The following is a 55670-nucleotide window of genomic DNA, read 5'->3' on the forward strand; positions in this document are numbered from 1 at the left end:
TATCTCGGCACCGGCGGCGCCCCGGAGGGCGTGCTGGCGGCGGCAGCGTTGCGCTGCACCGGCGGCCAGATCCAGGGAAGGCTGATCCTCGACACGCCGCAAAAGGTGGCGCGCGCGGCGCAGATGGGCATCTTGGACCCGAAGCGGGTTTACCGCACGCAAGACATGGCGCGCGGTGACGTGCTGTTTGCGGCAACCGGCGTGACCGACGGCAACATGCTGGCCGGCGTCAAGTTCGGCCGCAATTCCATCACCACGCATACGATCGTGCTGCGCTCGTCGTCGCGCACCGTTCGCGAGATCAAGGCAAGGCACCAGGATCTGGAAAAGTTTTGATTCCCGACTCGGCTAGCCGTCGCGTATTGTGACAAATGACAATCCGCAGACGGCGCGTCGCATGACGGGCGAAAACCGTATCTTCCTCGATGTCAGGCAGTCGGCATCAGGTGTTTCCTGGGAACACCGGCTGACCGAGCGGCAGGACATGACTGCGCTTGCGATAGCGCAAGGCTTTGGCGTGCCGGACATCGTCGCGCGCGTGCTTGCCGGGCGCGGCGTGACCGCCGAGCAGACCGAGCGGTTCCTTGATCCGACCATCCGCGATCTTTTGCCGGACCCGGTTTCGCTGACCGACATGGACAAGGCCGCCGCTCGCATCGCTGAAGCGATCGTGACCGGGGAAAGAGTGGCGATCTTCGGCGACTACGACGTCGACGGCGCGGCCTCATCGGCGCTGCTCAAGCGGTTTCTCACGCATTTCTCCGTGCCAGCGGAGATCTACATACCGGACCGCATCTTCGAGGGGTACGGACCCAATCCGGAAGCCATGCGCGAACTTGTCTCGCGTGGCGCGACGCTGATCGTCACCGTCGACTGCGGCACCAACAGCGCCGTCTCGATCGACGCGGCGAAGGCTGCCGGCGCCGATGTCGTGGTGCTCGATCATCATCAGCTCGGCGGTCCGTTGCCGGCGGCGGAGGCGGTCGTCAATCCCAATCGCGAGGACGACCTTTCGGGGCAGGGCCATCTTTGTGCCGCCGGCGTCGTCTTCCTGGCTCTGGTGCAGACGGCGAAGATCCTGCGTGGCCGGTTGCCGGATGCCGCACCGCCGGACCTGCTTGGTCTGCTGGACCTCGTGGCCCTGGCGACCGTTTGCGACGTGGTGCCGCTGACCGGCGTCAACCGCGCCTTCGTGGTCAAGGGGTTGCAGATGGCGCGCCAGCAGAGGAACGAGGGGTTGGCGGCGTTGGCGCGGGTCTCGCGCATCGGCGAGCCGGTCAGCACCTTCCATCTGGCCTATCTGATCGGCCCGCGCATCAATGCCGGTGGGCGCATCGGCGACGCAGCACTCGGCAGCCGCCTGCTCGCCACCGACGATCCCGTCGAGGCCCGCACCATCGCCGAGACGCTGGACCGGCTCAATCAGGAGCGGCAGCAGATGGAGCTGGAAATGCTGGCCGCGGCACGAGTCGAGGCCGATGCCGAGCTTGCGGGCGGCAATGGGCCGGCCATCGTCGTCACCGCCAGCTCCAATTGGCATCCGGGCATCGTCGGCCTGCTGGCCTCGCGGCTCAAGGACCATGCGCGCCGGCCCGCCTTTGCCATCGCCTTCAACGCCAATGGCGTCGGCACGGGTTCAGGCCGTTCGGTGTCGGGCTTTGATCTCGGCCGGCTGGTGCGGGAGGCCGCCATTGCCGGGCTGATCGTCAAAGGCGGCGGCCATGGCATGGCGGCCGGCATTACGGTGGAGCGGGCGAAACTTGGCGCGCTCCGCGCCTTCTTCGAGGAACGGGCGGCGGCCGACGTGTTCCGGCTGCAAGGCGAGGAAAGCCTGGCGATCGACGGTGCGCTGGCCGCCGAGGGTGCAACGCTCAGCCTGCTCGATGCGCTGGAGAAAGCCGGCCCGTTCGGCGCCGGGCATGTCGCGCCGGTCTTCGCGCTGCCGCGCCATCGTCTTGCCGATGCGAGGCCGGTCGGCACCAATCACATCCGCGCCGAGTTGCAGTCGGAAAGCGGCGGCCGGATCCAGGCGATCGCCTTTCGCGCCGCCGATACGGCGCTCGGCGAATTCCTGTTCACGAACCGGGGCAAACCGGTGCACGTCGCCGGTTCGCTGTCGGGCAATCACTGGAACGGCAACCGCACGGTGCAGTTCCGCATCGTCGATGCCGCACGTGCCTGAGAGCGGTTTTCGCTTCTGCGCGAGTCTTCGACGATTTAAGCCAGAACCGTCTGCAGCCGGGCCAACTCGCCGATCTGGGCCACCGTCACCTGATAGCCGATACGGATCGCCTCGTCGGCGCGGTGGAATTCGGTCAGGCCGATATGGCTGAGCTTAGGCTGCAGCGACATATCCGGCGGGTCGCCGGCAAGCCGCGCACGCGAAATGCGGTCCTGGATGATGTTGAAAGCTTCGACCATAACGCCGGTGATGCCGAGCCGTGTTTGGTACTGGTGCCCTGTATCGACCAGGCCGGGCCTTGGCGCATCCTTTTCGACGACCAGTTCGCCGGCGCTGTGCTTGATGACGGCGGCGCGGCCGAACAGATCATAGTGAAGGTTTACCGCGACCACGAGCGGCTGCTCGTAGGCGCGGCAGACCGAGACCGGAACCGGATTGACCAGCGCGCCGTCGACCAGCACGCGCCCGTTGCAAGTGACCGGTTCGAACACGCCGGGCAGTGCATAGGAGGCGCGCATAGCGGTGATCAGCGAGCCGCCTGACAGCCAGATTTCATGGCCGGTGCGGATTTCCGAGGTGACACAAACGAATGGCTTCGACAAATCCTCGAAACGGATGCCGGCCATATGCTCGCGCAGCCGTGCGTCGAGCTTCATGCCGCCGAACAGGCCGCTGCCGCGCAGATTGAGATCGAGAAGACCAAAAATGCGGCGCTTGGTCAGGCTTCTGGCGAATTCTTCCAGCTCATCCAGCTTGCCGGCAAGATAGCAGCCGCCGACCAGCGCGCCGATCGAGGTGCCGGCGATCATCGACACTTCGATGCCTGCTTCGTCGAGCGCGCGCAGCACGCCGATATGGGCCCAGCCGCGCGCGCAGCCGCCGCCCAATGCCAGCGAAATGCCTGTTTTCTTGGCGGGGTTCGTTTCGGATACGCCGGCGGACGACGACAGGCCATTGGCCTCTCGAACGTCCGGTCTGTTCAGCGATGACGCCCATTCGAGCATCACAATCTCCCTTGTCCCACGGCCAACATACAGGCTGGCCGTATCGAAATCATGAATATACGAGGCTGCAGTTCGGCGAATGGTTCATTTGGATGGTTCACGGGGCTTTCGATACGTTTCTTTCGCATCGAACAGCGGCCTGCTCCCATCGCTGGCAAGCGTCCCCTTGCCGTCGATCAGTCCCACCGTCCGATAAAAGCAGGAACGCCGGCCGGTGTGGCAGGTTGCGTCGTGGCCCATCACTTTGACGCGCAACCATATGGCGTCCTGGTCACAATCCGTGAGCATCTCGACAACGTTCTGGACATTCCCGGACGTTTCGCCCTTCTTCCACAGAGCGTTGCGCGAGCGCGACCAGTAGTGGGCGATTCCGGTTTCCAGCGTCAGCGCCAGCGCTTCGGCATTCATATGCGCGACCATCAGCAGCATGCCGTGGTCGGCATCGGTGACGACGACGGTGACGAGGCCGCTGGCATCGAAGCGCGGCGAAAAAACCGTGCTTTCTTCTAGTGCTTTCTTGTCTGATGGAGCTTTCGGGAATTTCAGTTCCGACATCGCCGGTCCTTGTTCAGAGCCTTACCCACTTCTCGGGATCATGGCTAGCGACCGGCGACGATCGTTCAGCCCCTGCCGCCACGCACCATTGTGACGAAACGGACCTGTTCCTCGGGCGTGTCCTTGAAGACGCCGGTGAAGGTCGAGGTCAGCGTGGTGGAGCCTTCCTTGCGGATGCCGCGCATGGCCATGCACATATGCTCGGCTTCGACCATGACGGCGACGCCGCGCGGATTGAGCACGTCCTGGATGACGCCGGCGATCTGCGCGGTCATGGCTTCCTGGGTCTGCAGTCGCTGGGCGAATATATCGACGACGCGCGCGATCTTGGACAGGCCGACAACCTTGCCGTCCGGCAGATAGCCGACATGCGCCTTGCCGATGATCGGCACCATGTGGTGCTCGCAATGCGAATGGAACGTTATATCCTTGACGAGGACAAGGTCATCATAGCCGGCGACTTCCTCGAAGGTGCGGCCGAGTTCCTCGGCCGGGCACTTGTCGTAGCCGCCGAACATTTCGCGATAGGCCTTCACCACACGCTTCGGCGTATCGACCAGGCCCTCCCGGTCCGGATTGTCGCCGGTCCAGCGCAACAGCGTGCGAACCGCGGCCTCGGCTTCGGCTTCGGTCGGCCGATCGGTGAGCGGCTTTTCCATGTAGGCGGAAGGGGGCATGAATTTCTTGATGACGGCATCCATAAAGGCGTCTCCCGTAGTTCCCCTCTCAGGAGGAACGAGTTGAACGGACCACGACCTTTCGGGTGTTAGAAACGTGCCCTGTTTCCAGCCCGTAAGCGGCGTGAACTGATTTGAGCAAGGACGAGGCTGTTGGTTACCTTGTCCATACCCGACTACCAGCATTATATATGATCGTGCCGAGCGAAAGGAAGACCGTCAGCGGCAATCGCTGTTCGCTCGGCGGCGACGGATTGGAAAAATATGATCGACGAAGTCTACAATGCGAAAATTCTGGGGTTTGCCGGAAATATCGCGCGGATCGGCCGGCTCGACCGTCCCGATGCAACCGCGCGCGCGCATTCCAAGCTGTGCGGCTCGACCGTGACTGTCGATCTGAAGATGGATGACGGCGTCGTCACCGATTTCGCCCATGATGTGAAGGCCTGTGCGCTTGGCCAGGCTTCGTCCTCGATCATGGCGCAACATGTCATCGGCGCCAGCGCGGGCGAATTGCGCGCTGTGCGCGAGACGATGCTGAAGATGTTAAAGGAAAACGGCGCGCCGCCCGAAGGCCGCTTCGCCGACCTCAGATATTTAGAACCGGTGCGCGATTATAAGGCGCGCCATGCCTCGACCATGCTGACCTTCGATGCGGTGGTCGACGCGATCGGCCAGATCGAGAAGAAGCGCGCCGAACAGGCGGCTTAGCCGTCAAATGGCGACCGATCACACGCACCAGCATCAGAGGCCGCGGTACACGCGCAACTGGCCCGGCCCCTGGCGCAAGACGCCCGGCCGAATCCTCGGCACGACGCTTGTGCGCTTTTACCAGTTGACGCTGTCCGGCTTTGTCGGCAATTCCTGCCGGCATCTGCCGACCTGTTCCGAATACGCACATGAGGCAATCGCCCGCCATGGATTATGGGCCGGCGGCTGGATGGGGTTTTTCAGGGTGCTGCGCTGCGGGCCGGGCGGAACACACGGCATTGATCGTGTGCCGGATGTGCTGGCCGATCGCTATGTCTGGTTCGCGCCCTTGCGGTACTGGCGGATCGGAAAAAAACGCAGTGACGCGGAAAGCTGATCCCGGTAGAGGGGCTCGGTAATCGGGCAGATCTTTACGACTTGCTAACCTTAACCCCATGTTGCGTATTTAAGACAAAATCGAGACAAGACGCCTCGCTAAAGCCGCTCCTGACATGCCTCAGGAGAGATTGCCAAATGCGCCAGATTGACCGCCGTCCATTCGTTTTCGCATTGGTTATCTACCTTCTGGCTTGGCTGTTGGGTTTTCCGATCCGTGCTCAATCCGCGCCGCTGAAGGACGTTGAATGCACGCTGATCCTGGATGCTGACAGCGGCGAAACTCTGTATCGGCAAGGGGTTTGTGACCAACGCTTCAGTCCCGCCTCGACATTCAAGGTCCCATTGTCGCTGATCGGCTACGACGCCGGGATCCTGATCGACGAGCACACGCCGGCATGGGATTACAAGCCGGAGTTCAATGCGGTGAAGCGGGACCAGAAAACCGTCGACCCGACGATCTGGGAAAAGGACTCGGTGCTGTGGTTTTCGCAGGAAATCACCCGCCGGCTCGGCAGCGAGCGGTTCGCCGGCTACGTGTCGAAATTCGACTACGGCAACACCGATGTATCCGGCAATGCCGGCAAGAATGATGGCCTCACCCGGTCCTGGGTGAATTCTTCTCTCAGGATATCGCCGGTCGAACAGGTGAATTTCCTGCGCCGCTTGCTTGCCCGCAAACTGCCGGTTTCGGACAAGGCCCATGCGATGACCGAGGCGATCTTGCCGACCTTCCAGGCAGGTGGCTGGACGGTGCAGGGCAAGACCGGGACTACGGGGCTTCGCAACGACGCCGACAAGGTCAACCGCTCGCTTGGCTGGTTTGTCGGCTGGGCGCAAAGTGACGGCCGCAAGATCGTCTTTGCCCGCCTGGTGGTCGACACGAAACGATCGGACACGCCCAAGGGCCTCAGGACGCGGGCGATGTTCATGAAAGAGCTGCCGAATCTCGTCAAACAAAACTAAGTGATCGGCCATTCGCCTTTACGGCACGGGAATCTGCCCATAAAAGACTGCCGCCGGACGCATCCGGCATTTCACCACCCGCGCTCGTTTGCGGGACTGGATAGGAGAACTTCATGCTGAATTCCGTTTCCCTGACATTTCCCGATGGCTCAGTCCGCGACTACGAGGCGGCGATGACCGGCGCCGGCCTGGCGGAATCGATCTCGAAGTCGCTGGCCAAGAAAGCCGTCGCCTACAGCATCGACGGCGTGGTGCGCGATCTTTCCGACCCGCTCGGCAAGTCCGGCAAGGTCGAGATCATCACCCGCGAAGACCCGCGCGCGCTGGAGCTCATCCGTCACGACGCAGCGCACGTGCTGGCCGAAGCCGTGCAGGAATTGTGGCCGGGTACGCAGGTGACCATCGGCCCGGTGATCGAGAACGGGTTCTACTATGATTTTGCCCGCAACGAGCCGTTCACGCCGGACGATTTTCCGGTGATCGAGAAGAAGATGCGCGAGATCATCGCGCGCAACAAGCCATTCACCAAAGAGGTGTGGTCGCGCGAGAAGGCGAAAAAAATCTTCGCCGACAAGGGCGAGCGCTACAAGCTGGAACTGATTGACGCAATTCCCGACGATCAGGACCTCAAGATCTATGCGCAGGGCGACTGGTTCGACCTCTGCCGCGGCCCGCACATGGCCTCGACCGGCCAGATCGGAAGCGCCTTCAAGCTGATGAAGGTGGCCGGCGCCTATTGGCGCGGCGACAGCAACAACCCGATGCTGACCCGCATCTACGGCACGGCCTGGGCCGACCAGGCGCAGCTCGATGCCTACCAGATGATGCTGGAGGAAGCCGAAAAGCGCGATCACCGGAAGCTCGGCCGCGAGATGGACCTGTTCCATTTCCAGGAAGAGGGGCCGGGCGTCGTCTTCTGGCACGCCAAGGGCTGGAGAATGTTCCAGAACCTGGTCAACTACATGCGCCGTCGCCTCGACGACCTCGGTTATCAGGAAGTCAACGCTCCGCAAGTGCTCGACAACTCGCTGTGGGAGACTTCAGGCCACTGGGGCTGGTACAGGGACAATATGTTCAAGGTGACGGTTGCCGGCGACGACACTGATGACGACCGCGTCTTCGCGCTGAAGCCGATGAACTGTCCCGGCCATGTCCAAATCTTCAAGCATGGATTGAAGTCATACCGAGATCTGCCTGTAAGATTGGCTGAATTCGGCGCCGTTCATCGCTATGAGCCGTCCGGCGCGCTGCACGGGCTGATGCGCGTGCGCGGCTTTACTCAGGACGATGCCCACATCTTCTGCACCGAGGAACAGCTCGCCGACGAGTGCATCAAGATCAACGACCTGATCCTGTCGACCTACGCAGACTTCGGCTTCGACGAAATCACCGTCAAGCTGGCGACCCGCCCCGAAAAACGCGTCGGCACCGACGCGATGTGGGATCATGCCGAGGGTGTGCTGCAGGACGTGCTCGACAAGATCGCGGCGCGGTCGGGCAACCGGATCAAGACGGGCGTCAATCCGGGCGAGGGCACGTTCTACGGGCCGAAGTTCGAATATGTGCTGCGCGACGCCATCGGCCGCGACTGGCAATGCGGCACCACGCAGGTCGACTTCAACTTGCCGGAACGTTTCGGGGCCTTCTACATCGGCTCCGATTCGGAAAAGAAGCAGCCGGTGATGGTGCATCGCGCCATCTGCGGTTCGATGGAGCGCTTCCTCGGCATCCTGATCGAGAATTACTCGGGCCATTTCCCGCTGTGGTTCGCACCGCTGCAGGTGGTGGTGGCAACGATCACCTCCGATGCCGACGATTACGCGCAAAAGGTCGTCGCGCAGTTGAAGGCGGCCGGACTGTTGGCGGAAGCCGATCTTCGCAACGAGAAGATCAACTACAAGGTCCGCGAGCACTCGCTGGCCAAGGTTCCGGTCATCCTCGTCTGCGGCAAGCGCGAGGCGGAGGAGGAGACGGTCAATATCCGCCGGCTCGGCTCGCGAGATCAGGAGTCGCTCAGCCTTGGCCAGGCGGTGGCAACGCTTACGGAAGAGGCCGTGACGCCCGACCGCAAGCGCAAACGAGCCGCCTGAGTTCAGCCAGATCATCGGGAAATGGCGGTGGAGCGATCCACCGCCATTTTCACATGCCGCTATTTCACATGCCCGCTATTTTCATATGCTTGTCACGCCAGCCTTGTAACGAGCCCTCATGCTCAAGCTGAAGATGCGCGAAAGACCGTTTCCCGAGCTTTCCTACGCCAGCCCGCATCAGCCGGCATTGACGCGCTGGTTCATCCATTCCATCGAAGGCCTGTCTGGCCGCGATCGCTTCGCGGCCCTCTATGACTCTTGGCGCCGCCATGTGGTGCCGGCCGGCGAGCGTGTGTTCAGCCGCATGCTGGAGCTGATCGATGTCCAGGTGCGGACCACCGGCCAATGGCCCCCGGCAAAATTGCCTGATACGCCGCTGGTGATCGTGGCCAACCATCCGTTCGGTATCGGCGACGGCATTGCGGTGCTCTCGCTGGCTGAGCAGCTTCGGCGCCCGTTCCGTGTCATGATCCACAAGGACTTGCTCAAGATCCGCGAGATGGAGCCCTATTCGCTGCCGATCGACTTTTCCGAGACCAAGGACGCGCTGAAGAACAACATGGCGGTGCGCCATGAGGCGGTGCGGTTGCTGAAAGAGGGCGTCATCATCGTCATCTTCCCCGCGGGCGGCGTCGCCACCGCGCCAAAGGGTTTTGGACGGGCGCGTGATCTGCCGTGGAAAATGTTTCCGGCCCGTCTCGTCCAGGATGCCAAGGCATCGGTTGTCCCAATGCACTTTTCCGGCCAGAACGGGCGGCTGTTCCACCTGGTCAGCGGACCAATGAACATGGCCGAGCGCGACGGGCGTGTGGCGAAGTTAGTCGGGAGGGCTTCTCTGACGCTGCGCATTTCCCTGCTCATCCACGAATTCGCGCGGCTGTCGGGCAAATCGATCGACGTGCGCATCGGTGACGTGTTGGGACGGGATGAACTGGAGCCGCTGCGCGACCGCAAGGCTTTGCTCGACCGCCTCCATCGTGGCGTTTTCGATCTGGCGCCGGCCGAACCGCGCGGCCGCGGCCAATTCCTGCCGCGACACATACGCAAGGCAGCCTGATCGACAAATAATAGGCTGCTGGACCCGAATCTACACGGCAGTGTCCGGACGGGTCAGTCCGCGCCTTCCTCGGGATCCATCGCCGATGCCTCCGTGGCCAGAACCTCGACTTCCTTGTTCTGCCCGGCCACGACGGTAAAATCCTTCTGGTAGATGCGGTCGCGGTTCTTGGCGATGATGGTGTAGTCGCCTTCGGCAAGCACCATCGAAGCAAAGGCGCCAACGGTTTCCTTGATGGGATCGCCGGATTCGTTGAGCAACGACCAGGAGGTGTCGGCGATCGCCTCTCCACCCGGCTCGCGTACCAGCTTCATGGTCATCTCCGCCGCACGGTGCTCGACGGCCGCTTCGGTCAGCTTGCCGGCTTCGACGCGGATGTCGGAGCGGATGACCGCATTCACCGAGCCATAGGTCGAGACGACGTGGTAGACGCCCGCGTTCAGCCGCACGACGCTGTTCGGCTCGACATCGGGTATGATCAGGGCGCGATCGTGATTGGCCTCGGCTTGGCCTTCATAGATCGAAAACCGCAGTTTCTTCGGCGGTATGCGCACCCCGCCCGACAGTACGGCATCGAGCTTGAGCCCGCCGGCATCGAGCACGAGGCTTTCGCGCTTGGCGTCGTTGCCGACGGTGATGCGCTTGGTGGCGCCGGCCCGGCCGTAGGAGGCATGGACCAGATAGCTGCCGGGCTCGAGCTGGAACACCGCGCTGCCGCCATGGGCGGAAGCGACCATCGGCAGCTTGCCGTCGCCGGTCGGTTCAGGCTTGAAGACGCGCCAGACGATGCCGCGCGTGATGTCGGCACCCTTGTCGGTCAATTGCGCCGACAGCGTGATTGCCCCACTGCTCCCCGATGCCAGTGGTATCTCGCTTTTCGGAGGCGCATAGCTCGAAATTCCGGGAAGTTTCAGATCACCGAGGCCGTTCGCATCCTGCGCGACCGCAAGCGAAACCGGCACCATGAACAGTGCGGCAGCGAGCCAGATCAGGAAAAGACGCAATGTCCCCTCAAACATGCCTTGCGTTGAAGCCCAAGGCGGTGGCAATTTCAAGGCTTAAGAGTCCGATCGGCTTCTGCTAGATGGCTCTTTGTCCGGCGCGCCGCGCCAATGCCCGAGCCGCCCGATGTCCCGATGGTGCGCTTCAGCTCAAATTCCAAGGAGACTTGCGCCCATGGCGTCGCCGATCATCGACTTTCTGCTGACCCGAAATTCCGCGCCGATCCCGGAGTTGAAGGAACCGGCGCCCAGCGACGCTGACATCGCGACGATGATTGCCGCCGCCTCGCGGGTGCCAGACCACGGCCGGCTCGAGCCCTGGCGTTTCATCCTCTACCGGGGTGAGGCACGCGTCGAGATCGGCAAGAAGCTGGCGGCACTTGCCGAACAGCGCGAAGGGCCGCTGCCAGAAGGCCGCCACAACCAGGAACTGACACGCTTTTCACGCGCGCCCCTGGTGATCGGCGTGGTGTCGAGCCCGAAGGAAAATCCAAAAATCCCACAATGGGAGATGTTCCTGTCGGGCGGCATGGCGGCGATGAACCTGATGATATCAGCCAATGCGCTGGGCTATGGCACCAACATGATCAGCAACTGGTATTCCGATGTGCCGGAGGGCAGGGCGATCCTGGGGCTGGCGCCGCATGAGCGCGTCGTCGGCTTTGTCCATATCGGTTCCTATCAGGGGCCGGCGCCGGAGCGGCCCCGGCCTGATCCGGCAAAGCTCTATGCCGACTATGCAGGGCCGTGGGTGGGCTGAATGTTCTACGAGCCGGCAAAGGGGCATGGGCTGCCGCATGACCCGTCCAAGGCGATCGTGGCGCCACGGCCGATCGGCTGGATCTCGACGGTGAACAAGGCCGGCGAGATCAACCTCGCCCCCTATTCCTTCTTCAATGCTTTTTCGACGCGGCCCTTCATCGTCTGGTTTTCGTCCGAAGGCGAGAAGGACAGCGCTACCTTCGCCGAAGAGACGGGCGAGTTCGTCGCCAACCTCGTCAGCCGCGATCTTGCTGAAAAAATGGTCCGCACGGCGGTCGATGCGCCGCGCGGCGTGACCGAATTCGACTATGCCGATCTCACAATGGCGCCGTCGCGTCTGGTTGCGCCGCCCCGCGTCGCGGCAGCGCCCGCGGCGCTTGAATGCCGGGTGACTGAGATCTTGCGGCCAAAGGCGCTGGACGGGACGCTGACCAGCGCCATCGTCGTTGCCGGCGAAGTCGTCGGTGTGCATATCGACGATGCATTCCTGAAAGACGGCATCTTCGATATCGTCAGGGCGGGCAATGTCGCCCGTCTCGGCTACATGGATTATGCCAGCGTCAGCGAGATCTTTTCGATGCGCCGGCCTCGCTGGGGAAAGGATTAGGGCTGGAGAAAGATTAGGGCTGGCAAAAGATCAGGTGGAAATCCCTGCCGCCCTGGCTCGCGCCACAAGCCGCTCTGCCAGCCGCAGATGCGGCCGGTCGTACATTTTGCCATCGATGCCGACGACGCCGGGATTTCCAGCCGCCTCGAATGCCTGAACGATCGCCAGGGAGTGTTTCACCGCCGCGGTCGACGGCGTGAAGGCAGCGTTGATGACCGGCACTTGCGCCGGATGGACTGCCATCTTGCCGGTGAACCCGTCGCGCTCTGCCTCGGCGCATTCCGCCTCGAAGCCGGCCATGTGGCGAAAGTGCGGAAAAACCGTGTCGATCGCCGCGACTTCCGCGGCAGCCGCGGCAAGGATGGTCATGGTGCGGGCGAAGCGGAACACATCGGTGTAGCGGCCATTCTCGTCGCGGGCCGTGCGCGCACCGATTGCTGCCGAGAGGTCTTCCGCACCCCAGGTCAAGCCGACAAGCCGCGCGCTTGCGTTGGCGTAGGTCGCAGCCGCCAGCACGCCGGCAGCTGTTTCGGTGATGATCGGCAGGATTTTTATCGCACCATCCGGCAGCCCGCTTTCGGCCTCGTGCACCCTGAGCTTTGCCGAGAGATGCTGGACATCCTGTCCGCTATTCGACTTCGGCAGCATGATCCCGTTGGGTTTCACCGGCACGAGCGCCGCCAGATCGTCATCGGTCAGGCCGGTCGAGAGATCGTTGATGCGGACATAGATCGCGGACCTGGTTTGATTCCTGTGTTCGGGGATGAAGCGTGCGGCGATATCGCGTGCCAAGGCCTTGTTTTGTGGCGCGACCGAATCCTCGAGATCGACGATGACCGCGTCGGCGCCGGCGCCAAACGCGTTCTCCAGCTTCTTTTCGGAATCGCCTGGAACGAACAGCAGCGAGCGCATCGGTCAGGCCGCCTTCTTCTTCATCATCATCGCCTGCCTCGTGCATTTGGCGACGAGCACGTCGTTCTGATTGTAGGCGCGGTGCTCGAATTCGATGATACCGCGGTCCGGCTTCGACCTGGAGTCGCGCACCGACACCACCGTCGTCTCGACGCGGATGGTGTCGCCGTGGAAGACCGGATGCGGAAACACCGTCTCCCTCATGCCGAGATTGGCGATGGTGGTGCCGACGGTGATGTCGTTCACCGAAATGCCGATCATCAAGCCCAGCGTGAACAGCGAATTGACCAGCGGCTTGCCCCATTCGCTCTTGGCGGCGAAGTCGAAATCGATGTGTAGCGGTTGCGGGTTCAGCGTCATTACCGAAAACAGCATGTTGTCGCTTTCGGTGACGGTTTTCCGCAGCGTGTGCCGGAAGACATGGCCGACAACGAACTCTTCCAGATAAAGCCCGGCCATGCTCGATCTCCTCCGCTGCCGCATCGGCCTGAAAATCGGAATCGATGTTCGGAAAGCACGATGCGAAGATTCAAAGTGTCAGAGCGTACTTCTGTGCGTCCGCTCTAAGAGGTTGATAGGCGCTGCATACCGCGCTCGCAAGCCAGTTAACAAACATGGTGAACCGTTCGTAAACCATTTCTGCCTACGGTCTTCACTGGGGCGGGAACGGACTCGGGTTAGGGGCGTAGCGGACGGCATGGTTGTTTCGCATTTCCTGAAATGGATCTACACGGCCAAGGTTTCGGAGCGCGCTGCTGCGGCAAGCGCTCTGGCTCGCGCCTACATCAATGCCGATTTGCCTTTCGAGGACCGCTGCGCGGCGGAGGCTGCGCTGACGCTGCTGCTCGACGATGCTTCGTCGAAAGTGCGGCTGGCGATCGCAGAGGCGCTGTCGATGAGCCATCACGCGCCGCTGCAGATCATCAGCGCGCTGGCGTCCGATCAACCGGAAGTTGCAAGCCTGGTGCTGGCACGTTCTCCGCTGCTGACCGATGCCGATCTGATCGACCGCGTTGCCGGTGGCCAAAAGGCGACGCAGAAACTGATCGCCGATCGTGCGCGCGTCTCCATGGCGGTCGCCGCGGCGATCGCCGAAATCGGCGAACCGGAAGCCTGCGCCACGCTTCTCGCCAACAGCGGCGCCGACATCGCTTCGCTCAGCTTCCGCCGTATCGCCGAACGCCATGGCCATCTGTCTTCGGTGCGCGAAGCGCTGATATCAGACGCGCGTCTGCCCGCCGACTGCCGGCATATGCTGCTGATAAAACTTGGTGAAACGCTCAAAGGTTCGCCGCTGGTGCTGGCGTTGATGGGCCGTGCCAGAGCCGAGCGCGTCATGCGCGACGCCTGCGTCAAGGCTTCCGTGACGCTGATCGAAGGCACGCGCCAGGAGGAACATGCGGCGCTCATCGAGCATCTGCGCCTGCGCGGCGACCTGACCGCAAGTTTCATCATTCGCACCATCGCGCATGGCAAGGTCGATTTCTTCGGCTCGGCGCTGGTCGCGCTCAGCCAGCAATCCGAACAACGGGTAAGAGCGCTGCTGGCCGGCGGGCACGATGTGGCGCTGCAGGCGCTGTTCCGCAGCGCCGGCCTTGCCACGGCTACGCATGGGATCATCGTGCGCGCGCTGAAGATCTGGCGCGAGGTCGCCAATGGCAAGCGCCTGGCCGGCGTCCAGGAAGTCAGCTGGCTGATGCTGAAGGAACTGGGCGGGCAGTCCGCCGAAGGCGATCTCGCCGGATTGGTCAAATCGATCCATCTCGATGCGCTGCGCGAAAACGCGCGCGGCCATGCGCTGGCGATCGCGGCGGCTTAGACCTTATCCTTCGCGAAAAAATCCGGGAAATCCTCGATAGCGGCGGCGACGATGCGCAACGAGGCTGCAATCTGCAACATGTCGGCCGCCTTGCTTCGCCAGCGATGGCAGCCGCATACTGCCTTGCAACGGTGACGGTCGCCGTTTGTGGCTCGCCGATCAGAAGATGCTCAGATATCCAGAACTTCGGTCTCGGCGAATTCCGCACGTTCCTGGATGAAGCGGAAGCGGGCTTCCGGCTTGGTGCCCATCAGCGCGTCGACCGCGTCCTTGGTCGCCGCCTCGGCGTCGATCACATCGACCCTGAGCAGCGTGCGCTTCCTCGGGTCCATAGTGGTTTCCTTGAGCTGGGCGGCCATCATTTCGCCCAACCCCTTGAAGCGGCCGATTTCGACCTTGCCGCGCCCGGTGAACTCAGTGCGCAGAAGTTCGTCCTTGTGCGCATCGTCGCGGGCATAGGCGACCTTGCCGCCTTGCCGGATCGAGTAGAGCGGCGGCACCGCCAGGTAGAGGTGGCCGCCGCGGACCAGGCTCGGCATCTCCTGATAGAAGAAGGTGATCAGCAACGAAGCGATGTGGGCGCCGTCGACGTCGGCGTCGGTCATGATGATGACCCGGTCGTAGCGCAGATCCTGATCGCGGTATTTTGACCGCGTGCCACAGCCAAGCGCCTGGATCAGGTCGGAAATCTGCTGGTTGCCGGCCAGCTTATCGTTGCCGGCGCTGGCGACGTTGAGGATCTTGCCGCGCAGCGGCAGCACCGCCTGGCTGGCGCGGTCGCGCGCCTGTTTCGCCGAGCCGCCGGCCGAATCGCCCTCGACGATGAAGAGTTCGGCGCCGGCCGCGGCATTCTGCGTGCAGTCGGCGAGCTTGCCGGGCAGCCGCAGCTTGCGCACCGCGCTCTTGCGCGAGACTTCCTTTTCCTGGCGCCGGCGCACCCGCTCGTCGGCACGCGCGATCACCCATTCGAGCAGCTTCGAAGCTTCCTGCGGATTATCGGCCAGCCAGTGATCGAAGGGGTCGCGGATGGCGGTCTCGACGATCCTGATCGCTTCGATCGTGGCCAGCCTATCCTTGGTCTGACCGACGAATTCCGGCTCGCGGATGAACACCGACAGCATGCCTGCCGCTGAGATCATGACGTCTTCCGACGTGACGATCGAAGCACGCTTGTTGCCGACCAGATCGGCATAGGCACGCAAGCCGCGCGTCAAGACATTGCGGAAGCCGGCCTCGTGCGTGCCGCCTTCGCCGGTCGGAATGGTGTTGCAGTAGGAATTGAGGAACCCGTCGCCGCCGAACCAGGTCACCGCCCATTCGAGCGAACCGTGGCCGCCTTGCCTGTCGCTTTTGCCGGCAAAAATTTCGCGGGTGACCTGGAATTCGTCGCCGAGCGAGGCTTTCAGATAGTCCTTGAGGCCACCGGGAAAATGGAACTCGTCCTTAGCCGGCGTCGTGTCCTTCTCCTTGATCAGTGACGGATCGCAGGTCCAGCGGATCTCGACGCCGCCGAACAGATAGGCCTTCGAGCGCGTCATGCGGTAGAGCCGCGCCGGCTCGAACGCCGCACCCTTGCCGAAGATCTGCTCGTCGGGATGGAAGCGTATCCTGGTGCCGCGCCGGTTATGCACCTCGCCGAGTTGCTCCAGGCCGGTTACCGGAACGCCGCGCGAAAAACGCTGGCGATAGAGCTGGCGCCCGCGCGCGACCTCGACCTCGAGATGGTCCGACAGTGCGTTGACGACGGAGACGCCGACGCCGTGCAGGCCGCCCGAGGTTTCGTAGACCTTGCTGTCGAACTTGCCGCCCGAATGCAGCGTCGTCATGATGACTTCGAGCGCCGGCTTCTTGAATTTCGGATGCGGATCGACCGGAATGCCGCGGCCATTGTCGGTCACCGCCAGATATCCATCGGCCGATAGCTCGACATCGATGAAGGTCGCGTGGCCGGCGACCGCCTCGTCCATCGAATTGTCGATGACCTCGGCGAACAAATGGTGCATAGCCTTGTCGTCGGTGCCGCCGATATACATTCCGGGCCGCCGCCGCACCGGCTCCAGCCCTTCCAGAACCTCGATGTCGGCGGCGCTATAGCTCTCGCTGCCGTCGCGGGATGCCGGGCGCTTCGCCGCCTGCACCAGCGGGTCGGCCGGGCGAGCGGTGGCGCGAACCGGTTGCGACTGCTTGTCCATAGTGCCGAAAAGATCGTTGTTGTCGTCCATGCTGGTCCTGGATTCCGATGCTGCGAATCACCATCCGATACTGCCACGCTTTTTGCGGGCAGGCGACGGAGGTTCCTGTTACGTTCGAGGATAGGGCTCTTACTGCAAAACCATCCGGCAACCAAGCGGCGGAAATGGGTCGAAACTCCCTTCAGGGGTTTGCCGCATCAGCCATCTTCATTGCGTGTGCGCGGGAAATGAGGGGGCAGTCTGCGTCGCAATCGGCTGGTTCTATTCCGCCGCCCCCAGATATTCCGACAGCGGCGGGCAGGAGCAGACGAGGTTGCGGTCGCCGGCGACATTGTCGATGCGCGACACCGGCGGCCAGTATTTGGCTGATATGTCGGCATCACCGGCGGGATAGGCCGCCTCCAGGCGCGAATAGGGATGGGTCCACTGGCCGGCCAGCGCCTCGGCCGCGGTATGCGGCGCATTGACCAGCGGATTGTCAGCCAAGGGCCATTCGCCTTTCGCCACCTTGGCTGCCTCGCCTGATATCGCGATCATCGCCTCGCAGAAGCGATCGAGTTCGCTCTTGGGCTCGGACTCGGTCGGCTCGACCATTAGCGTGCCGGCCACCGGAAACGACATGGTCGGCGCATGGAAACCATAATCGATCAGCCGCTTGGCGATATCGTCGACGCTGATGCCGGAGCTCTCCTTCAGCACGCGGGTGTCGAGGATGCACTCATGGGCGATGCGATCGTGCCTGCCCTTGTAGAGCAGCGGGAAGTGCGGCGCGAGCCGCGTCGCCACGTAGTTGGCGGAAACGATCGCCGTCTCGGTCGCCTGCTTGAGGCCGGAAGCGCCCATCATGCGGATATACATCCAGGTGATCGGCAGGATCGAAGCGCTGCCGAACGGTGCGGCCGACACGGCATGGCCCGAGCCTTCGGTGACGTGGCCGGGCAGATAAGGTCTCAGATGCGCCTTGACGCCGATCGGGCCGACGCCGGGACCGCCGCCGCCATGCGGGATGCAGAAGGTCTTGTGCAGGTTCATGTGGCAGACATCGGCGCCGATGTCGCCGGGGCGAGCGAGGCCGACCAAGGCGTTGAGGTTGGCGCCGTCGAAATAGACCTGGGCGCCATGCTCGTGAATGAGGGCGCAGAGGTGGCGCGCGCCTTCCTCGTATACGCCATGCGTCGAAGGATAGGTGAACATAAGCGCGGCGAGATTCTTGGAATGCTCATTGGCTTTGGCACTCATATCGTCCATATCGATATTGCCATCCTCGGTGCAGCGCACGACGACGACGCTCATGCCGGCCATCGCCGCACTCGCCGGATTGGTGCCATGCGCGGATGACGGGATCAGGCAGACGGTGCGGTGGCCTTCGCCGCGCGAGCGGTGATAGCCGCGAATGGCGAGCAGCCCGGCATACTCGCCCTGGCTGCCGGCATTGGGCTGCAGGCTGACCGCATCGAAGCCAGTGATCTCCGACAGCCAGCCTTCCAGTTCGCCGACCATCGCGCGATAGCCTGCCGAATGCCCGGCCGGCGCGAATGGATGCAGATTGGCGACGCTTGGCCAGCTCACCGGCATCATCTCGGCGGCGGCGTTGAGCTTCATCGTGCAGGAGCCGAGCGGGATCATGGCGCGGTCGAGCGCCAGGTCCTTGTCGGCCAGCCGGCGCAAGAAGCGCATCATCTCCGTTTCCGAGTGGTTTTCGTGGAAGACCGGCTGGCTGAGAAACGCCTTACCACGTGGCTTGCCCGGAGTGGTGCTGGTGCCAGCAGCGCCTGCGTTAGCGCCGAACAGTGCTGCAATGGCGTCCAGATCGGCATCGGTCGAGGTCTCGTCGAAGCTGATGCCGATGTGGTCGGCGTCGATGACGCGCAGCAATCGGCCAGTCTTTTCAGCAGCGGCGGCGATCGCGCCGGCTCTGCCTTTCACTTCCACCGTCACCGTGTCGAAGCGGCTTGCGCCAAGCACCGAAATTCCAGACGCGGTGAGACCGGTCGCCAGCCGGTTGGCCAATGAATGGATTCGGCCGGCAATCGCCTGCAGCCCGGCAGGGCCATGCCAGATCGCATAGGCGGTCGCCATGTTGGCGAGCAGCGCCTGCGCGGTGCAGATGTTGGAGGTCGCCTTGTCGCGGCGGATGTGCTGTTCGCGCGTCTGCAAGGCGAGACGATAGCCGGGGCGGCCCTTGCTGTCAGTGGACTGGCCGACAAGGCGGCCGGGCATCAACCGCGTCAGCCTGTCGGAAACAGCGCAATAGGCGGCGTGCGGCCCGCCAAAGCCCATCGGCACGCCAAAGCGCTGCATCGGGCCGACGGCGATGTCGGCGCCAAGCGTAGCTGGCGCGTCGGTCAGCGTCAGGCCGAGCGGATCGGCAATGAAAACGACCAGCGCGCCGGTGGCGCGGGCCTTCTCGATTACCGCCTTGTGGTCGCCATAGACGCCAAACGTATCAGGCCAGGAGACCAGCAGAGCGGCGGTGTTGTCGTCGATCGTGTCGCCGTCGACCTCGATGCCGAGGGGCTCGGCGCGGGTGCGCACGACGTCGAGCGTCTGCGGGTGCGGCGTGCCGGCAAGCGCCACCTTGGTCCGCTTGTCGCGATGATGGCGCAACGCAATGCCGACCGCCTCGGCCACCGCCGTCGCCTCGTCGAGCAGCGAGGCCGACGCCACCGGCAGGCCGGTCAGCTCAGTGACCAAGGTCTGGAAATTGAACAGCATTTCGAGCCGGCCCTGGCTGATCTCAGCCTGGTAGGGAGTGTAAGCCGTATACCAGGCCGGGTTCTCGAACAGATTGCGCTGGATGACCGGCGGCACGTGGACGCCGTGGTAACCGGCACCGATAAAGCTCTTCAACACGGTATTTTTGGCCATCGTCGCCGAAAGCTCGGCCAGCGCCTCCGCTTCGCTCGCCGGGGCCGGCAAAGCCAGCGGCCGGTCGAGCCGGATCGATCTCGGCACAGCCTGGCTGATCAGCGTCTCGACTGAGGGAACGCCGATCGTCGCCAGCATGGCTCTGACGTCATTGAGGCCGGGGCCAATATGGCGGGCCGAGAAGGCGTAGGGTGCTGCGGTCATCTTCCTGGTCCTGCTATCAACCAATATGGGCTTTGTAGGCGGTCTCATCCAGGAGACCTTCGAGTTGGCTTTCATCGGCCAGCCTCATCTTCCACAACCAGCCGTCGCTGGTCGCCGCCGAATTGACTAAAGACGGGTCCGACGAGAGCGAGGTGTTGGCCTCGGTGATCTCGCCGTCGACCGGTGCATAGACGTCCGATGCCGCCTTGACGGATTCGACCACGACGGCCGTATCGCCCTTAGCCAGCTTTTTCCCAAGCTCCGGCAATTCGACGAACACGAGATCGCCGAGTTGCTCCTGCGCGTAGTCGGTGATGCCGACGGTGGCGATACCGCCTTCGACGCGGAGCCATTCGTGATCTTCGGTGAAATAGGTTTTTGCCATGAAGTTCATCCTTTGCGGTAGCGATGGGGCGTGAAGGGCAGGGGACTGATATCGACCGGGATTTTGGTCCCGCGAACGTCGGCGAAGAGTCTTGCGCCAGGTTTGGCCAGCGACGTCTGCACGTAACCCATGGCGACCGGATGGGCGGCCGAGGGGCCGAAGCCGCCGGAGGTGACGTGGCCGGCGGGATTGCCGTCGGTGTCGAAAAGGGCAGCGCCGGTGCGCACCGGCTGGCGGCCTTCCGGCTTCAGTCCGACGCGTTTCTGCGCCGGGCCGCGCTCCAGGATTGAACGCAATGCGTCGGCGCCGATGAAAGCGCCAGAGGCGCGAACCTCCTTTGGGATCGCCCACATCAGCACGGCGCTGGCCGGGTCGATCTCAGGCGTGATGTCCAGCCCGTGCAGGCACAGCCCTGCTTCGAGCCGCAGGCTGTCCCGGGCGGCCAACCCAACCCACATCACGCGCTCGTCCTCGAGCAGCTTGGCGACGAGATTTCGCGCATCCGATTCCGGCAGGCCGATCTCGAAACCGTCTTCACCGGTATAGCCCGACCGGCTCATGAACCAGTTTTCGCGGGGCTCAAAGCCGTGCATGAACAGCAGCGAGCCGGTCTCGATGCCGGCGCGGGACAGGGCGGCCCAGGCTTCAGGCCCCTGGACCGCCAGGAAGACGCGGTCGAGTGCATCGATCTTGGCATCAAAATCCCCCTTTGCCTCAACATCCAGAGCAAGCCCACGAAGGTGCTTTTCGTCGGCTTCGGCATTGCCGGCATTGGCGACAACCATGAAGCGTTGCTGGCCGAGCCTGGTGACGATCAGATCGTCGAGGATGCCGGCGGCTTCATTGAGAAAGAACGTGTATTTGGACTGGGAAACTTCAAGCGCGCCGGCGTCGAACGGGCAGGCACGATTGAGCAGTGCTTCAGCGCCCGAGCCACTGATCTCGAACAGCTTCATGTGCGAGATGTCGAACAGGCCGGCATGCTCGCGGGTATGAAGGTGCTCCTTCATCACGCCGGCCGGATAGGTCAGCGGCATCGACCAGCCGGCGAACGCGCCAAAGCGCGCACCGGCGGCCGCGTGCAGGTCTTCGAGGGGAAGGTGTTTGGTGTCGTCGCCCGTCATGTCGTCTCCAGAGTCGCACGCAATCGGCCGCGAGTGGCGACCAGTCCGTGCCCCTCTGTCTGAAGCCTGAGAGACTCGCGCCCCGTAACTCTGTCGGCAGCGCTTACACCTTCGGCGCGGGGGCGAGCCCCGACTTTCCAGAGTGTCTTTCCCGTCTACGGTTCTTTTGCCTGAGAGATTTCGGGCGATTTCCCCTTCGGCGGCAGCTCTCGCTGCTCTCTCCCGCAAACAGGTAGGACTCAATTTGAGCCCTCGACTCGCCATCCATAGCCTGCGGGCGACACCTTGTCACCTCCCAGCGACACTTACCGACAAGTCTTCGCTAACCACGCGGTTTGCCGGTTTCTCAACGAACTCCCGATATATTGGGTCCAAACGACGTTCGGACGGGGAACGAAATGGGCGAATTAACGATGAGCGCGCCTGTGGCCGGGCTGACCTCGAAAAATCGGATCACAGCGGAAGATGTGGTCATGCTGCGCCGCGACGTGTTTGGCGACGGCGTGGTGACGCGCGGCGAGGCCGAGGCTCTGTTTGCGCTCGACGCAACGGCCAAGGACAAATGCGCGCAATGGCCTGTTTTTTTCGTCGAAGCTGTGACCGACTTCATCGTTCATCAGGAAAAGCCGGCGGGCTATATCTCGCAGGACAATGCCGACTGGCTGGTCCGAGCGATTTCGCGCGACGGCATGGTCGATAGCCGGACCGAACTCGAATTGCTGGTGCATGTGCTGGAAAAGGCGAAATCGTCGCCGAACGGGCTTTGCGTCTATGCGCTGGCGCAGGTCGCCAATGCCGTTCTGGACGGCAAGGGGCCGCTGATGCACGACGGCAAGCTGGTTCCCGGCCTGATCGCCAAGGCGGAAGTCGAGCTTCTGCGCCGCATCCTCTATGCCCACGGCGGCGACGGCAACATCGGGATCACCCGCGCCGAGGCCGAGATCCTGTTCAAGATCAATGAGCGGACGGCGGCAGCCAACAACGATCCGTCATGGAATGATCTGTTCGTCAAAGCGATCGCCAATTTCGTCATGTGCTCGGCCGGCTACGAAGCGCCGATGCGCGACGTGGCGCTGCGCCGGGATTCTTTCTTCGAGCAGGCAGAACCGGAGATCGGCAGTTTCTTTGGCCGCATGGTATCGGGCGGCCTTGCCGGCATCATGGAAGCCTATCGCGCGCCGGGCGATATCGAATCCGAATGGGAATCGAACAACAAGGCAGCCGAGGCACTGGCCCGCCGCGCCGAGACCATCGACGCCAGCGAGGCGAAGTGGCTGGCTGAGCGCATCGGCGGCGACCGGCCGCTGCGCGAGAACGAGCGCGCGCTACTGACACTGATCAAGCATGCCTCGCCGGAAATCCATCCGGTGCTCAAACCGCTAATCGACAAGGTCGCTTGAGCAAACGCACTAAAACACTGATCGGAAATGGCGGAGCTATGGCCTCAAATGCCGCCGTACCAGTCGTAGCCATTGTCCTCCCAGTAGCCGCCCCTGCCGCCGCCGATATCGGCGAAACCGTCGACCAGTTCGATCTTGCGGAGATATTTCGGCATCTTGTAACCGATCTGGCGCTCGACGCGGGCACGCAACGGCGCGCCGTTCTCGACCGGCAGCGGCTTGCCGTTCAAGCCATAGGCAAGGATCGTCTGTGGGTGACGGGCATCGATCAGGTCGATCGAACCGTAATATTTGATGTCGCCGGACAGGCTGCGGTCGATCGTGTCGAGGCAGTGGAACATGACGTAACGCGCCTGCGGCTTGACCACCGCCTGATCAAGCACCAGCGACAGCGGCGTGCCGGTCCATTTGGCGATGCAGCTCCAGCCTTCGACGCAGTCGTGGCGGGTGATCTGGGTGCGGCTTGGCATGTTCATCAGCTGCTCGCGGGTCAGCGACAGCGGCTTTTCGACGAGGCCGGAAACCTCGAGCCGCCAGTCGGCGAAATTGTTGGCGAGCAGGCCCTTGTAGACATCGTCGTCCGGCGCGGTGACGCCGTTCGGCCGCTGCGGCTGGCGAATGTCGGCTTCGGTGAATTCCGGCGCCAGCGAATCGCCGGCAAGCAGGCGTTGCGCGCGCCAGGTAAGGCCGTTGGCGCCTTCGAGGAAGCTGCGCAGGCCGTCGCCGACGCCAAGCTGGCTGTCGAAAGCATCGCAACCCGACAGCATGATGCCGGAGACGCCGAGGCTGGCCGAGGTCAGGAATTTTCTTCGGCTTATCTGTAGTTTGGGGCTGATCTCAAACTTCGCCATCTCACGCACTCCTCTGGGGCGTCTTGCTGCCATGGGCCTCCGGCGGATCGGTTCGGTACCAGCCGGTGATGATGGAACGCAACTCGTTGATCGGGCCGGCGGCGAGGATCATCAGTATATGGACGATGAAGAAGCCGACGAGCAGCAGCATTACGATGAAATGAATCGTCCGCGCCGTCTGCCGGCCGCCGAGCAGATCGTTGAGGAACGGCAGCACCGCGTTCATGCTCGGCGACATGGCAAGGCCGGTGATGATCATCAGCGGCAGTAGCACGAACATGACGCCGCCATAGGCGATCTTCTGCAGCGTGTTGTACTCGCGCCTGTGGTGGAACTTGAGCCTGGCATGATCGGTGATGTCTCGCGGCAAGCGCCTGAGATCGTCGACGCGCGGGGCAAGATCGCGGCGCAGATGGCCGTTGATCAGGCTGGCGACCAGCCAGACGACCAGTGTCGTGGTCAGTATCCAGGCGAAGAAGAAATGGACGACGCGGGCGGTGCCGAGGTCGTAGTAGGAGGGGATCGTCACCCAGGACGGGAAGGCGCGGGACGTCTCCCGACCCGCCGGCCCCGACCAGCCGAGCACACCGGTCGTATCGAAGCGCTTGCCGAAGATTTCGGTGTAGCCGCGCGGACCGTTTGCGGTGTTCTCGGCGCCGATGGCGAAGATGGTGTTGTTGTATGCGAATCCCGACTCCTTGCCGATATAGAGCTGAGGGCGGGCGTTGAAGATCTGCAGGCCGGAAAGCAGCATGAAGAACAGCGAGATGGCCCAGAGCCAGTGCGTCAGCCGAGTCCAGCGCGACTGCCGGTAGATCAGCGTTGCGTCCTTCGGCGCGGCAGTATCTGGCCCGACGGTGGATTGGCTCCTGACAACCGATTCCATTTTTTCGCGTCCTTCCGGCCGCTCAGTCGGCCTTTCCGATCGTTCTCCTCCCAATACGTTGCCAGCCAAAGCGATGTTTCATCCGATCACGAAATTATTACGGCCTGCCTGGTACTACCGGCTCCCGAGACTAACGGCGAGGTTGACCGCGGCGGCGACGATTACTGTATTGAAAAAGAACGACACGATCGAATGCAAGAGCACGATGCGACGCATTTGCGTGGTCGAAACCGCGGTATCGGAGGTTTGTGAAGTCATGCCAACGGTGGTCGAGAAATAGAGGAAATCCCAGCCGTCCGGCCGCTCCTTACCCGCAAACACGAGGCCGCCGACGGGCTTTCTCTGCTTCGCTTTGCTGCCGGGGTCGGTCTCTTCATCGTTCAGCCAGTAAACATGGGCGTAATGCAGCGCCGTCATGGCGTGGATGGTGAACCAGCCGAGCGGGATCGACAGCAGCGCGAAGGTGAGTTCGACAGGATGCGCGCTGCGCTCGCGATTGATCAATTGGAACATCGAGATGATGGCGACGGCGACGACAATCAGCGTCACGCCAAAGATGACCAGCACCGGCTGGTCGGTGGCGCTGGCATTCTTGCTCAGATAGCGGTCGGTGAGCAGCGGCATCTGGGCGACGACGATGACGGTGTAGGCGGCGAAAAACGCATTGGCGCCGATGGAAAAGGCGAGCGGAGTGCGCAAGAGCAGCGCGATCGCCAGCGCCACTACACCGATGCAGGCCGACACCGCGAATTGCATGTGGCGGTGAAGTGGTTTCTTCAGGGGCATCTCGGTCGTCATGGCCCGGCCTCTGATGGCGGTCTGTCTTACGCCGCTCGTCTTTTAGGACTCGGACATTATAACACTTTTGACTGTGCCCATGATGCCGAAGATCGATTCCCGATTTTGCTGCGCGATCTCCGGTTGCGCTAGCCCGATGCGGCGGATTTCAGCGCACGCCGCAAGATGCGGTCGAGCTCGCCGAGAAACCGTGAGCGGTCCTGCGGCGCGAAACTGGCATTGTAGCCCTTGCTCTCGCCGGTCTCGCGCAGATGCTGCTTGAGGTCGCGCATGGCCACCGCCATGCCGATCGTTTCCGGCGTGAAAGGGCGCCCGGTCGGCCCAAGCACATGGGCGCCGAGTGCCACTGTGCGGGCGGCAAGCGGGATGTCGGCTGTCACCACGATGTCGTTGGGCTTGGCATTGTCGACGATCCAGTCGTCCGCCGCGTCGGCGCCCTTGGAAACGACGACGTTGCGGATCATCGGATCGCGCGACGGGCGCAGGCCGCCATTGGAGACGAAGGTGACGACGATGCCATGGCGCTCGGCGACTTTCTCGACCTCAGCCTTCACCGGACAGGCATCGGCATCGACGAGAATCTGTAGGCGGCTTCGTTCTTGGTTGATGTTAGTCGTGTTCATACGGCGTGAATTTCAGCTCGTAGCCGCGCGGCTCGGTGCCGGGCGGCTCAGTGGGCTCAGTGTCATAGACGTAAATTCTTCCAGTGGAGGAGAAACCAATGTGTTGGCCGATGGTGCGTATCATATCGATCGCTTGATCCGCGTCCGACGCCCAAACTTTCATTCCAAAGAAAGCCGGCCCGGGCTCTGTTTCAAAGTCCTCATTGGGAGATACAACCTCGCCCTCGGCCAGAACCGTGAAGTGACGGAACGCTGTCTTCATCCGCCCGTTCCGGAGCTTCAGTCTCCAATTCTTGAGAGTCTCAGGATTCATGGGAGTGCCTGACTAACTTCGCGGTGACTGCGAACGGCAATACGAACGCGAATTTGAACCTCCTTCACCTAGTAAACCACCACGCTCCTGATGCTCTTGCCCTGATGCATCAGGTCAAAACCCTTGTTGATGTCCTCCAGCTTCAGCGTGTGGGTGATCATCGGGTCGATCTCGATTTTGCCGTCCATGTACCAGTCGACGATCTTCGGCACGTCGGTGCGGCCGCGCGCGCCGCCAAAGGCGGTGCCCATCCAGGTGCGTCCGGTGACCAGCTGGAACGGCCGCGTCGAGATCTCCTGGCCGGCGCCGGCAACGCCGATGACGACCGACTTGCCCCAGCCGCGGTGCGATGCTTCAAGGGCCTGCCGCATCACTTTGGTGCTGCCCGTGCAATCGAATGTATAGTCGGCGCCGCCGATCTGGTCGGCACCGCGCTTGGTCATGTTGACGAGATAGGGCACGATATCGCCATCGATCTCCTTCGGATTGACGAAATGCGTCATGCCGAATTTCTCGCCCCATTCCTTCTTGTCGTTGTTCAGGTCGACGCCGATGATCATGTCGGCGCCGGCAAGGCGCAGCCCCTGGATGACGTTGAGGCCGATGCCGCCGAGGCCGAAGACGGCGGCCGTGGCGCCGACCTCGACCTTGGCCGTGTTGATCACCGCGCCGATGCCGGTGGTGACGCCGCAGCCGATGTAGCAGATCTTGTCGAAGGGCGCGTTGGGATTGACCTTGGCCACCGCGATTTCGGGCAGCACGGTGAAGTTGGAGAAGGTCGAGCAGCCCATGTAGTGGAAGATCTTGTCATTGCCGATCGAGAAGCGCGACGAGCCGTCCGGCATCAGACCTTGCCCCTGCGTGGCGCGGATCGCGGTGCACAGATTGGTTTTCCTGGACAGGCAGGACGGGCATTGCCGGCATTCCGGCGTGTAGAGCGGGATGACGTGGTCGCCCTTCTTGACCGAGGTGACGCCCTTGCCGACATCGACGACAATGCCTGCACCCTCATGGCCGAGGATCGCCGGAAAGATGCCTTCAGGATCGGCGCCCGACAGCGTGAATTCGTCGGTGTGGCAGATGCCGGTCGCCTTGATCTCGACCAGCACCTCGCCGTTGCGCGGGCCGTCGAGGTCGACCTCCAGGATCTCCAGCGGCTTTCCGGCAGCGACTGCCACAGCGGCACGGGTTTTCATCGGGGCTCTCCTCTCCAGCCAAATCGGCAATCGAGGCGAGCTTTAGCGTATCTGCAGGTTCTGGACTATGGGACGAATTGACAGTTCGTGACCGGGTTTTGGTCGGTGTCAGCCGACTTGCGCCCGGGATATGCGCCAACTTGCCTTGACCGGCCGGGCGAAGCCCATCAAAGAAAGGCAGCCGAGGGAATAAAACCCGCATGTTCACAAAAATCCTGATCGCCAATCGTGGCGAGATCGCCTGCCGCGTCATCAAGACGGCGCGCAAGATGGGCATCGCCACCGTCGCGGTCTATTCGGATGCCGATCGCGACGCCGTGCATGTCAAGATGGTCGACGAGGCTGTGCATATCGGGCCTTCTCCGGCCGCGCTGAGCTATCTGGTGCCGGAGAATATCATCGCTGCCTGCAAGGCGACCGGTGCTGAAGCCGTGCATCCCGGCTACGGGTTTTTGTCCGAACGCGCATCCTTCTGTGAAGCGTTGGAGAAAGAAGGCATCATCTTCATCGGCCCGAAACCCAAAGCGATCAGGGCGATGGGCGATAAGATCGAATCGAAGAAATTCGCCAATGCTGCAAACGTGTCGACGGTACCCGGCTGGCTTGGCGTCATCGAGAATGCCGGTCATGCCGAGAAAATAGCCGGGGAGATCGGCTATCCCGTGATGATCAAGGCCTCGGCCGGTGGCGGCGGCAAGGGCATGCGCATCGCCTGGAGCAAGGCCGAGGTGCGCGACGGGTTCGACCGGGCGCGGTCCGAGGCCAAAAGCTCGTTCGGCGACGACCGCGTCTTCATCGAGAAGTTCGTGGTCAATCCGCGCCACATCGAGATCCAGGTGCTGGCCGACGCGCACGGCAACGCGCTTTATCTCGGCGAGCGCGAATGCTCGATCCAGCGCCGCAACCAGAAGATCGTCGAAGAGGCGCCTTCGCCCTTCCTCGACGCCAAGACCCGGAAAGCCATGGGCGAGCAGTCGGTGGCGCTGGCCAGGGCAGTCGACTATCAGAGCGCCGGCACGGTTGAGTTCATCGTCGACGGCGAAAAGAATTTCTATTTCCTTGAAATGAATACGCGATTGCAGGTCGAGCACCCGGTAACCGAGCTCGTCACCGGCATCGATCTGGTCGAGCAGATGATTCGCATAGCTGCCGGCGAAAAGCTCGCTATCAAGCAAAGCGATGTCAAGCTGAACGGCTGGGCGGTGGAAAGCCGGCTCTACGCCGAGGACCCGTATCGCAATTTCCTGCCGTCGATTGGCCGGCTGACGAGATACCGGCCACCGGAAGAGGGACGGTTCGGCGACGTCGTCGTCCGAAACGATACCGGCGTCACCGAGGGTTCGGAAATCTCGATGTTCTATGATCCGATGGTCGCCAAGCTGTGCACCTGGGCACCGACGCGGCTCGCCGCCATCGACGCCATGTCGGAGGCGCTCGACAGCTTCGTCGTCGACGGCATCGAGCACAACATGCCGTTCCTGGCGGCGCTGATGCAGCATCCGCGCTGGCGGGAAGGGCTGATATCGACCGCCTTCATATCAGAGGAATATCCTGATGGCTTCGCGCCGATCGCGCCTGATAGCCAGGAAAAGGCCATTTTCGCAGCCATCGCCACCGCGGTCGAACTGCTGCGCCGCGACCGGCTCGACCGGCTGAGCGGGCGGCTGGCGCCGCATTCGGGTGCCCTGAAACGCGACTGGGTGATCAAGATCGGCGAGGATTACCTTTCGGCCTCTGTCCTTGGAGGCATGATTTCCATTCCGCTGGAGCTCCACATGTCGATCGACGGTGGCAAGGCGCTGACGGTGGCGTCCGACTGGCGGCCGGGCGATCTCATCTGGCGCGGCACGGTCGGCGGTAGCAGGGTTGCCGCGCAGATCAGGCCGGTGCCGAACGGATTTCGCATCGCCTGGAAAGGCATGTCGGTGACGGCACGCGCCATGCTGCCGCGCACCGCGGAGCTCGAAAGGCTGATGCCGGAAAAAGTGGCGCCCGACACGTCGAAGATGCTGCTCTGCCCGATGCCCGGCCTCGTCGTGTCGATTGCCGTTGCCGAGGGGCAGGAGGTCAAGGCCGGCGAGACGCTGGCGGTCGTCGAGGCGATGAAGATGGAAAACGTGCTGCGCGCCGAGCGCGATCTTACCGTGTCGAAACTCAAGGCTAAGCCGGGCGACAGCCTCGCAGTCGATGCGGTGATCATGGAATTCGCGTGAGGCTGAAAATAAAAACCCGCCTCGGCGGCGGGTCGTTGGCGCAAATCAACACCATGCATATATTCCTAGCATGAATGCCTTCACAAAGCCAACGATCGCGAACTTGCGCGGCTCGAATGGCAATTGCTGGACTCGCATCATCCGGTGCCGGACAATACATCTTCATCGGCTGAGTCCTTCAAGCGGCGCTAAAAACCATGGCGAATGAGACACTTCCACGCGACCCGTTGCGGCGTGAGGCCTTCATGAAGGCATCGCGGCCGGAAGCGCCTGCGCGGCCGTTCATTCATCTGCGCGTGCATTCGGCCTATTCGCTGCTCGAAGGCGCACTGCAGCTCGGCACCGTTGTCGGCCATGCGGTCAAGGATGACGCCCCGGCCATCGCCGTCACCGACACCAACAATCTGTTCGGCGCGCTCGAATTTGCGCAAAAGGCGGTAAAGGAGGGCATTCAGCCGATCATCGGCTGCCAGACCGCTCTCGCCTTTTCCGGCGAAGCCAGCGACAGCCAGCGCGACCGCAGACGGCAAGGCCCGGAAATGCGGCCCGTGGTCCTGATCGCGGCGACCGAGGCCGGCTACAGCAATCTGGTCAGGCTGGTCAGCCGGGTCTATCTCGAAACGCCGCCCGGCGAGGCCGTGCATCTGACGACCGAGATGCTGCACGGCAATTGCGACGGCCTGATCTGTCTCAGCGGCGGGCCGCGCGGCCCGATCGGCAATGCTCTGAAAGAGGACCGCCGCGACCTCGCCGAGACGCGGCTTTTGGCGCTCAAGGCGCTGTTCGGCGACCGGCTCTATGTCGAGCTGGAACGGGTTTCCGGTTATGACCGGGCCATCGAAAAATCATCAGTCGACCTCGCCTACATCAATGACTTGCCGCTGGTTGCCACCAACGAGGCGTTTTTCTCCTCGCGCGACGACTATGAGGCGCATGATGCGCTGATCGCCATCGCCGAAGGTTCGGTGGTCGCCGTGGACAATCGCCGGCGCCTGTCGCCCGACAATTTTCTGAGAAGCCAGGCTGACATGGCGAAGCTGTTCGCCGATCTGCCGGAAGCGATCGACAACACCATCGAGATCGCGCTGCGCTGTTCCTATTATCCGAAGACCCGCAACCCGATCCTGCCCCGCTTTGCCGGCGGCGACGTCGCCGACGCCGATGCGGCGGTGAAGGCGGAGGCGCAGGAGCTTGCCAAACAGGCGCATGAAGGGCTGGAGGCGCGGCTCGCAGCGCACGGCCCGACCCCTGGCTACACAGCCGAACAATATCGCGAAAGGCTGGATTTCGAGCTCGGGGTCATCGAGAGGATGAAATATCCCGGCTACTTCCTGATCGTCGCCGACTTCATCAAATGGGCGAAGGCGCAAGGCATTCCGGTCGGGCCGGGCCGCGGATCGGGCGCCGGCTCGCTGGTTGCATATTCGACGACCATCACCGACATCGATCCGCTGCGTTTCTCGCTGCTGTTCGAGCGCTTTCTCAATCCAGACCGCGTGTCGATGCCCGACTTCGACATCGATTTCTGCCAGGACCGGCGCGAGGAGGTCATCCGCTACGTCCAGCAGAAATACGGCCGCGACCAGGTCGGCCAGATCATCACCTTCGGTACGCTGCAGGCTCGCGCAGTGCTTCGCGATGTCGGCCGGGTGCTGCAGATGCCCTATGGCCAGGTCGACAAGCTCTCTAAGATGGTGCCGTCGAACCCAGCCAATCCGGTCAAGCTCGCCGACGCCATCGCCAACGAGCCGCGCTTTGCCGAAGAGGCCGAGCGGGAGCCGATCGTGCAGACACTGCTCGACATGGCGCAGAAGCTGGAAGGGCTTTACCGCCACGCCTCGACGCATGCCGCCGGCATCGTTATTGGCGACCGGCCGCTGTGGGAGCTCGTGCCGATGTACCGCGATCCGCGCTCCGACATGCCGGTCACCCAGTTCAACATGAAGTATGTCGAGCAGGCCGGGCTGGTGAAGTTCGACTTTCTCGGCCTGAAGACGCTGACGGTCCTGGAAACCGCGGTCAAGCTGATCCGCCGCCGCGGCATCGAGATCGATCTCGCCCACATTCCGCTCGACGACCCCGATACCTATGCCATGCTGTCGCGCGGCGAAGTGGTCGGCGTGTTCCAGGTGGAAAGTGCAGGCATGCGCAAGGCGCTGATCGGCATGCGCCCCGACTGCATCGAGGACATTATCGCGCTGGTCGCGCTTTACCGGCCGGGGCCGATGGAGAACATCCCGACCTACAACGCCAGAAAGCATGGCGAGGAGGAGATGGCGTCGATCCATCCGAAGATCGACCATCTGGTGAAGGAGACGCAAGGCGTTATCGTCTACCAGGAACAGGTGATGCAGATCGCGCAGGAGCTTGCCGGCTATTCGCTCGGCGAAGCCGATTTGCTGCGCCGCGCCATGGGCAAGAAGATCCGCGCCGAGATGGACAAGCAGCGCGAGCGCTTCGTCTCGGGCGCGGTCGAGCGCGGCGTCGGCAAGCCGCAAGCCGACTTCATTTTCGACCTGCTGGCAAAGTTCGCCGACTACGGTTTCAACAAGTCGCATGCGGCCGCCTATGCCGTCGTCTCCTACCAGACGGCCTATCTGAAGGCGCACTACCCGGTCGAGTTCCTGGCCGCGTCGATGACGCTCGACATGGGCAACACCGACAAGCTCGCCGATTTCCGCCAGGATGCACTGCGCCTCGGCATCGACGTCGTGGCGCCGTCGGTGATATCAAGCTTCCGGGCCTTCGAAGTCGGCGAGAACCGGATCTTCTATTCGCTGGCCGCGCTTAAGGGCGTCGGCGACGCGGCGGTCGAGCATATCGTCGCAATGCGCGGCGGGAAACCGTTCAAGAACCTCGCCGATTTCTGCGAAAGGGTCGATCCGAAGATCGTCGGCAAGCGGGTCTTCGAAAGCCTGATCATGGCCGGCGCGCTCGACTGCTTCGGCCACGACCGCGCCGCGATGATGGCGGGCGTCGAGCGGATGATGGGGCTGGCGTCGCTGGCGCAGCAGAATGCAATGTCGGGCCAGCACGACATTTTCGGTGCTTCGCTTGGCGCACAGTCGCAGGCGCTCAACCTGCCGGCGACCGACCCGTGGCTTGCCGCCGACCGCCTGCACCGTGAATTCCAGGTGGTCGGCTTCTATCTCTCCGCGCATCCGCTGGACGAATACAAGGCGGCGCTGCAGAAGATGCGGGTGCAGAACTGGGCCGAGTTCTCGGCCGCGGTCAAACGCGGTGCTGCCGCCGGGCGGCTTGCCGGCACGGTCACCACCAAGCAGGAGCGCAAGACGCGCACCGGCAACAAAATGGGCGTCGTGCAGTTCTCCGACACGTCGGGCCAGTATGAAGCGGTGCTTTTTTCCGAAGGTCTGGCGCAGTATCGCGACCTGCTCGAGCCCGGCCGATCGGTGGTGATCACCGTTTCGGCCGAGGACAGGCCCGAAGGCGTCAATCTGCGCATCCAGACCGTGCAGTCGCTGGAGGACGAGGCAAGCCGCATCCAGAAGGCCTTGCGCATCTTTGTCAGGGATGACCGACCGGCGTCGGCGATTCAATCGCAGCTTACCCAGCGCGGCGATAGCCAGGTGAGCATTATCGTCATCAAGGATGAGGCGCAGGGCGAGGTCGAGATCGAACTGCCCAACCGTTACCGCGTCTCGCCACAGATCGCGTCGGCCATGCGCGCGGTGCCGGGCGTGGTGGAAGTAGAGCTGGTGTGAGCTAACGGGATTGGCACAGCCTCGTGTGTTCTGACCGTGTTCCGCCAAGCCAGCGCCAGCATGCCCAGCGCCGGATTGCCCGGTGACATTGCCACTGGTATCGTGAGGTCGGCCCGCCATGCCATCAACTCGTCTTTTCGGTTGCTGGCCTGGCTCTTTCGGCGGCCGGGGGGAGAGCCTGATGGACGAGCGGACAGCTGCTGCCGAACTCCAGAAAATGGTCAATGGGTTCCAGGTATCTCAGGCGGTATGCGTCGCCGCCACACTGGGCATCGCAGACCATCTCAAGGACGGAAAACGCACCAGCGGCGAACTTGCCGCGTTGACCAATACCCATCCGCAAGCGCTCTACCGGCTGTTGCGCGCCCTGGCATCGGTCGGCGTGTTCCATGAAGCGGAAGACCGGTTTTTCTCGCTGACCCCGGTTGGCGGCGTGTTGCGATCCGATGTTCAGCATTCGGTCGCACCGTGGGCGATTCTGGCCGGACGGCCGTATTTCCGTCAGGCATGGAGCGATCTGCTGCACAGTGTCAGCACCGGTGAAAATGCCTTTCGCCACGCTCATGGCAAGGGCGTTTGGGAATACCGGGCGGAGCATCCGGAAGAGTCCGTCATCTTCGACCGGGCGATGACGGCCATGTCGCGTGGCGTCGCCGCCGCGGTGATCGCGGCCTATGACTTCCGGCCGTTCTCTGTTGTCATGGATGTCGCGGGCGGGCAGGGCGCGCTGCTTGCCGAAATTCTCTGCCGCAATCCCGGCCAGCGCGGCATTCTTTTCGATCAGCCGCAGGTCGTGGCGAAGGCCGGCCCGGTCTTTGACGCCGCGGGCGTGGCCGATCGATGCGACATCGTCGCCGGCGATTTCTTCGTCTCGGTGCCCGAGGGCGCCGATGCGATTGTGCTTAAATGGATCCTGCATGACTGGGACGACGACACAAACATCCGGATCCTGAAAACCTGCCGCCGGGCGATGCGCCCAGACGGCAAACTGCTGGTGCTTGAGAGCATTCTGGCGCCGCCCAACGAAGGCGCCGGCGCAAAATTCGGCGATCTGAACATGCTGGTCATGCCGGGCGGGCAGGAGCGCACGGCAGAAGAATTCGAGTTGCTGCTTGCGGCGTCGAATTTCCAGGTCGCCAATATCGTTGAAGCTGGACCTCGCATCAGCATCATCGAGGCGGAACCGGTCTAATCGCGTTCCGGGTCTGAAACGCTCCGGATGTTCTCAAGCCACAGCGGCTTCACCTGCTCTGCCCCACTGGACGGCTGTCGCAGCGAGCGTTATCGCAGTTGTCATGAAGGCGCCAGACAGGGACGGAGCTCGGGATTCAGCCTTGACGCGGCTGCGCGGCACGCTGCGCAAACTCTATCACGGGCGCACGCCCGCGGCTTTCCGGTTTCAACTGGTCGCGATCATCATCGACCTTGCCATCATCGCCTTCTTCATCGCCACACCGGTGATCCAGGAGTCGCCTTCGTTCCTCTGGCTCGATTATTCCGTGGCAGCGCTTGTCGCCGCCGACATGATTGCGCGGCTGCTTGCCTCCAACGACATGCTGCGCCTGATGAAACAGCCGGCGTCGTGGGTCGATGCATTTATCCTGCTGACGCTGCTGATGCCTTCAGCGCTAGCCAATCTGGGCTTCCTGCGCATATTGCGGCTGTGGTCGCTGTCGCGCAGCGGCGCGCTGTGGCGGTTTTTCGAGATGCGCGGCCTCAAAAAATGGCGCGAGGCGAGTCATGCAGTCATCAATCTCCTGACATTCCTCCTTGTCATCACTGGCTTCGTCTACACTTTCTTCTTTCGCACCGGCGCCGGTCTCGAAGGCTATGTCGACGCGCTCTACTTCACCGTCGCAACGGTGACCACGACCGGCTTCGGTGACATCGTCCTGCCGGGTATCGCCGGCAAGCTCACCGCCATCGTCACCATGATCATCGGCATATCGCTGTTCGTCAGGCTGGCGCAGGCGCTCTTCCGTCCCAACAAGGTGTTTTTTCCTTGCCCGCAATGCGGGCTTCAGCGGCATGAAGCCGACGCCGTCCACTGCAAGGCCTGCGGGCATCTCCTCAACATCCCCGACGAAGGCGACTGAGATGCTCTTTGCTTTCACGCATTTTGTCGGACGCCAAACGAAGATGCTTGGCTGCAAAATGCTAAGACGCTGCCACTTCCGCAGGTTTGGTCGCTTTATTCTGCAGATTGAGCAGATTGCCCAACAGGATCAGCAAGGCGCCGCCGGCGGTGAAAGCATCGATCTGCTCGTGGTAGAGCAGCCAGCCGATCAGCGCTGACAGCGGCACGCGTAAAAAGTCCATCGGCGAGATGACTGTCGCGTCGGCATAGGCGAGCGCGCGGGCCATGCAGAAATGGGACGACATGCCAGTGAAGGCGATCAGCAGGATCCACGGCCACAATTCGAGCGGCGGGTTGCGCCATTCGTAGAGCGCCGGGATAAGGCCGAGCACCGACTGTATGACCAGCATCCAGAAGATGATGGACACGACGCTGTCCGTCCGCGTCAGCGATTTGACCAGGACCACAGATATGCCGAAGCAGACCGCGGCACCCAGCACGACGATATGTCCCGGATCGACGGAGCCGACGCCCGGACGGACGATGATCACCACGCCGATCAGTCCGAGCACGATGGCCGCAAGTCTTGGCCGGCTTAGTCTTTCACCAAGAAAGCCGACCGCCAGAATGGCCGTCCAGATCGGCGTCGTGAATTCGATGGAGATCAGCACGGCCAGCGGGATCAGCGTCAAGGCGTATAGCCATGCCGCCTGGCCGACAAAATGGACGACATTGCGGGCGATATGAGCCAAGGGGCGTTTGGTGCGCATTGCTGCAAAACCGCCTGATATCATCACCAGCGGCAGGAGGATGAAAAGGCCGATCACCGAGCGCAGCTCCAGCACCTGGAATACGTTGAGCTCGGCCGTCGTGGCGCGGCCGGCGACCGACATCGTCAGAAACGATGCGATCGACAGCGCCATCCAGAACGCGGCCCGGGGGATCGAGGGTGAGGGTGCCATGCGCGCTATGTCGCAAGCCGGGACTTTCACCGCAACCGCTAGTCGACGCATTCGGCTGGGCCAGAAGCGACGTGTTGCAAAACGGTCATGTTAAAGGCGGAACCTGCCGTCACGGCGGGCGTTGGTCCAAACAGCCAGTTCATTGGAAATATCGTCGTTCCGATATCAACGAGGAGAGGTCCCATGAAATCATTTGCACGATTTGTACTTGCCGGCTGCCTGACGGCTGCGGCTGGCGCGGCTCATGCCGACGAGGCCGATTTTCTCCGCTCGTTCGAGGGAAACTTCGCCGGCAAGGGGACCGTCAAGGTAACCACCGAGGCGCCGACGGTGAGCGTCTCCTGCCGCTTCAATTCCGACGCGACATCGAGCTCATTGTCGCTGGACGGCACCTGCCGCGGTCTCGTCGTGGTGACGCGCGCCATCAGTGCCGATCTGAAGTCCCGCGGGACGAAGTACACCGGGACCTATGTCGGGTCCCGCACCGGGCCGGCGCAGCTCAGCGGCAGGCGCTTAGGCAATGCGATCAATCTCGGCATCCGTTGGGCGAAGGAGGTCAACGGCGATCGCACGGCGCAAATGACGGTCGAGAAGAACGGCGAAGACGGCATGCGGCTGACCGTTATCGACGTCGATCCGAAAACCGGCGAGCGCGTTTTGACCAGCCGGATCGACTTGAGGCGCATCTGACAGCCGCTCTATCTTTTTGGCATGATCTTTTCCGAACCGGATTCCACTTTTCGCTTACGCGGACCTCTCGGTTCAGAATCGTACTCAGTCCTCGATCGGCTCGGGCGGGTGGGCGTTGCGCCCCTTGCCGAAGGTGTAGCCGGTCTCAACCGCCCTGCGGCCGAATTTATCGCGTAGCGTGTCGATGGCGCCTTCGGCCATGGCGCGCTTGCGCGACTGAATATCGACGAGGTCGGGCGGATCGGCCTTGTCGTCATTCGAGAGGTCGCTCACACCGATGCCGAGCAGCCGGTATCTCGTGCCATCCGCCTCCTTGCGCAGCAGTTCGAGCCCGGTCGAAAAAATGCGGTCGGCCAGCCGTGTCGGATCGCCGAGCTGGCGGTTGCGCGTGCGGGTCTTGAAATCCTGGGTCTTCAGCTTCAGCACGACGGTGCGTCCGGCAATGCCGGATTTCTTCAGCCGCCCGGAAACCTTTTCCGACAGCGCTCTCAGCACCGAAACCAATTCATCCAGGGAAGCGATGTCGGTGTCGAAGGTGGTCTCCGCTGATACGCTCTTCGCATCCTGGTCGGGATGGACGCGGCGGTCGTCCTCGCCGCGTGAAAGATGGTAGAGCCGGTCGCCCATCACGCCGTAGCGGCGCATCAGGTCGCCGCGCTCCATGCGCTGCAACTGGCCAATCATCTGGACGCCATCCCGTTCAAGCGTGGCGGCGAAAGCTTTTCCCACACCCCAGATCAGCGTCACCGGCTGCTCGGCCAAAAAGCCTGATGCCTCGGCCTCGCCGATCACCGAAAAGCCGCGCGGCTTGCGAAAGTCCGATGCTACCTTGGCCAGGAACTTGCAGTAGGAAAGGCCTGCTGAAACGGTGATGCCGATCTCCTTCTCCACGCCAAGCGCGAAGCGCGCCAGCACCACCGCCGGCGGCAAGCCATGCAGACGCTCGGTGCCGGCAAGATCCAGAAATGCTTCGTCGATGGAGATCGGCTCGACCAGCGGCGTCAGCGCCTGCATCATGGCGCGCACCTCGCGGCCGACGCGTGCATATTTTTCCATGTCCGGCGGGATGACGACCGCTTCCGGACAGGCTTCGAGCGCCTTGAACATCGGCATCGCCGAGCGCACCCCGTGGATGCGGGCGATGTAGCAAGCGGTGGAGACGACGCCGCGCTTGCCGCCGCCGATAATCAACGGCCGGTCCTTCAGCGCTGGGTTGTCGCGCTTTTCGACCGCCGCGTAAAACGCGTCGCAGTCGATATGGGCAAGATGCAGCCGGTAGAGCTCCGGATGGCGGGCAAGCCGTGGACTGCCGCAGCGTTCGCAGCGCCGTGCCTCACCGCGCTGAAAGGTCAGGCAGTCGCGGCAAAAACCGTGATCGGGATTGTTGACAGGAGCCGCCATCACTGCGAACATAAAGAGAACAAAGGCAATGGTACGTCAGGACGGACGCCACGACAAGACGGTGGGCCGGGAGAGAGCTCATGAATACGACCATAGCGCCGCTGGTGCCTGAGCTTTGGGCTGATTTCGAAGATCTTTTCGGTAAGCAAGGTGCCTGCTACGGCTGCTGGTGCACACATTTCCGGCTGTCGCCGGCAGCGCGCCGCGCCAGCAACCGGGAGCGGAACAAGGACCACATCAAGGCGCGGATCGAGGCCGGGCCGCCACCGGGCCTGCTGGCGTTCGAGGATGGCAAGGCGGTCGGCTGGATGCAGATCGGCCCGCGCGCCGACGTGCCCGAATGGAACAATAAGGGCAGGGGATCGGCGCCCGTCGATCCCGCCGACGCCGTGGATCCGGGCGTGTGGGCGATTTCCTGCTTCTTCATCCGCGTCAAGGCGCGCGGCAGGGGCGTGACGCACCGGTTGGTCGAAGGCGGCATCGAGTTTGCTCGCCAGAATGGCGCGCGGCTGGTCGAGGCGTGTCCGATCGACCTGTCGAAAGATTCGCGTTCGATCGGGCTGTTCGTCGGTTCGTCGCGGGTCTTCGAGAAAGCCGGCTTCGAGAGGCTGGTCGAGCGCAAGGCGGGCCGACCGCTGATGCGACTGGTGCTTTAACCAGTGCTGCTGTGCGCGCCGCTGCCGCGGCGGTCGCTCGGCGGCGGCCAAATCTCGTAGCCGGCCTGCATAATCAGACGGTTGACATCCAGCAGGAATAATCCGCCTGCGGCCCGTTCCTCCTCGGATTTTTCCTTGGAGGCTATCAATGTTTCATTTTTCCCAGACCACTCGCTCGATCCGGTTTGTCTGTTGGCCGGAAGATTATGGCGTCATCGCGCCGCCAGTAGCAGCCAAGACGGTTCTGCCGGACTGGTTCCGCAAATTGCCGGCAGTCGATTCGCAGCAAGCGTCGGCCACCAACAATGCGCTGCCGGCAATGGAGGTCCCAAGGCCGGACCTGCCTATCCGGCGGCCTACGCGGAAGTGATCGCGGTGACGGCGGTGGACCGCATGAAACGCCCCTACAGGCGTGCCGGCCGCGGCGAGCATATCGACCTGGCCGCCCCCGGCGTCGAAGTATGGACGGCCGCGTCGGTCAGCGGCGCAAGGCGGAAGACCGGTACCTCCTTTGCGGCGCCGTTTGTTGCCGCCGCAGCGGCGTTGATGAAGTCGGCAAACAGCAGCGCCACGGCGGCCGACATTCTTGATGCGCTCGGCAAGTCGGCGGAAGATCTCGGCGCGCCCGGCAAGGACGCTGTCTTCGGTTGGCGCCTGCTCAATGCCCGCGTCGCTTGCGTCGTCACGCCGAAGAAGGCGATGTGAAGCTCCGATGACGCGAGCTCTTGCTGGGGCGACAGGCTGATGCATCGTCGATGCTGGCGAACACCGCGATCGTGCAGGGCGCATTGCATCAACCGCGTCGCGCCGCGCCGCTGGTTCATGAACGGTGGCCGGGACCTAGCGCTCAGCAGGGATTGCACCTCACCCGTTTCGGCTTACGGTTACGATTGGAGTTTTCTACCAGAAGAATAGCAACGGAGATTCTGCGTGAACCGTGTTCTGCCGGCCGTCTTTGTTCTCGCGCTCAGCGCGCCTGCCTTCGGCCAGACCGTCGATGGCGAGGGTGCGAAGCAGCTCTCCGAAAATCTGTCTCGCTACATCGGCAGCAAGGCGATCGACAGCGGTTTCCTGAGGGTTTCCGTGGAAGGCGACGCTTACAAACTCACCGTCGACTTCAAACCTGTCGTGAACCTGTTGGCGACGCAGCATTCCTTCAAGTTCGACTTCAGCCCCTACGCATTCCTCGTCAAGCCAAGCAGCAACGGGACGTGGAATGTCTCTGCGGATTTGTCGCCAAGCGGGTCCTTCGAGTTCATGGGGCCGGAAGGCCTGCAGAGCATGCAATTCTCGATCAAAGACAGCAAGTTCACCGGCGTCTATGACACCGAACTGGCGGCTTTCACCAGCGCCACACACTCGACGGCCGGGATGAAGATGAAGACCCGGGACACCATGCAGCGCGCGGAGGTGAGCACCGGCGCCGGTACTGCCACTATGAACGCAACCCAAGCTGCGAATGGCGGCGTGGATTTCACCGCGACGCAGACGATCGCCGATTTTGCCGAAACGCTTGATTTTGACGATCCCAAAAGCGGGCTGAAATTCCCGCTTACAATCAAATCGCCAGAACTGTCGGTGAATGCGACCGGCAAAGGGATGCGGACGAAGCCATTTCTCGATCTGCTGGCATTTGCCGTCGCCAATGAAGACGAAGCCAAGCTGAAGGCCAACCAGGCGCAGCTCAAATCGCTTTTACTCGCCGCGCTGCCGCTGTGGGAGCGGATCGACGGAAGCTACGGATTCAAGGATGTCACTGTCGAAAGCCCGGTCGGGCATTTCGGAGCGACGGAGCTGGGCACCAGCTTCGGGACCGACGGCATCGCCCAGAACGGAGCAGTCAACTATACGATCAAGGCGGCAGGATTGACGATCCCTCAGAATCTTGTGCCCGCCTGGGGTATGGCGCTTCTGCCCACCGACATCTATCTGAATTTCGGCGGCGCCAACATCGATCTCGACAGCATGGCGAAAAAGGCGATCGAGGCCTTTGATCTCAACAAGAATCCGCCGTTGCCGGCCGACTTTGGCGATCAGATCAAGGCTGATTTCATGGCCAAGACGCCGAAATTTGTCATCGGCCACAGCACGGTGAAGAACGGCGACATGGAAATCGCGATGGAAGGCGAGATGACGTTCCCCGGCATGAAGCCCGAGGCAAATGTGACGATCGATATCGCAGGCTATGACAGAATTGTGGAAAGCCTGCAGGCGGCGGCGAAGTCGGAGCCGGAAGCCGCGCAATATGTGCCGGTGGCGCTTGCGATCAAGGGATTCGGCAAGACGCTGCCGGACGGTCGCATCGAATGGGTCGTCAACGGCAAGCCGGACGGTTCGGTCACGGTCAATGGTGTCATGGTGAAGCCGGCCGATCCGGTTGCGAATGATGAAGGCGACGACAGCGAAGAAGAAACGACGCCGTAGGCGTTTTCGCGATCCGGTCGTCGCTCATATCGAATGTTCATGGTCGTCGTCGCCAAGCGGCAGTGCCCGCAGCGCCTTGCCGACGGAACCCGGCGGCGTGCCGGTTTCCGCCGCGAACCGCATGAGCGTCGGCTCGTGGGCGAGGATGAACTGCAGCACGCCGGCCAAGAAACCCGGCTCGCCGGCTGCCTGGCGGATGGAATGCGCCTCGATGCCGGTGATCGCCAGGAAACGGGGCAGAAGTTCCGGATCGGCGGCGACGAAGCCCAATGCCTTCACGGCAATGGTTTCCGCTTCCTCGCGCATTGACGCTGCGTTTGCCATCACTACCTTCTTGCGCGGTGGAATGAGTCTCTTTTTGGCAGTAATCGCAAGCGTCGCCTGCGGCAAGCCATCTAACTCTGCAATGCGGTGTCCGAGGTGAAATCCGAAGCTTTTCCGGCAGCCGGTTTCCGTTTCGTCAATTATATTGCCGTAGAGTCGAGCAGTGTTTGGTGCGTACCGGCGAGGGCGCATGACGGCAACCTTCGAGCGGAAGGCAGGCCGAGACGGGAATTTGATGCCTAAGAAGGTCATGATCGTCGAGGACAATGAGCTCAACATGAAGCTCTTTCGGGACCTCATCGAAGCGAGCGGTTACGAGACGGTACGCACGCGCAACGGCCTGGAAGCGCTGGATCTGGCGAGACTGCACAAGCCGGACCTTATTTTGATGGACATCCAGTTGCCCGAAGTGTCGGGGCTGGAGGTGACCAAATGGCTGAAGGAAGACGACGACCTCCATGTCATACCGGTCATTGCCGTCACTGCATTCGCGATGAAGGGCGATGAGGAGCGTATCCGCCAGGGTGGCTGCGAAGCGTATATTTCCAAGCCGATCTCGGTGCCGCGTTTCATCGAAACCATCAAATCCTACCTGGGCGACGCCTGATGCGCCCTTCCAGCCGAGCCGGAGCTTTATGAGATGACTGCACGGATCCTCGTCGTCGACGACATCCCTGCCAATGTGAGGCTGCTCGAGGTCCGGCTGCTTGCCGAATATTTCGAGGTGCTGACCGCCACGAACGGGCTGGACGCGATCGAGACCTGCGAAAACGGCAAGGTCGATGTCGTGCTGCTCGACGTGATGATGCCTGACATGGACGGGTTCGAGGTCTGCCGGCGGCTGAAGAGCGACCCGGCGACGTCGCACATCCCCGTCGTCATGATCACCGCGCTCGACCAGGTTTCGGACCGGGTGCGCGGCCTCGAGGCCGGTGCCGACGATTTTCTGACCAAGCCGGCCAACGATCTGCAGCTGATGACGCGCGTCAAAAGTCTGGTCAGGCTGAAGACGTTGACCGACGAGCTGCGCTTGCGCGCCTCGACCACGCGCAACATCGGCATCGAGGAGCTGTTGAGCCGCAACTTCGCGTCCGCAGACACCACGCCGAAGGTTCTGCTCATCGACGAGCGCAAATCCTCCTTCGAGCGCGTCCAGAAAATGCTGCGCGGCACCGCCGACCTCGACATCGCCACCGATCCGCATGCCGGCTTCTTCCAGGCCGCCGAGACCCCCTATGAATGCGTGATGATCTCGACGGCCTTTGCCGATTTCGATCCGCTCAGGCTCTGCTCGCAACTGCGCTCGCTCGATCGCACCCGTTTCGTGCCGATCATCCTTCTGGCGCAGGAGGGTGAAGAGGGGCGCATCATCCGCGGCCTCGAACTCGGCATCAACGACTATCTGATGCGGCCGATCGACCAGCAGGAGCTGACTGCTCGGCTACGCACGCAGGTGCGCCGCAAGCGCTACAACGACCAGCTGCGTGCCAGCGTCACCCAGACCATCGAGATGGCGGTGACCGACGCGCTGACTGGGCTGCACAATCGCCGATACCTCGACAGCCACCTGCAGACGTTGTTCGACCGTGCCGTGGCGCGACGACGGCCGCTGTCGATGATGATCACCGATCTCGACCGCTTCAAGACGATCAACGATGCACATGGCCATGACGGCGGCGACGAGGTGCTGCGCGAATTTGCGCGGCGGCTGCGCAAGAATGTGCGCGGTATCGATCTCGCCTGCCGTTTCGGTGGCGAGGAGTTCGTCGTGGTGATGCCGGACACGGACGGCGCCGTCGCCGAAAAGGTCGCGGAGCGCATTCGCGCCGAAATCGCTCTTATGCCGTTTGCAGTCGGTCACGACGGCAAGACGATCGAGGTTACCGTCAGCGTCGGCGTGTCGTCGTTGCTGAAGGGCGTGGACACGGTTGCCGGGCTGATAAAGCGCGCCGATCTCGCGCTCTACGAAGCCAAGAGCGCCGGCCGCAACCGCGTCGTTGCCAAGGCGGCGTAAGGCCAATTCTCCATTCTGTGCGACAGGGTTACGAATTTACCTTAACGCAAGCGATTCGCCGGGCTTAGTTAAGAAATTGTTGATTTTCACAGGCTGTTGCGCAAATGTGCAGATCAATGACGCAACCGGCGCGAGGTAGATAGCCGGATCGATCCGAAGAATACCCCATGATTCAGGTCCGCCGCATCTCCTGGGTCCGTGGGGTCGGCCGGCCGGCGCTGGCACATAGTGGCCTCCTCGTACCGCTGCCAAACGCCGACCGGCCCCCGTTCTCAAAATGCATCAAGACTCTGCGACAAGCATTGGACATTTTGGACTTCTTCGAGCCTTGAAAACGAAAACGCCGCCCATAGGGGCGGCGTTTTGGCTTTAAAGCAGGAAACCAGATTACTTGATCTTGGTTTCCTTGAACTCGACGTGCTTCTTGGCAACCGGATCGTATTTGCGGAACGACAGCTTGTCCGTCTTGGTGCGGCTGTTCTTGCTGGTCACGTAGAAGAAACCGGTGTCGGCGGTCGACAGAAGCTTGATCTTGATGTTTGCGGCTTTGGCCATTGTGTTCGTCCGTTATGTTCGTGGAGTTTTGGCCGCTGGAGCACGGGGAAACACCCGGACGCGGGAAACTTGGCGCGACACATAAAGAACGCGCCCGGAAAGTCAACCCCGTGAGTTCGCTGCCGTCGCTTGTGCAAGCTCTGGTCAATATCAGAGCCAGCCGGCAGCCGAGAATGTTCCTAACTATGCGTCTTCCCTAACCGGCGGAGCGGCCTTCTTCAAGTCTCCCGTGGTGTTCCACCAGCGGTTCGGGTTGGAGCGGTCGTCCAAACCCTTGGAGCGGCTGGCGAGGATCGGCTGAATGCGGATCACCGGCTCCTGATAGCTGTGGGCCTGGAATATCGCTTCGACAATGCGGGCGGCCAACGCCTGATCGTCGGGCAGTTCGAACGACACCTCCACCGTGCCATGCCGTCTGCGCAATTCCGTCTCGGCGCCTGCAGCCGCGCCTTCGAGTGGCCGGCAGCGCTCGATGCCGTGCGCCGACTGGTAGGCATTGCTGTTGTATTTGCCCATGGTCAGCGGAGCGATCGCGACCACAGCTTCCATGATGCGGTCAACATCGGAGGCCGGCGCTTGAAAGGTCACAAGCAGCAGCAATTCCATCCGCACCGATTTCGTTTCAAACCCGGAGTCGATCATGGCGGCATCCTCAAATTCGTGGCGTGTTGCTGACAATCTATCCAGGTGCTGCTGACACGGTCATGTCAGCAGCCTTGCGCCACATGAGGCATCGATCGGGTCTTTCTACAGGATTTTTCGGGCGAGCCTGGCGCCGACCAGCGCGATATAGAAGGCGAAGAACACGCCGAGCGCCCAGCCGAAGCCGGAGGGTCCGAAAAGGTCCATGCCGATGCCGATCGCCTGCGGGCCGAGCACCATGCCGACACCATAGCAGAGCACGAAGGCAGCGTTGGCCGAGGCCAGGTCGTGACCGGAAAGCTGCGAGCCGAGATGGGCCAGGCCGATCGTGTACATGGCCGCGACCACGCCGCCCCAGACGAACAGAAGCGCCGCCATCAGATGCCAGTCCTGCGCGAAGTGCGGCATGAAGATAGTGCCGGCAAGCCCGATGGTTGCACACACCAGAAGCAGATAACGGCGGTCGCTGACACGGTCGCTGATCATGCCGAGCGGGATTTGCAACAGCACGTTGCCGAGGCCGATCATGGTGAGCAGGAGGGCGGCATCGGCCTCGGAATAGCCGATGCGGTTGCCATAAACGGGGAACAGCGCAAAGCCGCCGGTCTCGACCGCGCCGAACACCAGCACCGCGGCGGTCGCCGTCGGCACCAACCAGATGTAGCGCAGGAAGTTGCTGGTTTCGCCATTGGAGACGATCGTCGGGCTCTCGTTGCGTGCCGCCAGAACTGGGATGGCGGCCAGCGTCACCAGCGCCATGATCACGCCGAAGGGCAGGAAGCCGGTGCTGCCGAGCTGGGCGAACAGCCACGGCCCGGCGGCAAAGCCGAGCGACAGCACGGTGGCGTAGATGCCGAGGACGAGACCGCGCCGGTGTGGCGGCGCCGAAGTGCTGATCCAGAATTCCGACAGGATGAACAACACCGTCAGCGCGACGTGCAGCAGGACGCGCAACGGAAACCACATCCAGAAGTCCGGTGCGAAATGGAAGCCGACAAAGGCCAGCACTCCCGTTGCGATCATGGCGAGCATCGTCCAGGCGACGCCTAAGCGCATGGCGAGCGGGGTGGCGAGCGGTGCGCCGACGATCGAGGCGAGGCCGGCGACAGCGGTGTTGAAGCCGATCATCGACGCCGAATGGCCGCGCGTTTCGAGAATGACGCTGAGCAGCGGCATGCCGAGGCCGATGGCGATGCCGACGACACTGATCGACGAGATCGCCGCGATCATCGGCAGCCAATGTACGCGTTCCTCGACCTCTTGCTGGGTATCGACCGTCATGGGATGTGAATGCTCTATGCTCTACAGAATTTCGCGAACGAAGCGATTGCGGACAAGCCGGTAGAACGGCACGGAACCACCGGGACGCAGCAGCGGATCATCGACGAGCCGCTTTTCCAGCTCCTCGAGGATGGCCCTGGTGATGTCGGGAATATCAGCTTCTCTGGCCTTGGCGAGCGGCAGCCAGACCAGTTCCTCCAGCTCGTTGGTCGGACCGCCGTCCGGCAACTCCACGGCGACATCTTCGCGCCAGGCGCTGAAGAAGCGCGTATCGAAGCGCCGCACCCGGTTTGGCGGCGTGATGGCGCGCGCGATGAAGCGCAGCGCTTCCAGCGAGGGTCTTACGCCGTGCTCGGCAAAACCCTGCCAATCGCGCCTGGTCGTGGCGAAGGCGCCTTTTTGGCCGATCAGCAGGCCGGCTTCTTCATAGGTCTCGCGAATCGCCGACAGGGCGATGGCGCGGGCGCGGGCCGGGCTGGTGCGGCCGACGCCGGCGGTCAGCCTCGCCTGTTCCTCACGGTGCAACGCTGTGGCAACGGGAATTCGGCTGTCGGCCGGATCGGTACGACCACCGGGAAAGACGAATTTCCCCGGCATGAAGGCGTGACGGGCGTGGCGCCGGCCCATCAGCACCAGGAACTCGTCGCCCTTTCGGTCGAGCAGGATCAGCGTCGCGGCGTCGCGCGGGCGTATAGCCTTGGCGTCGAGCGCGATCCGCTGAACCTTGTCGACTTCCGCCTTGGTCATAACGTCCATGCGCACGACCTAGCGGAATCTTCTCCGATGCGAAAGTGGCGTCCAGCCATGCCGATTTGCGCCAGCCTCGGTTTCAAGCCTCGGGATGCGACTCGATCAGATCTTCTTCCCCACCGAAGCCGTGCATATAGAACGCCCATTGCAGGCCGATGACGGCGCCCTTGACCGGCTGCAGCAAGACGATCGCCATGAGGATGGTCAGCGGCACCCAGATGGCGATGTGCTGCCAGGTGGACAAAGTGGAGGTCGCTTCGACACCCGTGAACGCGCCGAGCACGATGTGGCCGACGATAACAACCACCAGATAGGCCGGCAGGTCGTCGGCGCGGTGGTGATGGAGCTCCTCGCCGCAATGATCGCATTTATCGACGGTCTTGACGAAAGCGCGAAACAGCTTTCCCTCGCCGCAATGCGGGCAGCGGCTAAGCGCGCCACGCTTCATCGCCGTCCGCAGCGGGCGGGCGATGCGGCCCGAATGATGTTCGCCGCCGAAAACCTGTTGGTTCATGTTCAAATCGCTTGGCATTATCGTCTCCTGCCGCGCGAGCCTGGACGCGATTGCGACGCGCGGGCGCGGCCTTTGGCCTTGTGAAACGACCGTTTGGAGCCGGGCAGCGGCTTTGGGTCGGTCAGCATCTCGAAACGCATCGCGCCGGCCATAGGCGCCACCTCGATCAGGCGAACCTCGACGCGGTCGGCAAGCTGATAGCCCTTGCCGGTGCGCTCTCCGAAAAGCGATCGGGCAGTTTCGTCGTATATATAGTAATCGCCGTCCAGGCTTGACACCGGGATGAAACCATCTGCGCCATACTGCGGCAATTGGACAAATAGTCCCGATTTGGTGACGCCCGAAATGCGTGCATCGAAACGATCGTCGACACGCTCGGCCAGATAGGCGGCGATCAGCCGGTCGACCGTGTCGCGCTCGGCGGCCATGGCGCGGCGCTCAGTGGCCGAGATCAGTGCTGAAACCTCTTCCAACCGCTCCGCCTCATCTTGCGTCAGTCCGCCCGCACCAAAGCCGAGGGCGGCAATCAGCCCGCGATGCACGATCAGGTCGGCATATCTACGGATCGGCGAGGTGAAATGCGCATAGCGTTTCAGATTGAGGCCAAAATGGCCGATGTTGCTGGGCGAATATTCGGCCTGCATCTGCGTGCGCAGCACCACCTCGTTGACCAGTCCCTCATGGTCGGCGCCGCGGACGCGATCCAGAATCCCGTTGAACTGGTTGGGCCGCATCTGCGCCCCGCGTGCCAGCGACAGACCAAGCGTCTGCAGGAATTCGCGCAGCGATTCCTGCTTGGCGAGCGAAGGCGCGTCATGGATGCGGTAGACCAGCGCCTGCCGTTTCGCCTCCAGCGTCTCGGCCGCCGCGACATTGGCCTGGATCATGAATTCTTCGATCAGCTTGTGTGCGTCGAGCCGCTCCGGCACGACGACCCGGTCGACGGTGCCGTCCTCCCTGAGCAGGATTTTCCGCTCAGGCAGTTCAAGCTCGAGCGGCTGGCGCGTCTCACGGCCGCGCTTGACGACGGCGTAGGCATCCCACAGCGGCTTCAGCACCGTGTCGAGGATCGGGCCGGTCTTGTCGTCCGGCGCGCCGTCGATCGCGGCTTGCGCTTGCGGATAGGCGAGTTTCGCCGCCGATTTCATCATGATGCGGTGGAATGAATGCCTGAGCTTGCGGCCATCGGCCGAGAAGGTCATGCGGACCGCCAGCGCCGGGCGGTCCTGGCCTTCGCGCAGCGAACAAAGGTCGTTGGAGATGCGCTCCGGCAGCATCGGCACGACGCGATCCGGGAAATAGACCGAATTGCCGCGCTTCAGCGCCTCGCGATCGAGCGCGGTGCCATAGCGCACATAAGCGGCGACATCGGCAATCGCTACGGTAACCACCACGCCGCCGGGGTTCTTTTCGTCCGGATCCGATATGGCGAACACCGCATCGTCATGGTCCTTGGCGTCGGCCGGATCGATGGTGACCAGCGGCAGCTCGCGCCAGTCCTCGCGGCCGGCCAGCGTCGCCGGTTTGACCGCCTCTGCCTCGTCAATGACGTCTGCCGGGAAAATATATGGAATGTCATGCGCGTGGATGGCGATCATCGAGACCGCCTTTTCGTTGGTCAGCGAACCGAGCACCGTCAGCACCTTGGCTCTGGGCAGTCCATAGCGGGAGGCCCGCGCCGGCTCGACCTCGACCAGATCGCCGTTCTTGGCGCCGTTCTGGAATTCCTTGTCGACGACCAGCTCCGGCTGGCGTCTTTCGACAGGCTCGATGCGGAAGGTGCCGTCCTGCAGAACGCGAAAAACGCCGAGAACGGCATCGGTGCGCCTTTCGAAGATCTTCATCACCCGCCCGGTGTAGGCGGGGCCCGTCGCGTCATCGGTTGGAAAGGTCTTGGCCAGCACGCGGTCGCCGATGCCCGGTGTCGGGCCGCCGCCGCGCGACACGCGGATCGCTATGACAGGAGGCTCGCCGTTGCCCACGGCTTCGGTTGGGTGCGCCAGCAGCACGCCGTCGGCGTCTCGGCCAAAGATGTCGAGCACGGCGACATGGGCGAGGGCGCCGACGCGGGCCAGCCGCTTGCGTTCCTTGGTCAGCAGGCCCTCATCCTGCAGGTCGCGCAAAATGTCTTTCAGCCAGATACGGTCCTCGCCGCGCAGCGCAAACGCCTTGGCGATATCGCGTTTTCCTGAGCGATCCGGATTTTCGGCGATGTAGCGCAGGATCTCGTCGCGGGACGGCCGGTAGTTATCCCTAACCTTGGCTCTCGTGTCGGCGGTGCGCAGATCGCCATGACTTCTTCCGGATACCCTGCGCGCCACGATGCCCTATCCCTTTTTGTTGGCCACTTTTTTGGCCGCTGGTTTTTGGGCCGCCGGTTTTTTGGCCGCCGCAGGCTTTTTGGCAGGTGCGGCCGCTTTGCGGAAGGGCTTTCTGCCGCCATTGCCGCCCTTGGCTTCCTTCTCGGCAATCAGCGCCACCGCGTCCTCGATCGTCACCGACTGCGGGTCCTTGCCCTTCGGCAGCGTCGCATTGACCTTGCCGAAATTAACGTAAGGCCCGTATTTGCCGTCACGCACAACGATCTTACCGCCGCCAGCCGGATGCTCGCCGAGCTCCTTCAAGGCGGCGGGCGTGCCGCCATTGCGGCCGCCCGGGCCCTTCAACTGCTTCTCGGCAATCACAGACACGGCGCGGTTGAGACCGATCGAGAACACGTCCTCGATATTGTCGAGATTGGCGTAGGTGCCGTCATGCAGCACGAACGGGCCGTAGCGCCCCAGCCCGGCCGAGATCATCTTGCCGGATTCCGGATGCTTGCCGACGTCGCGCGGCAGCGACAGTAAGGCGAGGGCCTTTTCGTGGTCGATCGAATCGACTGTCCAGCCCTTGGGCAGGCTGGAGCGCTTGGCTTCCTTTCCGTCGCCGCGCTGGATATAGGGGCCGAAACGACCGCTGCGCAGGGTGATTTCCTCCGCCGTGTAGGGGTCCTTGCCAAGCACCTTGGTGCCGTCCTCGCCATTGCCGGTTTCGCCATTGGGGTTGGCGGCGTCGCCGAGCTGGCGGGTGAAGGAGCATTCGGGATAGTTCGAACAGCCGACAAAGGCGCCGAATTTGCCGAGCTTTAGCGACAGGTTGCCGGTGCCGCATTTCGGGCAGATGCGGGGGTTCGAACCGTCTTCCCGCGCGGGAAACACCAGCGGCGCCAGTTCTTCGTTCAATGCATCGAGCACGTCGGTGACGCGCAATTCCTTGATGTCGGCGACGGCGCCCGAAAAATCCTTCCAGAAATCGCGTAGCACATCCTTCCAGGCGAGCTTGCCGTCGGAAATCTCGTCGAGCTTTTCCTCGAGCGAGGCGGTGAAGTCATATTCGACATAGCGCTCGAAGAAGCTTTCGAGGAAGGCCGACAACAGCCGGCCCTTGGCTTGCGGCAACAGCTTGCGTTTGTCCATGCTGACGTAGTCGCGGTCCTCGAGCGTCTTCAGGATCGCCGTGTAGGTCGACGGACGGCCGATGCCCAGCTCTTCCAGCTTCTTAATCAGCGAGGCTTCCGAATAGCGAGGCGGCGGCTCGGTGGTGTGCTGGGTGGCGTTGATCGCTTGACGGGCGAGCTGTTCGCCGGCGCGGATCTCGGGCAGACGGCGGTCTTCCTCGTCTTCCGAATCCTCGTCCTTCTGGTCGGTATAGGCGGCAATGAAGCCGTCGAAGCGAACGACCGAACCGACGGCGCGGAGCTCCGCCGTGCGGGCGCCGTTGACCGCCTCGATTTCGACCGTGGTGCGCTCAATCTCGGCCGGCTGCATCTGGCTGGCGATGGCGCGTTTCCACACTATCTCGTAAAGCCGCGCCTGGTCGGCATCGAGATATTGCCTGACCGAAGCGGGCGTGCGCATGAAATCGGTCGGGCGGATCGCTTCGTGCGCTTCCTGGGCGTTCTTGGCCTTAGTCGTGTAGTTGCGCGGCTTCTCGGGCAGGTATTTTGGGCCGAATTCCTTGGCGATCGCATCGCGTGCGGCTGATATCGCCTCGGGCGCCATCTGCACGCCGTCGGTTCGCATATAGGTGATAAGGCCGGTGGTCTCGCCGCCGATGTCCATGCCTTCATAGAGCCGCTGCGCTACCTGCATGGTTCGGTTTGCCGAAAAGCCGAGGCGCGAGGAGGCGGCCTGCTGCAGCGTCGAGGTGGTGAAGGGCGGGGCTGGATTGCGCTTGGTCGGCTTGGCTTCGACCGACAGTGCCTTGAAAATCGCACCGTCCAGCATGGCCTTGATATCGTCGGCCTGCGCCTTGTTGGAAATGTCGAGCTTTTGCAGTTTCTTGCGGTCGAAGGCGGTCAGCCGCGCCTCGAAATTTTCGTTGCGCGACGTGCCGAGAATGGCTGCGATCTGCCAGTATTCCTCGCGGATGAAGCGCTCGATCTCCAATTCGCGGTCGCAGACGAGACGCAGTGCCACCGACTGAACGCGGCCGGCGGAGCGGGCGCCGGGCAGCTTGCGCCACAGAACAGGCGACAGCGTGAAGCCGACGAGATAGTCGAGCGCACGGCGGGCGAGATAGGCATCGACCAGCGGCGCATCGATCTGGCGCGGATTGGCCATCGCTTCCAGCACAGACGATTTGGTGATGGCGTTGAAGACGACGCGGCTGACCGGCTTGTCCTTCAGCGCGCGCTTCTGCTTCAACACTTCCAGAACATGCCAGGAAATGGCTTCGCCCTCGCGATCCGGGTCGGTGGCGAGGATCAGGCCGTCGGCGTCCTTGACCGCCTTGGCGATGTCGGCAAGACGTTTGCTTGAGGCGGTATCGACAGCCCAGGACATGGCAAAATCCTCGTCCGGACGCACCGAGCCGTCCTTGGCCGGCAGATCGCGGACGTGGCCGAACGAGGCCAGGACCTTATAGTTCTTTCCGAGGTACTTGTTGATTGTCTTCGCTTTGGCCGGCGATTCGACGACGACGACGTCCATGAGGTCTCATATCAGCTGTGGTGCGGCAGAAGAGTTCCGCTGCGCGCGACGAAATCTCGTACAATTGTCGCTCACATGGCCGGGCTTTTGCATCCGGTCAAGGGGAAGCGCCCAAAATGCAGTCCTGCATTGAGCGCACAACCCAAGAGCGCGTCATGTGATATCCGCAATTCCGGATAAGGGGAGCGGCTGCCCTATCGTTGGACAAACCGGCAATGAATCCGGAAGAAACGGGACAAATTCCTCCGCGGATATAAGAGAAACATCGATCATGCGCCAGCCCCAGCTGAAGAGACGTCCCTTATGATGCTCTGTCGGCGGGCGAGACAGGCGCGGCGAGTGGGGCTCGTATGTCCATCGGGACAGTACAAGAAGCTGACCGCCGGAAGGCCTGCAGGGATACGCGGCAGCCCGTGATTTCAGGAAGGCGGGGATGCAGGTTCGGGACTAGTCGGCCTTGGCTATGTGCCAAACGCCGCCGACGCCGTCGCCGGTCACATCGCCAGCCTTCTTATCCTTGATGAATGTGTAGAGCGGCTTGCCTTCATAGGCCCACATCTTGGTGCCGTCGGTGCGGTCGATAATCGTCCATTCGCCATCGGCCTTGGCGTCGGCCTCCGCCTTCAGCGGCGGCCAATTGGTGGCGCATTTGTCGTAGCAGTTCGACTTGCCCGCCTCGTCCTTGTCGTAGGTGTAAAGGGTCATGCCGTTGGCATCGGTATAGATCTTGGTGCCGCCGACATCGGCTTCCTTCCATGCTTCGGCGGCACAGGAGGCGGCGGAGCCGAGCAAAAGCACCGCCAGCCCGACTGTGATCGATTTCATGAGGTTCTCCCTGATATGATCGAGAAGCGCGCGGAAAGTCGCGGCCTCGTTGCATCAACGCGCCTGGTGTGCCGTTTCTTCCTCGATGCAGGGCGGCAACTTGCCACGCAATGGTGATTGGCGGACAAGCCCGTGCGCCGCTATATCGGCGCCGATACAGTTGGAGTTCGGGAAATGGCATTGGATATCGGCTATGTCAGCGCGGTCGGGGCGGGGGCGATCTCGTTCCTGTCGCCTTGCGTGCTGCCGCTGGTGCCGCCCTATCTCTGCTACATGGCCGGCGTGTCGGTCGATGATTTCCGCGGCAATGCCGGCGTCACGGCCAAGGCCGACGCACGCAGCGCGCTGCTCTATGCCTCGATTGCCTTCGTTCTCGGCTTCTCGACCGTGTTCGTAGCGTTGGGCGCCGGCGCCTCTACCATCGGACGGCTGCTGCGCGTCTGGCAGGAGCCGCTGGCCATGGCGGCCGGCGTGCTCATCATCCTGATGGGGTTGAACTTCCTCGGTATATTACGCATCCCGCTGCTGTCGCGTGAGGCGCGCTTCCAGTCGCAGGGCAAGCCGGCCAGTATCGTTGCCGCCTATGTCATGGGACTGGCCTTCGCCTTCGGCTGGACGCCTTGCATCGGACCGGTGCTGGGACCGATCCTGACGCTTGCCGGCGGCCGCGAGACGGTGGGCGAGGGCGCGGCTCTGCTTGCCGCCTATTCGCTCGGTCTCGGCATACCGTTCCTGATCGCGGCGCTGTTTTCCGGCGCCTTCATGCGCTTTCTCTCGAAATTCCGCGTCCATCTCGGCCGGGTCGAAAAGACCATGGGCGCGCTGCTGGTCATCGCGGGGGTGTTTTTCCTCACCGGCGGTGTGCAGGCCGCGTCCTATTGGCTGCTGGAGAATTTCCCGGTGCTGGGGCAGCTGGGATAGGCTTGCAAGCCTACGTCGGCTGTGGGTGTGCACAGGAGTGCCGGCCATACCTGCCCATGGTCATAGCGTCATTCGGTGATAGAAACGTCCATCAGTTCTTTGGGGGCGTTTCACCTTGCGGCATCAGCTTACCGGCAATTCGGGTCTATATCATGTGGCACGGGAACTATCCCGGCGTGGCTGGCACATTATGCCGACGGTGCGCAACGCGCGCGGGGCAGACCTGTATGGGGCGAGCGAGGACGAAGCGCGCGTGCTGCCCATTCAATCCAAAGCGCTGTCGAAGCGGCACCCGGTCCCGCTCGGTGGCTCGCTCGACACGCTACGTTCCCAATGGTGGGTCATTACGATCAATGCCAATTCAGACCTGCCAACCTGTTTCGTGATGACCTTGGGCGAAGTGAAGGCGGCAGCGCGTCGTGGCGAGAGCGCGGCTGGCAAGGTATCCTATTGGCTGCAACCGAGGGACTATGACCAGCCGGAATATCGGGATGCTTGGCACCGGCTTGGCGAACCGTAGTGGGGAGAGTTTCGGCTGCTCGATAATCTCACCGGAATTTAACCGCATTGGTGCAGCATGGCACAAATGCTAGACAATCCCGATTCCTGATCCCTTTTCATATGGTTGCTATTCCATGAGCCAGAGAACCTGCCTGTCCGTCATTCTCGCCGCCGGTGAGGGGACGCGTATGAAGAGTGCGCTGCCGAAGGTGCTGCATAAAATCGCCGGCCTGCCGATGGTCGCCCATGTCGTGAGGGCTGCGGAAGCCGCAGGCAGCGGTGATCTGGCGCTGGTGATCGGCCATGGCGCGGACGAGATGCGTAAGGCCACGCAAAAGTTCGCGCCGAAGGCGGAGACCTTCGTCCAGGACAAGCGGCTCGGCACCGCGCATGCCGTGCTGGCGGCTCGAGCTGCGATATCTAAAGGTTACGACGAGATCCTGGTGATGTTTGGCGACACGCCGCTGATCGACCCGGAGGTGCTGGCCGCTGCGCGCCTGAAGCTGGCCGAAGGCGCTGCCGTCGTTGTGGTCGGCTTCCGCACGCCCAATCCTACCGGCTACGGCCGGCTGATCGAAAAGGGCGGCAAGCTCATCGCCATCCGCGAGGAAAAGGACTGCACCGACGAAGAAAAGAAAATCACCTTCTGCAATGGCGGGCTGATGGC

Annotated in this window: 52 protein-coding genes, 1 pseudogene and 1 riboswitch (2 of these 54 running past the window's edge); of the genes and pseudogenes, 25 read left to right on the top strand and 28 right to left on the bottom strand. The window is 62.5% G+C overall.

Translation table 11 applies throughout. The features are described 5' to 3' along the window. Together glpX and recJ are read left to right on the top strand one after the other, a co-directional pair. Positions 1–336: the final stretch of a class II fructose-bisphosphatase gene (gene glpX, locus ACWTU8_RS07375; RefSeq protein ID WP_455847601.1), read on the top strand. It extends 648 nt beyond the left edge of the window; 336 of the gene's 984 nt are visible here — the last part of the coding sequence; its start codon lies beyond the left edge, outside the window; the stop codon is at positions 334–336. Positions 337–397: 61 nt separating this feature from the next. After that, entirely contained in the window at positions 398–2182 is a 1785-nt protein-coding gene (gene recJ, locus ACWTU8_RS07380; RefSeq protein ID WP_455847602.1) for a single-stranded-DNA-specific exonuclease RecJ, read from the top strand. Positions 2183–2217: 35 nt separating this feature from the next. Here recJ and ACWTU8_RS07385 read toward each other — a convergent pair whose 3' ends face one another. The 3 genes from ACWTU8_RS07385 to folE form a co-directional block, all read right to left on the bottom strand. Next, the gene (locus ACWTU8_RS07385) at positions 2218–3186 is read right to left on the bottom strand and encodes a patatin family protein (RefSeq protein WP_455840968.1); all 969 of its coding nucleotides are present in this window, start codon (positions 3184–3186) and stop codon (positions 2218–2220) included. 84 nt (positions 3187–3270) lie between these two features. After that, the gene (hisI, locus tag ACWTU8_RS07390) at positions 3271–3741 is read right to left on the bottom strand and encodes a phosphoribosyl-AMP cyclohydrolase (protein WP_455847603.1); all 471 of its coding nucleotides are present in this window, start codon (positions 3739–3741) and stop codon (positions 3271–3273) included. Between the two features lie 65 nt (positions 3742–3806). Continuing rightward, on the bottom strand, positions 3807–4442 hold the full coding sequence (gene folE / locus ACWTU8_RS07395) for a GTP cyclohydrolase I FolE (RefSeq protein ID WP_455847604.1): 636 nt from the start codon (positions 4440–4442) through the stop codon (positions 3807–3809). 240 nt (positions 4443–4682) lie between these two features. Here folE and ACWTU8_RS07400 point away from each other — a divergent pair, with 240 nt between their 5' ends. The 5 genes from ACWTU8_RS07400 (at position 4683) to ACWTU8_RS07420 (ending at position 9617) form a co-directional block, all read left to right on the top strand. Further along, positions 4683–5129, top strand: coding sequence for an iron-sulfur cluster assembly scaffold protein (locus ACWTU8_RS07400; protein WP_455847605.1), 447 nt, complete (start codon positions 4683–4685; stop codon positions 5127–5129). 7 nt (positions 5130–5136) lie between these two features. Next, a complete protein-coding gene (gene yidD, locus ACWTU8_RS07405; RefSeq protein WP_455847606.1) occupies positions 5137–5505 on the top strand; it encodes a membrane protein insertion efficiency factor YidD in 369 nt (122 codons plus the stop codon). Positions 5506–5642: 137 nt separating this feature from the next. Further along, positions 5643–6470, top strand: coding sequence for a class D beta-lactamase (blaOXA, locus tag ACWTU8_RS07410; RefSeq protein ID WP_455847607.1), 828 nt, complete (start codon positions 5643–5645; stop codon positions 6468–6470). A 113-nt stretch (positions 6471–6583) separates the two neighbouring features. Next, positions 6584–8560: a threonine--tRNA ligase gene (thrS, locus tag ACWTU8_RS07415; RefSeq protein ID WP_455847608.1), complete on the top strand. Its 1977-nt coding sequence runs from the start codon at positions 6584–6586 to the stop codon at positions 8558–8560. A gap of 118 nt (positions 8561–8678) precedes the next feature. Then, a complete protein-coding gene (locus ACWTU8_RS07420; RefSeq protein ID WP_455847609.1) occupies positions 8679–9617 on the top strand; it encodes a lysophospholipid acyltransferase family protein in 939 nt (312 codons plus the stop codon). Positions 9618–9670: 53 nt separating this feature from the next. Here the strand turns inward: ACWTU8_RS07420 and ACWTU8_RS07425 are convergent, their stop codons facing one another. Continuing rightward, entirely contained in the window at positions 9671–10636 is a 966-nt protein-coding gene (locus ACWTU8_RS07425) for a hypothetical protein (protein ID WP_455847610.1), read from the bottom strand. Positions 10637–10793: 157 nt separating this feature from the next. On the opposite strand from ACWTU8_RS07425, the gene ACWTU8_RS07430 reads away from it, so the two are divergent. Then, the gene (locus tag ACWTU8_RS07430) at positions 10794–11378 is read left to right on the top strand and encodes a nitroreductase family protein (RefSeq protein WP_455847611.1); all 585 of its coding nucleotides are present in this window, start codon (positions 10794–10796) and stop codon (positions 11376–11378) included. Next, positions 11379–11987, top strand: coding sequence for a flavin reductase family protein (locus ACWTU8_RS07435; RefSeq protein ID WP_455847612.1), 609 nt, complete (start codon positions 11379–11381; stop codon positions 11985–11987). Between the two features lie 30 nt (positions 11988–12017). Here the strand turns inward: ACWTU8_RS07435 and ACWTU8_RS07440 are convergent, their stop codons facing one another. Both ACWTU8_RS07440 and ACWTU8_RS07445 read right to left on the bottom strand, forming a co-directional pair. After that, on the bottom strand, positions 12018–12899 hold the full coding sequence (locus ACWTU8_RS07440) for an HpcH/HpaI aldolase/citrate lyase family protein (RefSeq protein ID WP_455847613.1): 882 nt from the start codon (positions 12897–12899) through the stop codon (positions 12018–12020). A 3-nt stretch (positions 12900–12902) separates the two neighbouring features. Next, complete coding sequence (locus ACWTU8_RS07445) at positions 12903–13382, bottom strand: MaoC family dehydratase (RefSeq protein ID WP_455847614.1); 480 nt, start codon at positions 13380–13382, stop codon at positions 12903–12905. Positions 13383–13596: 214 nt separating this feature from the next. Between ACWTU8_RS07445 and ACWTU8_RS07450 the strand changes: the two genes are divergently transcribed. Beyond that, positions 13597–14718, top strand: a complete 1122-nt coding sequence (locus tag ACWTU8_RS07450) for a DUF2336 domain-containing protein (RefSeq protein WP_455847615.1) — start codon at positions 13597–13599, stop codon at positions 14716–14718. 170 nt (positions 14719–14888) lie between these two features. Here the strand turns inward: ACWTU8_RS07450 and parE are convergent, their stop codons facing one another. The 4 genes from parE to gcvT form a co-directional block, all read right to left on the bottom strand. Continuing rightward, positions 14889–16940 carry a DNA topoisomerase IV subunit B gene (gene parE / locus ACWTU8_RS07455; RefSeq protein ID WP_455847616.1) on the bottom strand — a complete coding sequence of 684 codons (2052 nt, stop codon included), beginning with the start codon at positions 16938–16940 and terminating at the stop codon, positions 14889–14891. Between the two features lie 231 nt (positions 16941–17171). Continuing rightward, positions 17172–19982: an aminomethyl-transferring glycine dehydrogenase gene (gene gcvP, locus ACWTU8_RS07460; RefSeq protein WP_455847617.1), complete on the bottom strand. Its 2811-nt coding sequence runs from the start codon at positions 19980–19982 to the stop codon at positions 17172–17174. A 16-nt stretch (positions 19983–19998) separates the two neighbouring features. Continuing rightward, positions 19999–20367 carry a glycine cleavage system protein GcvH gene (gene gcvH / locus ACWTU8_RS07465; protein ID WP_065009623.1) on the bottom strand — a complete coding sequence of 123 codons (369 nt, stop codon included), beginning with the start codon at positions 20365–20367 and terminating at the stop codon, positions 19999–20001. 5 nt (positions 20368–20372) lie between these two features. Continuing rightward, positions 20373–21491, bottom strand: coding sequence for a glycine cleavage system aminomethyltransferase GcvT (gene gcvT, locus ACWTU8_RS07470; protein WP_455847618.1), 1119 nt, complete (start codon positions 21489–21491; stop codon positions 20373–20375). A 148-nt stretch (positions 21492–21639) separates the two neighbouring features. Continuing rightward, positions 21640–21726: riboswitch (glycine riboswitch) on the bottom strand. Positions 21727–21889: 163 nt separating this feature from the next. Here gcvT and ACWTU8_RS07475 point away from each other — a divergent pair. After that, on the top strand, positions 21890–22891 hold the full coding sequence (locus ACWTU8_RS07475) for a hypothetical protein (protein ID WP_455847619.1): 1002 nt from the start codon (positions 21890–21892) through the stop codon (positions 22889–22891). A 44-nt stretch (positions 22892–22935) separates the two neighbouring features. Here ACWTU8_RS07475 and ACWTU8_RS07480 read toward each other — a convergent pair whose 3' ends face one another. From ACWTU8_RS07480 to ACWTU8_RS07505, 6 genes are all read right to left on the bottom strand, one after another. After that, positions 22936–23742 (bottom strand): molybdopterin-binding protein, encoded by an 807-nt coding sequence (locus tag ACWTU8_RS07480; RefSeq protein WP_455847620.1) that lies wholly within the window; start codon positions 23740–23742, stop codon positions 22936–22938. A gap of 1 nt (position 23743) precedes the next feature. Then, positions 23744–24628, bottom strand: a complete 885-nt coding sequence (locus ACWTU8_RS07485) for a cytochrome b/b6 domain-containing protein (protein WP_455847621.1) — start codon at positions 24626–24628, stop codon at positions 23744–23746. A gap of 114 nt (positions 24629–24742) precedes the next feature. Further along, complete coding sequence (locus ACWTU8_RS07490; RefSeq protein WP_455847622.1) at positions 24743–25426, bottom strand: DUF1345 domain-containing protein; 684 nt, start codon at positions 25424–25426, stop codon at positions 24743–24745. A gap of 128 nt (positions 25427–25554) precedes the next feature. Then, positions 25555–26049 carry a YaiI/YqxD family protein gene (locus tag ACWTU8_RS07495; RefSeq protein ID WP_455847623.1) on the bottom strand — a complete coding sequence of 165 codons (495 nt, stop codon included), beginning with the start codon at positions 26047–26049 and terminating at the stop codon, positions 25555–25557. Next, positions 26036–26311, bottom strand: coding sequence for a hypothetical protein (locus ACWTU8_RS07500; protein ID WP_128345515.1), 276 nt, complete (start codon positions 26309–26311; stop codon positions 26036–26038). Before ACWTU8_RS07500 ends, ACWTU8_RS07495 begins: the two co-directional genes overlap by 14 nt. 119 nt (positions 26312–26430) lie before the next feature. Beyond that, on the bottom strand, positions 26431–27558 hold the full coding sequence (locus ACWTU8_RS07505) for an S-(hydroxymethyl)glutathione dehydrogenase/class III alcohol dehydrogenase (RefSeq protein ID WP_455847624.1): 1128 nt from the start codon (positions 27556–27558) through the stop codon (positions 26431–26433). A 200-nt stretch (positions 27559–27758) separates the two neighbouring features. Here ACWTU8_RS07505 and ACWTU8_RS07510 point away from each other — a divergent pair, with 200 nt between their 5' ends. From ACWTU8_RS07510 to ACWTU8_RS07525, 4 genes are all read left to right on the top strand, one after another. After that, the gene (locus ACWTU8_RS07510) at positions 27759–29771 is read left to right on the top strand and encodes an acetyl-CoA carboxylase biotin carboxylase subunit (RefSeq protein ID WP_455847625.1); all 2013 of its coding nucleotides are present in this window, start codon (positions 27759–27761) and stop codon (positions 29769–29771) included. Between the two features lie 245 nt (positions 29772–30016). Then, positions 30017–33496, top strand: a complete 3480-nt coding sequence (gene dnaE / locus ACWTU8_RS07515; RefSeq protein WP_455848407.1) for a DNA polymerase III subunit alpha — start codon at positions 30017–30019, stop codon at positions 33494–33496. A 181-nt stretch (positions 33497–33677) separates the two neighbouring features. Beyond that, positions 33678–34688 carry a methyltransferase gene (locus ACWTU8_RS07520; RefSeq protein ID WP_455847626.1) on the top strand — a complete coding sequence of 337 codons (1011 nt, stop codon included), beginning with the start codon at positions 33678–33680 and terminating at the stop codon, positions 34686–34688. 103 nt (positions 34689–34791) lie between these two features. Next, entirely contained in the window at positions 34792–35592 is an 801-nt protein-coding gene (locus ACWTU8_RS07525; RefSeq protein ID WP_455847627.1) for a potassium channel family protein, read from the top strand. 61 nt (positions 35593–35653) lie between these two features. Here the strand turns inward: ACWTU8_RS07525 and ACWTU8_RS07530 are convergent, their stop codons facing one another. After that, entirely contained in the window at positions 35654–36535 is an 882-nt protein-coding gene (locus tag ACWTU8_RS07530; RefSeq protein WP_455847628.1) for a DMT family transporter, read from the bottom strand. Positions 36536–36718: 183 nt separating this feature from the next. On the opposite strand from ACWTU8_RS07530, the gene ACWTU8_RS07535 reads away from it, so the two are divergent. Next, entirely contained in the window at positions 36719–37225 is a 507-nt protein-coding gene (locus ACWTU8_RS07535; RefSeq protein ID WP_455847629.1) for a hypothetical protein, read from the top strand. 84 nt (positions 37226–37309) lie between these two features. Here ACWTU8_RS07535 and ACWTU8_RS07540 read toward each other — a convergent pair whose 3' ends face one another. Next, positions 37310–38638: a DNA polymerase IV gene (locus ACWTU8_RS07540; protein ID WP_455847630.1), complete on the bottom strand. Its 1329-nt coding sequence runs from the start codon at positions 38636–38638 to the stop codon at positions 37310–37312. Positions 38639–38706: 68 nt separating this feature from the next. Here ACWTU8_RS07540 and ACWTU8_RS07545 point away from each other — a divergent pair, with 68 nt between their 5' ends. Beyond that, on the top strand, positions 38707–39282 hold the full coding sequence (locus tag ACWTU8_RS07545; RefSeq protein WP_455847631.1) for a GNAT family N-acetyltransferase: 576 nt from the start codon (positions 38707–38709) through the stop codon (positions 39280–39282). On the opposite strand, the gene ACWTU8_RS07550 is transcribed toward ACWTU8_RS07545, so the two are convergent. Next, the gene (locus ACWTU8_RS07550; protein ID WP_455847632.1) at positions 39279–39431 is read right to left on the bottom strand and encodes a hypothetical protein; all 153 of its coding nucleotides are present in this window, start codon (positions 39429–39431) and stop codon (positions 39279–39281) included. The two genes, ACWTU8_RS07545 and ACWTU8_RS07550, sit on opposite strands and share 4 nt — an antisense overlap. On the opposite strand from ACWTU8_RS07550, the gene ACWTU8_RS07555 reads away from it, so the two are divergent. From ACWTU8_RS07555 to ACWTU8_RS07565, 3 genes and pseudogenes are all read left to right on the top strand, one after another. Continuing rightward, positions 39431–39652 carry a hypothetical protein gene (locus ACWTU8_RS07555; RefSeq protein WP_455848450.1) on the top strand — a complete coding sequence of 74 codons (222 nt, stop codon included), beginning with the start codon at positions 39431–39433 and terminating at the stop codon, positions 39650–39652. The two genes, ACWTU8_RS07550 and ACWTU8_RS07555, sit on opposite strands and share 1 nt — an antisense overlap. Further along, positions 39592–39987: pseudogene (locus ACWTU8_RS07560) on the top strand (S8 family serine peptidase); the annotation flags it as partial. The gene ACWTU8_RS07555 and the pseudogene ACWTU8_RS07560, both read left to right, overlap by 61 nt. A 225-nt stretch (positions 39988–40212) precedes the next feature. After that, entirely contained in the window at positions 40213–41706 is a 1494-nt protein-coding gene (locus ACWTU8_RS07565) for a hypothetical protein (protein ID WP_455847633.1), read from the top strand. 24 nt (positions 41707–41730) lie between these two features. Here ACWTU8_RS07565 and ACWTU8_RS07570 read toward each other — a convergent pair whose 3' ends face one another. Next, positions 41731–42030 (bottom strand): DUF3572 domain-containing protein, encoded by a 300-nt coding sequence (locus ACWTU8_RS07570; RefSeq protein ID WP_455847634.1) that lies wholly within the window; start codon positions 42028–42030, stop codon positions 41731–41733. A gap of 250 nt (positions 42031–42280) precedes the next feature. Between ACWTU8_RS07570 and ACWTU8_RS07575 the strand changes: the two genes are divergently transcribed. Continuing rightward, on the top strand, positions 42281–42637 hold the full coding sequence (locus ACWTU8_RS07575) for a response regulator (protein ID WP_287247952.1): 357 nt from the start codon (positions 42281–42283) through the stop codon (positions 42635–42637). A 33-nt stretch (positions 42638–42670) separates the two neighbouring features. Further along, positions 42671–44044: a PleD family two-component system response regulator gene (locus ACWTU8_RS07580; RefSeq protein ID WP_455847635.1), complete on the top strand. Its 1374-nt coding sequence runs from the start codon at positions 42671–42673 to the stop codon at positions 44042–44044. A 387-nt stretch (positions 44045–44431) separates the two neighbouring features. On the opposite strand, the gene rpmG is transcribed toward ACWTU8_RS07580, so the two are convergent. From rpmG to ACWTU8_RS07620, 8 genes are all read right to left on the bottom strand, one after another. Then, a complete protein-coding gene (rpmG, locus tag ACWTU8_RS07585) occupies positions 44432–44599 on the bottom strand; it encodes a 50S ribosomal protein L33 (protein ID WP_006201775.1) in 168 nt (55 codons plus the stop codon). A 183-nt stretch (positions 44600–44782) separates the two neighbouring features. Then, positions 44783–45241: a hypothetical protein gene (locus ACWTU8_RS07590; RefSeq protein WP_455847636.1), complete on the bottom strand. Its 459-nt coding sequence runs from the start codon at positions 45239–45241 to the stop codon at positions 44783–44785. 105 nt (positions 45242–45346) lie between these two features. Continuing rightward, positions 45347–46522, bottom strand: a complete 1176-nt coding sequence (locus tag ACWTU8_RS07595; RefSeq protein ID WP_455847637.1) for an MFS transporter — start codon at positions 46520–46522, stop codon at positions 45347–45349. Between the two features lie 21 nt (positions 46523–46543). Continuing rightward, positions 46544–47278 (bottom strand): NUDIX hydrolase, encoded by a 735-nt coding sequence (locus ACWTU8_RS07600; protein WP_455847638.1) that lies wholly within the window; start codon positions 47276–47278, stop codon positions 46544–46546. 73 nt (positions 47279–47351) lie between these two features. Next, positions 47352–47804, bottom strand: coding sequence for a DUF983 domain-containing protein (locus ACWTU8_RS07605; RefSeq protein ID WP_455847639.1), 453 nt, complete (start codon positions 47802–47804; stop codon positions 47352–47354). Continuing rightward, the gene (gene rnr, locus ACWTU8_RS07610) at positions 47804–50107 is read right to left on the bottom strand and encodes a ribonuclease R (RefSeq protein ID WP_455847640.1); all 2304 of its coding nucleotides are present in this window, start codon (positions 50105–50107) and stop codon (positions 47804–47806) included. The genes ACWTU8_RS07605 and rnr overlap by 1 nt, the downstream gene beginning before the upstream one ends. A gap of 6 nt (positions 50108–50113) precedes the next feature. Next, positions 50114–52756, bottom strand: a complete 2643-nt coding sequence (gene topA, locus ACWTU8_RS07615) for a type I DNA topoisomerase (protein WP_455847641.1) — start codon at positions 52754–52756, stop codon at positions 50114–50116. A 447-nt stretch (positions 52757–53203) separates the two neighbouring features. Continuing rightward, positions 53204–53581, bottom strand: a complete 378-nt coding sequence (locus ACWTU8_RS07620; RefSeq protein WP_455847642.1) for a COG4315 family predicted lipoprotein — start codon at positions 53579–53581, stop codon at positions 53204–53206. Positions 53582–53755: 174 nt separating this feature from the next. Here ACWTU8_RS07620 and ACWTU8_RS07625 point away from each other — a divergent pair, with 174 nt between their 5' ends. From ACWTU8_RS07625 to glmU, 3 genes are all read left to right on the top strand, one after another. Then, positions 53756–54502 (top strand): cytochrome c biogenesis CcdA family protein, encoded by a 747-nt coding sequence (locus ACWTU8_RS07625; protein ID WP_455847643.1) that lies wholly within the window; start codon positions 53756–53758, stop codon positions 54500–54502. 190 nt (positions 54503–54692) lie between these two features. Continuing rightward, entirely contained in the window at positions 54693–55022 is a 330-nt protein-coding gene (locus ACWTU8_RS07630; RefSeq protein WP_455847644.1) for a hypothetical protein, read from the top strand. 115 nt (positions 55023–55137) lie between these two features. After that, a protein-coding gene (gene glmU / locus ACWTU8_RS07635) for a bifunctional UDP-N-acetylglucosamine diphosphorylase/glucosamine-1-phosphate N-acetyltransferase GlmU (protein WP_455847645.1) crosses the window boundary here: on the top strand, positions 55138–55670 show its start. 832 nt of this gene lie beyond the right edge of the window; only the first 533 of its 1365 coding nucleotides appear in the window; the start codon lies at positions 55138–55140; its stop codon lies off the right edge, out of view.

This window comes from Mesorhizobium sp. BHbdii, assembly GCF_053848045.1.

What these genes read in the sequence shown, in the direction of transcription:
- recJ (WP_455847602.1), top strand. Translation starts at nt 398, where the DNA reads ATGACGGGCGAAAACCGTATCTTCCTCGATGTCAGGCAGTCGGCATCA.
- ACWTU8_RS07385 (WP_455840968.1), bottom strand. Translation starts at nt 3,186, where the DNA reads ATGCTCGAATGGGCGTCATCGCTGAACAGACCGGACGTTCGAGAGGCC.
- hisI (WP_455847603.1), bottom strand. Translation starts at nt 3,741, where the DNA reads ATGTCGGAACTGAAATTCCCGAAAGCTCCATCAGACAAGAAAGCACTA.
- folE (WP_455847604.1), bottom strand. Translation starts at nt 4,442, where the DNA reads ATGGATGCCGTCATCAAGAAATTCATGCCCCCTTCCGCCTACATGGAA.
- ACWTU8_RS07400 (WP_455847605.1), top strand. Translation starts at nt 4,683, where the DNA reads ATGATCGACGAAGTCTACAATGCGAAAATTCTGGGGTTTGCCGGAAAT.
- yidD (WP_455847606.1), top strand. Translation starts at nt 5,137, where the DNA reads ATGGCGACCGATCACACGCACCAGCATCAGAGGCCGCGGTACACGCGC.
- blaOXA (WP_455847607.1), top strand. Translation starts at nt 5,643, where the DNA reads ATGCGCCAGATTGACCGCCGTCCATTCGTTTTCGCATTGGTTATCTAC.
- thrS (WP_455847608.1), top strand. Translation starts at nt 6,584, where the DNA reads ATGCTGAATTCCGTTTCCCTGACATTTCCCGATGGCTCAGTCCGCGAC.
- ACWTU8_RS07420 (WP_455847609.1), top strand. Translation starts at nt 8,679, where the DNA reads ATGCTCAAGCTGAAGATGCGCGAAAGACCGTTTCCCGAGCTTTCCTAC.
- ACWTU8_RS07425 (WP_455847610.1), bottom strand. Translation starts at nt 10,636, where the DNA reads ATGTTTGAGGGGACATTGCGTCTTTTCCTGATCTGGCTCGCTGCCGCA.
- ACWTU8_RS07430 (WP_455847611.1), top strand. Translation starts at nt 10,794, where the DNA reads ATGGCGTCGCCGATCATCGACTTTCTGCTGACCCGAAATTCCGCGCCG.
- ACWTU8_RS07435 (WP_455847612.1), top strand. Translation starts at nt 11,379, where the DNA reads ATGTTCTACGAGCCGGCAAAGGGGCATGGGCTGCCGCATGACCCGTCC.
- ACWTU8_RS07440 (WP_455847613.1), bottom strand. Translation starts at nt 12,899, where the DNA reads ATGCGCTCGCTGCTGTTCGTTCCAGGCGATTCCGAAAAGAAGCTGGAG.
- ACWTU8_RS07445 (WP_455847614.1), bottom strand. Translation starts at nt 13,382, where the DNA reads ATGCGGCAGCGGAGGAGATCGAGCATGGCCGGGCTTTATCTGGAAGAG.
- ACWTU8_RS07450 (WP_455847615.1), top strand. Translation starts at nt 13,597, where the DNA reads ATGGTTGTTTCGCATTTCCTGAAATGGATCTACACGGCCAAGGTTTCG.
- parE (WP_455847616.1), bottom strand. Translation starts at nt 16,940, where the DNA reads ATGGACGACAACAACGATCTTTTCGGCACTATGGACAAGCAGTCGCAA.
- gcvP (WP_455847617.1), bottom strand. Translation starts at nt 19,982, where the DNA reads ATGACCGCAGCACCCTACGCCTTCTCGGCCCGCCATATTGGCCCCGGC.
- gcvH (WP_065009623.1), bottom strand. Translation starts at nt 20,367, where the DNA reads ATGGCAAAAACCTATTTCACCGAAGATCACGAATGGCTCCGCGTCGAA.
- gcvT (WP_455847618.1), bottom strand. Translation starts at nt 21,491, where the DNA reads ATGACGGGCGACGACACCAAACACCTTCCCCTCGAAGACCTGCACGCG.
- ACWTU8_RS07475 (WP_455847619.1), top strand. Translation starts at nt 21,890, where the DNA reads ATGGGCGAATTAACGATGAGCGCGCCTGTGGCCGGGCTGACCTCGAAA.
- ACWTU8_RS07480 (WP_455847620.1), bottom strand. Translation starts at nt 23,742, where the DNA reads ATGGCGAAGTTTGAGATCAGCCCCAAACTACAGATAAGCCGAAGAAAA.
- ACWTU8_RS07485 (WP_455847621.1), bottom strand. Translation starts at nt 24,628, where the DNA reads ATGGAATCGGTTGTCAGGAGCCAATCCACCGTCGGGCCAGATACTGCC.
- ACWTU8_RS07490 (WP_455847622.1), bottom strand. Translation starts at nt 25,426, where the DNA reads ATGACGACCGAGATGCCCCTGAAGAAACCACTTCACCGCCACATGCAA.
- ACWTU8_RS07495 (WP_455847623.1), bottom strand. Translation starts at nt 26,049, where the DNA reads ATGAACACGACTAACATCAACCAAGAACGAAGCCGCCTACAGATTCTC.
- ACWTU8_RS07500 (WP_128345515.1), bottom strand. Translation starts at nt 26,311, where the DNA reads ATGAAGACAGCGTTCCGTCACTTCACGGTTCTGGCCGAGGGCGAGGTT.
- ACWTU8_RS07505 (WP_455847624.1), bottom strand. Translation starts at nt 27,558, where the DNA reads ATGAAAACCCGTGCCGCTGTGGCAGTCGCTGCCGGAAAGCCGCTGGAG.
- ACWTU8_RS07510 (WP_455847625.1), top strand. Translation starts at nt 27,759, where the DNA reads ATGTTCACAAAAATCCTGATCGCCAATCGTGGCGAGATCGCCTGCCGC.
- dnaE (WP_455848407.1), top strand. Translation starts at nt 30,017, where the DNA reads ATGAAGGCATCGCGGCCGGAAGCGCCTGCGCGGCCGTTCATTCATCTG.
- ACWTU8_RS07520 (WP_455847626.1), top strand. Translation starts at nt 33,678, where the DNA reads ATGGACGAGCGGACAGCTGCTGCCGAACTCCAGAAAATGGTCAATGGG.
- ACWTU8_RS07525 (WP_455847627.1), top strand. Translation starts at nt 34,792, where the DNA reads ATGAAGGCGCCAGACAGGGACGGAGCTCGGGATTCAGCCTTGACGCGG.
- ACWTU8_RS07530 (WP_455847628.1), bottom strand. Translation starts at nt 36,535, where the DNA reads ATGGCACCCTCACCCTCGATCCCCCGGGCCGCGTTCTGGATGGCGCTG.
- ACWTU8_RS07535 (WP_455847629.1), top strand. Translation starts at nt 36,719, where the DNA reads ATGAAATCATTTGCACGATTTGTACTTGCCGGCTGCCTGACGGCTGCG.
- ACWTU8_RS07540 (WP_455847630.1), bottom strand. Translation starts at nt 38,638, where the DNA reads ATGTTCGCAGTGATGGCGGCTCCTGTCAACAATCCCGATCACGGTTTT.
- ACWTU8_RS07545 (WP_455847631.1), top strand. Translation starts at nt 38,707, where the DNA reads ATGAATACGACCATAGCGCCGCTGGTGCCTGAGCTTTGGGCTGATTTC.
- ACWTU8_RS07555 (WP_455848450.1), top strand. Translation starts at nt 39,431, where the DNA reads ATGTTTCATTTTTCCCAGACCACTCGCTCGATCCGGTTTGTCTGTTGG.
- ACWTU8_RS07570 (WP_455847634.1), bottom strand. Translation starts at nt 42,030, where the DNA reads ATGGCAAACGCAGCGTCAATGCGCGAGGAAGCGGAAACCATTGCCGTG.
- ACWTU8_RS07575 (WP_287247952.1), top strand. Translation starts at nt 42,281, where the DNA reads ATGATCGTCGAGGACAATGAGCTCAACATGAAGCTCTTTCGGGACCTC.
- ACWTU8_RS07580 (WP_455847635.1), top strand. Translation starts at nt 42,671, where the DNA reads ATGACTGCACGGATCCTCGTCGTCGACGACATCCCTGCCAATGTGAGG.
- rpmG (WP_006201775.1), bottom strand. Translation starts at nt 44,599, where the DNA reads ATGGCCAAAGCCGCAAACATCAAGATCAAGCTTCTGTCGACCGCCGAC.
- ACWTU8_RS07590 (WP_455847636.1), bottom strand. Translation starts at nt 45,241, where the DNA reads ATGATCGACTCCGGGTTTGAAACGAAATCGGTGCGGATGGAATTGCTG.
- ACWTU8_RS07595 (WP_455847637.1), bottom strand. Translation starts at nt 46,522, where the DNA reads ATGACGGTCGATACCCAGCAAGAGGTCGAGGAACGCGTACATTGGCTG.
- ACWTU8_RS07600 (WP_455847638.1), bottom strand. Translation starts at nt 47,278, where the DNA reads ATGGACGTTATGACCAAGGCGGAAGTCGACAAGGTTCAGCGGATCGCG.
- ACWTU8_RS07605 (WP_455847639.1), bottom strand. Translation starts at nt 47,804, where the DNA reads ATGCCAAGCGATTTGAACATGAACCAACAGGTTTTCGGCGGCGAACAT.
- topA (WP_455847641.1), bottom strand. Translation starts at nt 52,756, where the DNA reads ATGGACGTCGTCGTCGTCGAATCGCCGGCCAAAGCGAAGACAATCAAC.
- ACWTU8_RS07620 (WP_455847642.1), bottom strand. Translation starts at nt 53,581, where the DNA reads ATGAAATCGATCACAGTCGGGCTGGCGGTGCTTTTGCTCGGCTCCGCC.
- ACWTU8_RS07625 (WP_455847643.1), top strand. Translation starts at nt 53,756, where the DNA reads ATGGCATTGGATATCGGCTATGTCAGCGCGGTCGGGGCGGGGGCGATC.
- ACWTU8_RS07630 (WP_455847644.1), top strand. Translation starts at nt 54,693, where the DNA reads ATGCCGACGGTGCGCAACGCGCGCGGGGCAGACCTGTATGGGGCGAGC.